We start from the raw sequence: 57,671 nt of genomic DNA, 5'->3' as shown, positions 1-57,671 counted from the left end.
GGCCACTGGTTACCATAATGATTACGAATGGATTGAAGTCCCTAATATAATTGATGAAAACAATAATGTGATTCATGATCGAGGCATAACAAAAGAAAAGGGTCTTTACTTTCTAGGGTTATCATGGCAATACCGGCGAGGTTCCGCCTTATTATTAGGGGTTGGAGAAGACGCCAAGTTCTTAGCAAATCATATAACTTAATTGATATGAAAAGTTTTAATGGGGGTCCTAACTATGGAAAACGATAAGATTTTTATGATGATAAAAGACTCTATTTTAGTTTTTTCACCTTTAAAAGAAACGGATATTAAAATAGATAGCAATTTGTCCGGAGATTTAGCGCTAGATTCAACTGATCGTTTAGAGCTTGTTTTAGATTTAGAGCAGAAGTTAGATATTAGCATTCCAACTGAGGACTATAGCTGGTGTAATACGATTGAGGACGTTGTGTTGTTAGTAAAACAAATACAAGCTCAGAACACTAAGGAGGCTATTAAATGAACTTATCTACTCAATTAAAAGAACTAGGATTATCCCCATTAAATACATTAGTCGGCAGTGCTCATAACCTTTATAAAATGCCTTTTGATACAGTAAATGAATATAAAGGCAGCATTATCGCAGATAACTTTAACTATCATTATGAAAACAATGAATTTTATCGTGATTTATGTAAGAAGAAAGACGTTAGCCCTCAGGATATAAAGGGTTTTAATGATTTAGCAAAAATCCCTTTAATTCCAGTTCAAACATTTAAACAATGTGATTCTCACCTTCTTATGACATCGAAATTAAACGAAGTTGAATTCGAAATGAGAAGTACAGGAACAAGTGGTATCCCTAGTGTATCTCGTCGTGATCGTTTAACAATGGATAGTGCATTTGATAGTGTTGTAACCACATATAGAGAGTTCTTTAAGTTCTCCAGAGGGATGGGATTATTCCTTTTCCCACCAACTGAAGAAATGCCTGAAATGGGAATGGTAAAAGCACTGAACGTTTTTGCTGGTTTATTAGATGGTAGCGTTAATTTAGTGAAAAAGATAACATTCAACCCTGAAAAGGCTGTAGAAGTCTTACAGAGTTGGGATGGAAAGCACACTAGACACATAGTAGGTCCTCCATTTTTAGTATATAGATTAATTAAATATTGTATGGATCGCAATATTAAACTTAATTTAGAAAAAAACAGCTTTATTATTACGCTTGGAGGATGGAAAAGGTTCACTGGTGAAGAAATTCCACGAGCAGAATTTAATGAGCTATGTCATGAATATTTGGGTCTTCAAGCGTACAATGTGAGGGATATGTATGGATTAGTAGAAGCTAATATGCTTGCAGTAGAATGCCATAAACAAGAAAAACATATTCCACCATGGGTTCACGTTTCTATGCGTAATCCACACAATGTCTTAGAGGAAGTTGAATATGGGGAAAGAGGCGTTATTGCTATTTATGATCCAACCTCTATTTCTTATCCAGGATTCATTCTGACAGAAGATGTTGGCTATTTAAGAAAAGATACATCTTGCGAATGTGGTCGTAATGGACAGACGTTAGTATATATTTCAAGGATGCCAGGCGTAGAAGTAGGTTGTTGTGCAATTAACCTTGAAAAGTTTATCGAAGAAAAAGAAAAAGGCATGGCTATCAAAGGGGGAATTTAAAATGTTCAATGATATAATCTGTGATCATTTTATGAATCCTAGAAATATTGGTGAACTTACAGATGCGGACTATGTTATCGAAATCAGTAATCCTATTTGTGGTGATACAGTACACATGTATTTAAAGTTAAACCAAGAGGTTATTTCCGATGTAGCTTATAGAGCTTATGGATGCTCTACATCTATTGCTACAGCAAGTATTGTTTCAGAAAAAATAGTTGGTATGTCTAAAGCTGAAATTTCGTCTATTACACGAGATGATGTTGTTGAATGGTTAGGTGAGTTAGAACCTTCACAGCTTCACTGTGTTGATATCGCTTTAAATATTCTAAATCAGTGTGCAAATCCAACAAAAAAGAAGTTTGAACAGAAAGAGTTTCTGGTAGAAGGGGAAGGTGCATTTTAACAATGCATACACCTATTTATTTTGACTATAATGCCACTACTCCTATTGATCCAAGAGTATTAGAAGGTATGTTACCGTATCTTCAAAATCATTTTGGAAATCCGTCGAGTACTTATTCTATAGGGTATCGTGCTAAAGAGGCCATTGAAATAGCACGTAAAGATATAGCTAATCTTATTGGTGTTGAGGATGGTAATATATTTTTTACAAGTGGTGGATCTGAGGCAAATTCCACTATATTAAAAGGCATAGCAGCTAAAAGTTCAAAGAAGAAGCATATTATTACAAGTTCAATTGAACATCCAGCTATCTTAAAAACGTGTGATTACTTAAGAAAGCATCATGGATTTCAAATTACTACAATACCTGTCAATTCGGCTGGTATTGTGGATGTTAATGATATTGAAAGAGCTATAACTAGCCAAACCGTTCTTGTTACAGTCATGATGGTAAATAATGAAATTGGGTCTATACAGCCTATAAAAGAAATAGGTAACCTGTGTAAAAAGCACAATATTCATTTCCATTGCGATGCAGTGCAGGCAGTTGGGAAAATACCAGTTAATTTAAAGGAACTTCCAATTGATAGTTTATCCATGTCAGCACATAAAATTTATGGACCTAAGGGAGTAGGGTGTTTATATTTACATGAAGGTGTGAATATTCCTCCTCTTATCCTTGGGGGATCTCAAGAATTTGGTATGCGTTCTGGAACAGAAAATGTAGCAGGTATTGTCGGTTTTGGGATTGCTGCAAAAATAGTTCAAGAAGATCTATACTTCAATCTTACAAAGACAGAGTACCTACGTAACTTATTCTTAACTAATCTCCATGCAGAAATTGAGGATTGTTTAATAAACGGAGACATACATGCTAATGTTCCCTCCACGATAAACATTCAATTTTCTGGGATTAGAGGAGAATCCTTAGCCAGTATGTTAAATGAATTAGGAATTTGTGTATCTATTGCTTCTGCATGCAGCTCTACTTCATCTAAACTTTCACATGTATTAAAAGCAATTGGTAAAACAGATGAAGAGATTAGAAGCTCAATCCGTATAAGTATAGGTGCGTTAACTACAGAGGATGAAATAAATCAGTTAGTTAGACATTTAAAACAATCCGTGATGAGATTGCGTTCTTTCTCCCCTAAGTATCAAATGTCTATATAGCTATATAAGAATAAAAAGATCTAAGAATAGTAGTTGAAAGGTAGTGGGACTATATGGATGAATTAGTATTTAAGCAATTTAAAGTTGCAAAAGATTTTTTTATTAGAAACGTAGAAGCTATTTCCACAGAAGTAGCGAGTGTTCAGCCAGATGGCTTTAACAATACAATTCATTGGCATATTGGCCACGTATTAACATTCACTGAGCAATTAATGTTTGGCTTTCCAGAAAAAACAACTTACCTTCCAGTAAACTATATCGAATTGTTTGGAAATGGCACGAAACCGGCTGACTGGAAAGGTGAGGTGCCGAGCTTAGAAGAATTGATTATTCAGCTTAAGGATCAGTCCATTCGTCTTCAACAAATTCCAAGTGAACAATTAAAGGAAACTCTTCAAAAACCATTTATGGGATTTGAAACTTTTGGGGAACTAGCAGGATTGGCCGTTCTACATGAATCCAATCATTTAGGCCATATCCAAGCAATGAAACGCGTTGTTAAATATGAAAGTGTAAAAAAATAATCAGTTTAGGTACAGATGAAAGGTACCCTCTAGCCGTTCATATTACTAAGCTCTAAACAAAAAACAAGCATTTGTTTTCAAAGGCTTGTTTTTTTGTTTAGAGAGTTTTTATATAGAAATGTTTATCACTATGTTACAGGTCATCCATGATACAAATTTGATAAAAGTCAGAGGGGAAATTTAGTAATTACTTTTGGAGTTGGCTGTGACCATACACTAAATAGTTTAATTATAAAGGAGATGAAGTAGATGATAATTTACAATAAGCTAGTCAGAGATCGTATCCCTGAAATTATCCAAGAATCTGGAGAGGAAGAGTTAAAGGAGTATTTAGCAGCTTCTAAGTCCAAAGAAGTTATAGAAGAACTTGCGGATTTATTAGAAGTAATTTATGGACTAGCACAGTGTCATGGGTTTTCCATTAAAGAGTTAGAGACAGTTAGACAATGTAAAAAGTATAAAAAAGGAGCCTTTGATAAAAGATTATTCTTAGTGGAAGTCCATAAGAAAGATTAAAAATTAATTTCTAGTTACATAAGAAAAAAACCTACTGATTGTGGTTCTGATGAGGGCCTTGTTTCTCTTTTATTCAATTTTTTATACATCATAGATATAACGGGGGTTCCTTGGATAAGTGGATAAGGATTTAATGTATAAAAAGTGCACGTTATATACTCGCACAGAAAAATATAGTCTATATGGAAAAAACATGTTATTATGTTTCTGCACATGCATTTTATAGTAAAAAGCCACCTGTCCTGCAAATACTAGGTGGCTTTTTATTTTGTTAACGATAATAATTACTTTAACATCTTGTAATAGATTTAAATATCTCGTTCGTAAAAGTATACTTTTACGGAAGTCGTATTTATTTCTGTTTCAAAACGTACATTTGAACAACAATTTAAAATACAACTCTTTTTTTATGTATGTACATATTTTTTACTCTTTTGAGCAAATTAACTGAGATGGATGAATCATCACTTTACGACTAACGTTCAATAAACAGAAAATCCACTGATTAAGCCCAGTGGATTTTTTTGTTTTTAAGCAATATAGGAAGCCGTATCGATAATGAATTCTCAGCTATCTAATTATGGGCCTTTTCTAGAGCTAGTTTTATACCAAATACTATCAGTATAGTACCTGTTATTCCTTCGATAACCTTTTGTGTCTTAGGCTTCTTCATAAAAGCACTAATCTGGTTAAGTAAATAAATATAAAATAAATACCACACGACGGTTAATACAATATAAGTTATCCCAAGTATAAGAAACGGCATAAACGTATGGCTTTCAGGATTCACGAACTGTGGCAGAAAGGTTAGGAAGAAAACAGCTATTTTTGGGTTTAGTAAATTGGTAAGAAAACCTTGTTTGAAAGAAGACTTATTCTTATATTTATTTTCAGTAGTTGTTTCTGCTTTTTCTTTATTTCTCAATGTCCATAATGACTTGATGCCTAAATAAATTAAGTAAACTGCACCGATATATTTGAAGATAGAAAATAACAAAACCGATTTCGCAATAATCGCTGAAAGTCCTAAAATAGCAGTTAATGTGTGAATAGATAGTGCGCAACAAATTCCAAGCATCGTTTTAAACCCTCCCTGTCTCCCAACAGTTAGAGTGTTTTTTGTCATGATTGCAGTATCCGGACCAGGTAAAATAACTAGGAATATGCATGTAATCACAAACAAATAAAAGTTTTCCATTTTGTTATCGCCTCTCGATCAAAATAGTTCTGTGTATATAATTCTCACATGTTATTATATGTTAATCGCTTTATTAATTGAAGATAAAACACTGTAATATTTTTCATTGGTTTTTCTGAACTAATGAGTTCCTTTTATTGTGCGTTTCAGAAAAGTGATTATGTTAACTAAACATATATATGAAATACAGATTAAAAACAGAAAATGCTACTGAAGTTTACTCTTTTATACAAAAAATAAGCTTATAAATGAAGGAGCTTTATCTTCAGCATAGAATATTTCTATACATTCAAAAGAAAAAGGAGTTGTTTTTGTGCATCAACAAATGGAAACCAGCAAAGAAATAAAACTTTTGAAAGCTGAAATTGATTTATGTAATCAGATTAAAAAGTTATTGATGGAAAAAGGGCAGAGGTATTTATCTTCTAAACAAGAGTATACAGATTATGATATTTTAAAAATTGCTTTAAATAGATTAATGAATGAAGTAAATTTCAGGTATTAAAAGACTAAAAAAACTACCTGAAAATATAAAGGATATAGCTATTATTTAAAATGTTACATAATAAATTTATCTAAATGGAAAAAGAGAAGATCACAAATGTGTTCTTCTCTTTTATTTTATAGGTTCCTGTAAAGATAATATACAGCGTTTGACTATATGGTCGATATTAGATACTTTTTAAAAAATAGAGCACGTTAACCATCACTCTTACAAATAAAGTGAAATAAATTATTATTTAATGTAAAAGGTTAAAAATACATGTACTCCTGCTTTAATAGTAATTCCTGATTTATCGCGTAAGGGATCTAAACATACAATATCCATTGCTTGGACTAATGGATGTGAGCCCGCAATGTATATGGCTTCAAATAATTCATCCGTTCTCATTCCTCCTGTTGTTCCTGCTGGTACACCAGGGGCATAAGCCACATCAAGAACATCCATATCTACTGTTAGATAGATGACATCCACTTCCTTGGCTAAATCATCTAAGGCTCTTTCAACTATGCAAGAAATCCCTGTTTTTCTAGCTTGAAGTAAGGTTACGTAATTAACACTTTTAGTATCTGCATACTCTTTGAGAGATTTCGAGTTATAAAATCCATGCAGGCCAATATTCCAAACGTTTTTGCCTTCAATTGTACCACTCTCAATCAGGTTTCGAATGGGTGTTCCATTTGATGGTCCGTTATCTTCTAAACTACGTAAATCAAAATGTGTATCGAATTGAAGAATCCCTATACGTTGTTCTGGATGCGAATCTTTCCAGCCTTTTACTAACATAGCCGTAATCGAATGATCTCCCCCTAACATGATAGGCAGTGTATGAGGGTGATATTTCCGCATTGAAATCATGGCTTCTTTAATATACTGATGAGAAAGTGAAATATCTGTTACATGCTGTTTGACATCGCCTAAATCTAAAACCGATAAGGGGGTCAAATCCGTATCATATTCAATATGATACGGATTAAACGATTTCCATAGTTGTCTCATGGCCAAGGGAGTTTCACTTGCTCCTGATGCACTAATAGAAGATCTGGAAAGAGGGACTCCCAAAACGGTTACATCTACAGCTTGAAAATCTATTTCATCTTGGACCTCAAAAGTCTCGATCCAATCACTTACCTTAGGTTCAGTTGAACGCTGTCTTTCCCAATGAAAAGAGGGACGATTAAGTTGTGGATACGGGTACGTCACGTAAAGCCCCACCTTCCACAATCACTTGTCCTTTTTTAATGACAGTATCTACAAGGTTCACTGCATAGTTATACTGCAACGTTTGATAATTCGGTGCATCAAATAAAACAAGGTCCCCTTTCTTTCCTACTTCGATACTTCCAACTTCATCAGCTCTTCCAATGGCATGAGCTGCATTAATTGTACATGCTGTTAGAACTTCGGCTGGCGTCATCTTCATCGTAAGACATGCTAGATTCATAATAAAAGGTAACGATTCAGTAGGTGATGACCCTGGATTACGATCAGTTGAAAGGGCAACCGGAACTCCAGCTTCAATCATCTTTCTTGCATTCGCAGGCTTCTCCATTAAAAAGAACGCTGTACCTGGCAACAAGACTGCAATAACACCACTTTTATCCATTTGTTTAATACCTTCATCGGATGCCTGTAATAAATGGTCGGCTGAAACAGCCCCTACCTTTGCTGCAAGTTCTGCACCGCCAAATTGAACAATTTCATCTGCATGTATTTTTGGCTTTAATCCGTAGACTTTTCCTGCCTCAAGAATTTGCTCCGACTGTTCAATTGTAAAGACTCCTTCTTCACAAAAAACATCGCAAAACTCAGCCAAATTTTCTTCTGCAACTCTTGGAATCATTTCCTCTATCACTAAACGAACAAATTCGTCTGGATTTTCTTTATATTCAACTGGAACAGCATGAGCTCCCATGAAGGTAGAAACTATATCAATAGGATGCCTTTCGTCGAGCTTTTTGGCTGCTCGTAGCTGTTTCAATTCATCTTCTAGTGTCAAACCATATCCACTTTTCGCTTCAACCGTCGTAACTCCATATTGTAGAAAACGATTTAGGCGTTTGGAGGTTTCTTGAATCAATTGTTCTTCTGTAGCTTCTCTTGTACTTGTTGTTGTTTGGAGAATTCCTCCGCCTGCCTTTAGGATATCAATATATTTAGCTCCGTTTAATCGCATCTCTAGCTCTTTTTCACGACTTCCCCCAAACACAATGTGAGTATGAGGATCGATTAGACCTGGAGTAACAATCTTTCCTGAAGCCTCAATCGTATTGATATGTCCATTCAAAGTACGAACATAACGTTCTGCTTCAACATCCGATCCAACAAACGTAATCAACCCATTTTCTACTACAACACTGCCATGCTCGATAATACCGATATCGGACATATCTTGAGCGCGTTTTGGTTCTTTAGTTCCGCCTCTAACTGTAATCAGTTGTGAGGCGCGTTTAATATACGTAATAGATGACATGATGCTCACTCCTTTTCTTTTAGTCTAATGTTGGAATGTTCATGCCTTTTTCTTTGGCAGTTTGAATGGCTAATTCATAGCCTGCATCTAAATGACGAACTACCCCCATACCAGGGTCTGTTGTTAATACGCGTTCAAGACGTTTAGCCGCATCTTCCGTGCCATCTGCTACTACGACCATACCTGCGTGAAGAGAATACCCCATGCCTACGCCACCACCATGGTGAACAGATACCCAACTTGCCCCTGCGGCTGTATTAACTAGTGCATTTAAAATAGGCCAATCTGCTACAGCATCACTGCCATCTCTCATCGCTTCTGTTTCGCGGTTTGGCGAAGCAACAGATCCCGCGTCTAAATGATCTCTACCAATAACAATAGGTGCTGAAAGTTCTCCAGATGCAACCATTTCATTAATAATTTTTCCAAATCGTGCACGTTCTCCATATCCTAACCAACAGATACGTGCCGGTAATCCTTGAAATTCAATTTTTTCTCTCGCCATTTTAATCCAGTTACAAAGGTGAGTATTATATGAGAATTCACGTAAAATGACTTCGTCTGTTTTATAAATATCTTCTGGATCACCTGATAAAGCTACCCAACGGAAAGGTCCTTTTCCTTCACAGAATTGAGGACGGATATAAGCAGGTACAAAACCTGGGAAGTTGAACGCGTCTTTTACGCCTTCATCTAACGCTACTTGACGAATATTATTTCCGTAGTCGAAAGCAATGGCTCCTTCTTTCTGCATATCTAACATAGCCTGAACATGAACAGCCATACTCGCCTTAGATTTCCTTACATATTCTTCAGGATTTTCAGTACGTAATACTTCCCCTTGCTCTAAGGTAAAGCCTACTGGAAGGTATCCATTTAATGGATCATGCGCGGATGTTTGATCCGTTACAATGTCTGGAATAAATCCACGTTTAATCATTTGAGGAAGCACTTCAGCTGCATTTCCAACCACACCAATCGAGAGCGCTTTTCCTGAGTCTTTTGCTTCTTGTGCTAAAGCAATGGCGTCATCTAAGCTTTCTAACACAACGTCACAATAGCGTGTTTCAATTCGTTTTTCAATACGTGTTCGGTCAACATCAATTCCAATGACTACGCCCCCTGCCATTGTAACGGCTAATGGCTGAGCGCCTCCCATGCCTCCTAATCCAGCTGTTACGGTAATGGTACCTTCGAGACTACCATTAAAATGTTGTTTCGCACATTCAGCAAATGTTTCATACGTACCTTGTACAATTCCTTGACTTCCAATATAAATCCAGCTACCGGCTGTCATTTGCCCATACATCATCAATCCTTTTTTATCGAGTTCATGGAATTTTTCCCAATTTGCAAAGGCCGGAACAATATTGGAGTTAGCTAAGAGTACACGTGGTGCATCTTTATGAGTTTTAAAAACAGCTACTGGTTTTCCAGACTGTACTAATAGTGTTTCATCCTCTTCTAGATCTTTCAAAGTGGTTACGATACGATCGAATGCATCCCAATTTCGAGCTGCCTTCCCTATTCCCCCATATACAACTAATTTCTCCGGATGTTCTGCCACTTCCGGATCTAAATTGTTCATTAACATACGAAGAACTGCCTCTTGTATCCAACCTTTTGTATTTAATTCTTTTCCATGAGGCGCCTTAATTACTTTTTGTTCAGTAGTCATATTTCTTCCCCCTGTAAATAAATTCAAATAATTTTAAACTGTTTTTTAAAATTTATTCTTATAGATAATTACTTATACTCTGGCCATATTTCATACGGGTTTACTTTACGAAGGAAATCTCATAAATCTTCATAATTGAGAAAAAGAAAGATTGATATCCTAATATTTTAATGAGTTTATGCTAGAGTTTTATAATAAAAACGACTTCACACGTTCATTAACGTACCATTTCGTAATTAACTTCTTTTACAACCCCTTTTAAATCAGCAGCCAATTTTTCAATATCACGTGAGAAGATTCGATCTTTTGTAATTGTTGGAACAGATTTTCTAATTCTCGAATAAAGTTTCGTTGTTTCTGGAGCTAACTTACTTACACCTCTAATATCAGCAGCCTGAGCAGCACAGATAGCTTCGATGGCAAGAACCCTTCTACTATTTTGAATAATTTGATAAGCATGGCGAGCAGCAGTTGTTCCCATACTCACATGATCTTCTTGATTAGCAGAAGATGGAATAGAGTCTACACTAGAAGGATGAGCTAATGTCTTATTTTCCGAAACTAATGAAGCAGCAGCATATTGAGTAATCATTAAGCCTGATTGAAGACCAGGGTCAGGACTTAAAAATGCCGGTAAATCACTTAGTTGGGGATTCACCAATCGTTCGATACGTCTTTCAGAAATATTTCCTACTTCAGACATTGCAATTCCAAGAAAGTCCATCGCAAAAGCGATAGGTTGTCCATGAAAGTTTCCACCGGAAATAACATTTCCACTGTCCGAGAAGATTAGTGGATTATCTGTTGCTGAGTTTATCTCAATCGATAGTTTCTCTTTTACATAATTTAAAACTTGTTGAATAGCACCATGGACTTGTGGGATACATCGTAATGAATACGCATCTTGAACTCGAATTTGTCCTTGAGTAGTGGTTAGTTGACTACCGTCAAGGTAAGAAAGAATTCGTTCAGCCACTTGTTTCTGTTCAGGGTAAGGTCTTACAGAATGAGATTCTGGTGTGAAAGCGTCAACAATTCCTTGTAAACCTTCTAATGTTAGGGAAGCAATTCCATCTGAAAGGTCAGCTAACTTTTGAGCCTCCATATAAGCAACCACACCTACAGCAGTCATAGCTTGGGTTCCATTGATTAAAGCAAGCCCTTCCTTAGCTTGCAATTTGATTGGTTGAAGGCCTGCTAATTTCAATGCTTCTGCACCTGACATTTTTTCACCATTAAAGACGGCTTCTCCTTCTCCAACTAATAATAGGGCTAAGTGCGATAGAGGAGCTAGATCACCACTTGCTCCTAGGGATCCTTGACTAGGAATAACTGGAACGATATTTTGATTTAAACAATCTATTAATAACTGCAGTGTTTCTAGACGAATTCCTGAATAGCCTTTCGCTAATGCATTAGCTCTTAGAAGTAACATAACCTGGCTTACTTCTATAGGAAATGGCTCCCCAAGCCCACAAGCATGGCTTCGAATTAAATTGATTTGTAAGTCAGCTAAATCATCCTTTGAAATAACTGTGTCACTGAATTTCCCAAATCCTGTGTTCACACCGTAAATTACCTTGTTATTGGTAATGCTATCCTCCACTAAAGCTCTACTTCTTTTGATATTTTCTAGCGCGTGATCACTAATTTTAACAGAATAACCTTCATAAATAACTTGATGAATTTGTTCATACGTTAATGAGTTACCATCTATTTGAACAAACATTCTAATCACTCCTTTTTAAATTAAAAAATCTTATTGTTTTTTGAACATAAAAAGGGGCTATATCAAAAAAGAAACAAATCTTTTTTGATATAGCCCCCTATAAACTAAACTGAATAAACTATGGGCTTTAAATACAATTTTAAATATCTAAAACAAACATAACTAACAATGCTATATGAATCTATACTTTAAGATCTAAAGCTTAAAGCAACTAATGTATCTGAAACTAGTATCTCTTTATCTGAATACTTTGTCAATTGTTTTTTGAAAAATTTAAAAATATTTATTTAAATTACTTTGAATAGATTTTTTTAGATATGGTTAAATCCAAAACCTAATGCATCATGTTCAAACCCTTTTTTTGGGGCCCCTATAGTTCCATAGACACATACACTAATCCATTCTCCACCATAACCAGAGGAGTCAATATTTCCTCTGACAATTGAAAAAGTTAAACCAACTGTACGTAAAATATCTCCTAACTGTAAAGTCCCCCTACTTACTCCCTGAATTGCTTCCAATATGGCATGATAAAGAGCATGGACTTCCCTATACGAATTAGCATTTATAATATGGTTATTTTTAGCACTTGTTTCAACAGCAGCAACTACTTTTGATAGCTCCATAGCCCCAACTTTTCCAACTGTATAGTTATAACCCCTTGAGTCCAGTTCTTGTTCAACTTCTTTCATCAGTTCAGTATTATGCAAGAGAACCAATAAAGAAGTTAACTTACCCATTGAAAAATTATTCTTTTGTTTAACCTGATTGCTCATAAGATGTTCCCCCTTTGTGCTTCCCTTACTACTAGATTAGTATATACTGAAGGGTATATTAGTTGTCAATCTAGCTTTTGATAGCGCATACATTTCTGCGTTGACAACTATTTATTCGGTAGATATACTGAATATAATTCTGAAAATTCTAGATAATCTAGCCTTTAGTGGATGAATTAAATTTTAGTTAATGGAGGATCTTAACAAAAAGATGGAAATATAAAAATCAGGTATGATGTTATTTTTTAGAATAGGGTTTTCTCCAAGAGAGTAGATCAGATACCTATCAAACTTAAAAATATTACTTATATAAGTTTATTTAGGTGTAGTTAAGTAAATAAAACAAGACTCCAATTTAGTTATTAGTTTATAGAATGGAACTTGGCAAAAAGGAAATTAGTATTTTTGCGAAGTTTTTTTGTATTGGAAAGACTTATAGTAACTTGTAAAGGAAAGCTAGATTATATTTTTTTGAGATTTTAATAGATATTTTAAAAATCATAAAAAAACTATATTCATTCAAAACATATTTTAAATTATCTCCAACCGATCTGCTCATTTAAATTTTTAGTTTAAAGGAGAACCCTGTTTATAACATAAAAATAATTAAATCATACTATTAGGAAGAGGGTTATACATGCATAGTAAAAAAATAGAAGTACCCAATGAGCTTCAAAGAAATATGAAAAGCAGACATTTATTTATGATTTCAATCGGTGGAGTAATTGGAACAGGACTTTTTCTAAATTCGGGTCATATTATCAATGAAGCTGGTCCTGGTGGGGCTATATTAGCTTACCTCGTTGTGGGTTTCTTAATGTACTTAGTTATGCTTTGCCTTGGTGAATTGACCGTATCTATGCCGGTGACAGGGTCATTTCAAGCCTATGCAACAAAATATATAGGACCTGGAACAGGTTTTACTGTGGGATGGATGTACTGGTTGAATTGGGCAGTTACAGTAAGTGTTGAATTCACAGCATCTGGATTATTAATGCAGCGCTGGTTTCCTGATATTCCTGTTTGGGTTTGGTGTGCTATTTTTGGAACTTCTTTGTTTATCATTAACTCTCTGTCTACTCGGAGTTTTGCAGAAACAGAATTTTGGTTTTCAAGTATTAAAATCGTAACCATTTTATTATTTATTATAATTGGGGCAGGTATAATTTTTGGATTTCTTGATACTCACGGGGCAAAAAATACAGTTCAAAGTGTTTCTACCATAATGAATAATGGAGGACTTTTTCCAAATGGATTTAGTAGTGTTTTCTTTGCCATGATTGGAGTTGTTTTTTCTTTTCAGGGAACCGAATTGATTGGTATTGCAGCTGGAGAATCTGAAAATCCACATAGGGAAATCCCTAGAGCTATTAAAAATACAGTTTGGCGAACAGTATTTTTTTATGTAATTTCCATGCTTATCCTCGTTAGTTTAGTCTCCTGGCAAAAAGCAGGATCAGTGGATAGCCCATTTGTCTATGTTTTCGACAATGTTGGGATACCGTATGCAGCAGATGTGATGAATTTTGTTATTCTCACTGCGGTTTTATCGGTTGCAAATTCAGGGTTATATGCATCCACACGAATGTTATGGGCTATGAGCCGCGAAGGATTTGCTGGGAAATCTTTTTCAAAATTAAGCCAAAAGGGGGTACCATTACGCGCATTAAGTGTAACTTTTTTAGTAGCATGTCTATCCCTCTTAACAAGCTTCATTGCTGCTAATACTGTTTTTCTAATTTTAGTATCGATTGCTGGCCTAGCTGGTATCACTGTTTGGATGTTAACTGCCTTATCTCAATTAAATTTCCGTAAAGCTTATATTGCGGAAGGAAATGATATTAATCAATTAAACTTCCGTACACCTCTGTATCCTATTGTTCCAATTACCTGCTTTATACTCTGTTTAGTAGTCATTGTTAGTATGGCTTTTGTTGATTCTCTCAGGGCTGCTTTATACTGCGGTATCCCATTTGCAATTGGATGCTATGCCTACTATTACTTACGTATTCATAAGAAAATAGATAAGGAAAAAGATACAATAATATTAAAGAGAAGTTCTGGAGAATAGACCTAGTGAGAATTACATTCTTCCTTTAATTAATGAATCATTGAGTAAATCACGATGTTTTCATTACTTCTTTTTGATTTTTTAGCAGATTTTATCCTTGGATAAGATCTGCTTTTTAATTACAATAACAAATATTATACAAGAATTAATCCATCAAGACTTTTTATAAAACATGTGGTTAAACTCTGTCATCTGAATATGAGTTACCTCTATATTTTTCAAAAAGCCTTTAATCCGTTTATTCTGAAATAAAAAGAGCCTCTGAGATTTCTTGTGGTACAAAAGCTATTCTTTACTATGTGCTTCGGAAGGAGACATTATGATAACTGGAAATTATTCTCAATATAGAAAAAATCTCCGAACATAGCAGAACAGAGATTACTACAGAATGATTGTTCTTATATAATGCAAAGAAAGACTGATCCTTTGTTAAGAAGGTCAAATACATTATAATGTTCTTCAGATTTTAAAGTTGTGAATTTCCTCACAGCTATCGAAACAATTATTTGTTATCTTACCAACTTAACATATAATCTTTTAATAAAGAAGGTGAGCCTATGTGGAAGGATTTAATACAAAATATTTCAACAGAATGTGTATATGGAGAACCGGCTAGTATAGAGGACATAGAAGTGCTGGAAAAGCTATTTAGTATTCAGATTCCAAAAGAATTAAGAAGTTTATTGTACGAAACAAATGGTGTAAATGATGGTTATGGTTGCTCATTAATTTGGTCTATAGAGAAAATTATAAGAGAAAATTTAAATTTAGGAGACAGAATGGAGGACGTATACATCCCTTTTAACAATTTGTTATTTTTCGCAGATGCTGGAAATGGTGATATGTTTGGATATTCAACATCAGATAGATCTATAAACCAACATGATATTTATGTTTGGAATCATGAGAACAATCAACGAGCCCAGATTGCACCTTCATTGAAACATTTTATAGAAGATTGGATAAGTGGAAAGTTAAGTATTTAAATAGTTCCTTGTTTTATTTTCTTTATTTTTTATTGTGCTGACTCGATCATAATAAAGTGTGCCTAATTAAAAAAGAATCTTTAATCATATGAATATGATATATTTGTAGAGAAACTGATTATATTTTTACAAATTTCATCTAATACTTAAAAATAAAAGGCTACATCATTTCATAATGATATGGCCTTTTATTTTATTAATGTCCAGGTTTGTCTTCTATAGATAGCCCATAAACGTATACTTTTGCAGACATCTAATTCTATGTCGTTTTAAAACATTAAAGGAATAAAGTTAAGAATTTTATTTAAATTAATAAAATTACTTTAACGAAATTCAAATAAAAGGTTAATTAATACTTTTTATTAATTAATTTACTTTTAATTGATTTTTAACCATATTTTAATGATTCACTATAGTCATTGGATTATAATGGAATCACCAAAGTGATTATCCTTCTTTCAACTTGCTTTCTATCTAAAGCAAGTCTTTTTATTTATCAGAATGAAAATGACTAAAATGATATAGGTTGCACGGTATCAACATATTTCATTAGTAATCAGACTAAAATATGTTTCAAATATACAGAGAAGCGCTCTCTGAGGGAATTAACTTTGGTTTTACATATAATAAATGGTTCGACGTAAATTTGAGCAATTTAGAAGCGCTTATTTTCTTCTTAGTTATTGATTTTGAAACGCTCGCTTTTTGAAATTAGTTAACCTAATGTCACTCTTAAGAACTAAAAACGCCTTTCATCAAGAAGTGTTTATAACGTGCTATATTTAATAAACTTCATTTCTATATACAATCCAAAAGTTAATAACATATATACTGATAAAGAATGGAAATAGGAGAGGATATTCTTGACTAAAAATCATCCATATTTAGATGAGAAAGTTATGACTATAAAAATCGTTACTGAAATGACAGGTTTATCAGAAAGACAAGTTCGTTATTATGAAGCTCGGGAGCTTATTTTCCCAAAACGGAATTCTTCAGGTACCCGAATGTATTCCTTTTCCGACATTGAAAGGTTAATGGATATTGCAGAAAAAATTGAAGATGGCGTTCGAACCCGAGAAATGCGTAAGGATTTATTTTAAAGTAGGTAAATTTGATTTGTTCTTTTAGTCTTTGTTCATGCTTACTCAATCTGTATCTTCAATATTTACTGGATTATTTTTATTCGAATTTTTTATAAATGTATATAAGAGAGGACTTTTATGCATTCCATTATCATTTAGTCTAGAGAGAAACATTGATACATAAAGGGTGTATAAAGATTTGCATATTCTATAAAAATGACTCTGTTAGAACCCTTACTCCCATAAGGGTTCTCTTTTTTCGTATGTGCCGAAAAGAGTGATTATGTTAACTGGCTTTGTATATGGTATACAAAGAAATCATTGAGAGAAATACTAAGTTCTTTTAACACTCTTCAGAAGAAGTACAATTGGTTGTTAACAGATTTAGATGGATCTTTACCAGATACTTATCTTGATTACTTTATGGATTATAGAATTTATCCTAATGAGGCTAGAGGAAGCACTTATTGGATTACAGGTGAAAAGCTCACAGAGCTAGCTAATAAAGAAGATATATATTTTGCATGGGGAGTTTTTTCTGCTTTCAATAAGAACGAACATATAGATTTAGATATGCTTAAGGAGGAACCTTATGCTGATGGGAATCCAAATTTTTGGGTTGAAACACCAATTATTCAGCATCCAAAAGCAATGACAGAATTGGTGTTGTGGGACTCATCTTTAGTATTACTTTTGAGTAAGGATAAAAAAATATCTACTAATTTTAGAAATAAGTTTAAAGAGTTTAAAGATCTTGAGTCCTATAATAAAGAACCTTTTTAAATGATTTTTACTACCTATAACGCACATTATGGTAATTAACAATCTTTTGGATAAATGTGTTAAATTTAATGATATAGGAGGGATATGCTTGGTTTATTTAGTTTTTACAATTGTTGTTTCAATAATTTTTATTTTTAATATTGTTAAAGACCGGAATTTTATATGGTTGTGTATGTTCATTCCTCTTTTGATACACTTTCTTATTACTCAAACTCAACTTTTTAACTTTATAATTGACCCTTTTAAGATTTGGGTTATTTTAATTATATATATTGCAACATATTTCACTGTATTTTTATATGATTTTAATAAAATGAATCCTGAAAAAAACCCTTATAATTAAAATATATTTTAATTATAAGGGTTTTTTACCGATAATGCTGACTATGGTAAGTAGAAATTGTATGTAACGTATTTTTCTTTTTTCCTAGTTTTGTTATTCTTTAGCAAAGATTAGTTAGAAATGAGATGAAGTTATGGATCAAATTACGATGCGAGGTAAGCAAGGATCTATTCAAATTAAGTCAGGAGAGAAATACGGTTTTTCCAATAGAAAAAGCCATTTTGGAGGTTATGATATTGAAGGCACGGTTGAAATAAAAAGTGGAAATTATTATGTACTTGGAGAATTGTGGTTCACTACAAACGATATGTATGAATTTTATCAAGCATTAAACAAATGCTATAACACCCTTCAAGATGTAGCCACTTTTATAAACTACGAAACGTCCCTTCAAATAGAATTTGAATTTAATAATTTGGGTCAATTCTTCATACAAGGTTACTATAGAGAAAAGCCTTATCTGGAAAACGTACTACAATTTGAGATAGAAAGTGATCAAAGCTTTATTTTAGCTACGTTAAATGAATTAAAAGCATTTTTGAGCCAATATGGTGATGTCGAGTGAGATAATTCATAGGTGTGCAATTGAAAAATCAAAGGTAGCATAAAGCACCTTTGATTTTTATTTCCGATAAGCTGTTTTATGTAAATTAGCTAATTAACTAATTTAAGTTTGATTTTTAAGTAATAGTAATAAGGATATTCATTCTTGTTCATGATAATGGAATCTCAAAATTAGTATATAACTGCTGCATCTACCGCAAATATAAACATTTTTCGATAATCCCATATTGGATCAGACCAATTTCCTTGAAGCACATGAGAGGTATAAAGGAATAGGATTGCTACGACACAATAGATAAATAAGTAGAGCATATTAAATTTCTTAGGCCATTTATTTAAAAATATTTGCAGTGGTACGGCTACAACAGAATAAGGAATGAGTGTAATAAGTGATTCGTATCTATGTTTTTAAATATATGCATGTAAAGTCAAAGTAACAAACATGAATTCACTCAAACCTGATTGATAGGCGCTTGTTTAACATATGAAGGGATTATTTGGACTTAAAACCCTAAAACCCTTCTAAAAAGCCACTCCTTTAGGATGACTTTAATTACACAAATGTTAATGTTTTACGCTACCAAAATAGATACCCATTAGGTAATGAAGTCGGAATTCTTTAGATACTATGTAGCTACTGCAGTAAGCTTTACTGTCTACTTGAAGAATAAAAAAGAAACCCTACTACAGTAGGGAGGGATAGATAGTAATGGAATGTATGTTCTTTTTCATGACGGCTAAAAAATAACGTAAAAAGGAGCAAGAGCAGTCTGGTGAATTAGATGTCTTAAGTTTTAAGAAAAGTGAATGAAAAAAGAAAAGGAAAACCCCTTCTTTTCCACTACAATAGAGTACAAAATATACACTATGACGACCGACAGGGCGTTATTATTTTGCATAACGCGAGTATGACTCTTTAACAAAATGAATATTTACAACGTTAAAATTCTTCCAAGATTAAACTTTATTTTTAATATATATCAGGAACTTATTTTATAAGAATTGAGACTGCACTATACATTAATAATAAAGCCATAACTACATTAAACTGACTTCTATACTTTGAGAGGAATTTTTGAAAAAATGAACCAAATAAACTCCAACAGAATGTACTCATAAAGCCAATAAGAGCTAGAAATAGCGAATACATTAGTAAGCTAAAGTTTGAATTGTGATATGGAAGGATGAAGGTTGCTATAGCTGTTATACCATATAAAATGCCTTTTGGATTTATAAATTGTAAAAGCATCCCCATGAAAAAACTGTTATTCCGGTCTTCATTGTTATTTTCATTATCCCCTTTACTACGGATAATTTTTATAGCTAGATACATCATATAACCTGCACCTAGGATAGTCATAAAAAATTCAATTTTTGGGATGAAATTTTTGAGTAAAAGATTAAGGTAACTACACAACAACATGACTATAAGGAAACCTGCACCTACTCCTACACAAAACTTTAAGGTCTTTTTTAAACCATATTTGTTAGCGAATAACATGGCCATAATATTATTAGGACCAGGGGTAAAGCTGGTTACAAAGACATATAGCAAGAATGATAATACTGGCATATTTGAACCTCCTCTAATATGTATATTATAATGTTCAAAAAGGACAATATAACGTCGTGCTTTTTATTTTACAATATAGTCGTTATATTGTACATAACTATAGGAGTGTAATTATGGAGGAAATAAATCTTATTGTCGCTAAAAATTTGAAGGGATTTAGAGAAAGGAAGAAATTAAGTCTCGAAAGAGTCTCAGAATTAACTGGTGTAAGTAAGACTATGATAGGACAAATTGAAAGAGGGGAATCAAGTCCTACAATTACAACCATTTGGAAAATAGCCAATGGATTAAAAATTTCTTTTACTTCATTAATAAATAATCCGCAACCAGATACAAAAGTCATTTCAAAAAATGACATTCAAATATTATCTGAAGACAACGGGAAATATCGGGTTTATCCTTATTTTCCTTTTGAGGACAATAGACGCTTTGAAGTTTATTCTGTAGAGATAGAAGAAGGAGGATCCCTAGAGGCTGATTCGCATAGAGAAGGAACGGAAGAGTTCATAACTGTCTTTGAAGGAGAACTCGCTATAAAGGTAAATAACAATGAATATATAGTGAAGAGAGGGAACGCTATTAGACTTAAAGCTGATAGGCCTCACTCTTATTATAATCGTGGAAAAACACTAACTCGATTAAGTATGATTATCTATTATCCAGTTTAAATCTCTTTTCTCAAGAACGGAATTTTATTTCTGTATTTACTATTTAGTCGATGAGTCCTATATCTGGATGAAGTCTGTCCAAAATGGAGTCAAGTTCATACTTAAGCCACTTGGAATTGCATCATAATCTGTAAGTGAACAGTTCATGTAGGTTCTATACATCTCCATCAAATAGTTTTGTACCAGAACGGAAAACTATTTGATAGTAACTGAATTTTTGAAATCAGGAATAGTAAAAAAATAAAGATTACCTTATTATCTAATAGGTAATCTTTTTATTATTAATTTCACTGTTGTCGAAGATTATTGATTTCCTCTTGTGACAAGCCTGTAAGGTCACTTATCGTTTCATTGTCTATTCCTTTATGAATCATACCCAGAGCCATAGTTCTAATGGTTTTTTCTACTCCTCTCTTCTCCCCAATTTTCTCTCCTTCTATTTTCCCAAGGCTTTCAGCTCTTTTTAAAGCTGACTTTTCATCTAATAGTGCCTTTCTTCTCGCCTCATACGCTAATAATACTTCGGGATCTTGACTCACACGTTCCCATTCGTCCATCGCCTTCTTTAATACTTGATCTTCTTGCATCGCAATCTCCTCCAATACCTGAGTGATTTCTTCATCCTCGGATGCTTCAAGTAATAATAACCATCGTACAAGTTGATCTTCACGTGGATCTACCTCTTTGTTTCGCCATTTAATTAATAACTTAGGTAGCTCCATAAAGTGAATTTCCAGCATATCCGTTAAGAGTAATTTCTGTTCTCGCTCATATAACTGAAAGGTAGAATGATAATCCATGATATGCGATAAATAACGGAAGTTAACAATATTAATGGTAATCGTTTTACAAAGCTCTCCATAGTCCATGCCTTCTTTCATTTGGCTACTATACATTTTGGACCAGTAATAGAGCGTTCGTTTTTCCATGTCATGTTTATTATTAAGCTGAATTTCAATATTGACACGACTTCCATCCTCCAACTGCGCGTGTACATCTAAAATTGAGCGTTTATCTTCTTGGTTTTCTTTATTAAAATGAGGATCTAATAATTGAACCGTTTGAATTTTCTTCTCATCTGGAAAACGGAGTGCTGCGTTTAAAAAGGCAGCTAAAATAGATTCATTTCCATGTGTGCCAAATAGTGATTTAAAAGCAAAGTCGACACGTAAATCTAATCGTTTCGTCATAATATCCTCCATCGCCTCCATGTTTGTTATTAGTATACCATGACTGTATGGGTTCTTTCTATTTCTCGCTTTATAGCGTAATAAAGTGACCATCAGGTATCTCTCGTTCTTCATTATTGATAATAAAAAAAATTAAAAGCTCTTTAGTGATTTTATTGAAAAAAACACCTCAAAAATAACGTAATCTCTTTTTAGACGGAACTATATAATTAATAAGAATAACAACAGTTTTAAGTGAATTGTCGCTTTAATGTTTTACTCACATTATAAAAGGCACTTGCTATACGCAAGTGCCTTTTGCTAATCACGATGTATATTACAGATTTTAAAAATGGATATAGTATAGGAGTAACTGGTGTTATAGGAATAGTTGTAGTTTTAACTAGCATATTTCAATTTGCTACTTGGGGATTCGATAGAAAAGTTCAAAAAGATGAAATGGGTAAGAAGGTTGCTACTATAAGTGCCAAAACAAGTTATCACACCTTGACAATATCTCTTTTTGTTTTGTGGGTAGCTGATCGCATTATTTTTGTCAGAAGAAATGATTTCGGCAATATATCTTTATTTGCAGCTATATGTCTGTCATTAGTTATTTTTCCGATTGTTCAATTCTTTTCAGCAAGACGATATAAATAAAGGTTGAAAAGGCTAGAAACATTACATTTCTAGCTTTTTTAGTTCCTAGAACTGTGATTATGGTAACTAAAGATCTATGTGATATGAAGCTTAAAAAGAGAAAAAGCGACTGGTAATATACCAGTCGCTTTTTTATGTTCCATTCTTATAAAGAACAGATTACGTTGACTTTAGTAGTTTGCCCAAATTATTAATAACTTATGTATCAAGAAAAAAACACTGAACAGGGATCAGTAGTTTTTCTTGATACATGCTGTCAACTCAAAAAGATGAGGATTTCCAAAGTGATGCTTCACAGCATCTTGTGTAGTTTGCTCAATATGTAAAAAAATTAATCATTTATATAAAAAGAGAAAAAACAATCCGTGGGAGTTGGATTGTTTTTTCTTAAGGAAAGATCAGGCTGATAGTTCCTAATTGTATTTTATGTTTATCACTTTGCGTTATGACTACCTATAACATATCTTATGTAAACTCGAAAAAAAGAAGCCTGTATCTCCTTAGATACAGGCTTCTTCCCATACTTTTTAGGAATTTGTTCATTTCCGCATTCCTAATATCACAACCTCAGATGGTAAAGATTTATTAAGCAGGGAATTAGATTTTAATTTGCCAACTAAATAAATAACAAAATAACGAACTTAAAGCTTTTTTTAGACGAGTTAGCCTAAAGAGTCTTCTCACAAGTTAGTAAGCCGGCAGGAAAACTACGGGAGCTCACACCATCTGAATTACAAGCCAATTTACATTCTTCTACATGTCCAGGATATTTCTTATGTAAAATAAAACATCAAATATCGCCCTTTAGTTAGCTTCCCAGACATCTTGGGCAATTTGAATTACATGTTTAATTTTATTCCATTGCTCCTCTTCTGTTAATTCATTTCCTTCTTCTGTACTTGCAAAGCCACATTGAGGACTCAATGACAAGTTTTCCAGAGGAATATATTCGCTTGCTTCTTTTATTTTTTGCTTAATAATCTCAGCTTCTTCTAATGTAGGGAACTTAGATGTTACTAATCCTAATACAACGGTTTGGTTGTTACGTGTAAAGCTTTTTAACGGTCCAAAATCTCCTGAACGGTTATCATCATATTCAAGGAAAAGTCCATCTACATGTAAGTTAGCAAAGATTGCATCAGATATAGTTTCGTAGCCGCCACTTGTGATATACGTAGACCTGAAGTTTCCACGACAAATATGCATCGTAATGAGCATATCTTCAGGCTTTTTAGAAATAGCATCATTTAAGCAACTTACTCGCGTATCAATAATGTCCTTTACGTCCATACCAAGCTTCTCAACAACTGCATCTATACGTTCTTCAGAAATAAAATCAATCCAAGAAGTATCATCTAATTGTAGGTAACGGCAGCCTGCATCATAAAAAGATTGAATGGCTTTTTGATAAGCAGCTACAGTATCATGATAAAACTGCGTTCTGTTTCCGTTGTAATATGTATCTTCTTGAATTCGAGTAAATAACATGTTGGGGCTTGGAATTGAGAATTTAGCGACTTGGCTTCCATCACCATACTGTTCGACAACTTCTTTTAAAAACGTGAAGTGTTCCAGCATATAATGATGATTGAAGTCTATTTTACCTACTACCTTAATCGCTTTATTTTTTGTTTTTGCGCCTTTGAATTGGCTGATATATTCTGTTTCAAACTCCTCTACGCCTTCTAATCCTGATAAGAAGTCCAAATGCCACCAAGAACGTCTAAATTCACCATCAGTGATGGATTTAAGCCCCACCTCAATTTGTTTCTGGACAAGTTTTTCAATTTCTTTGTCCTCTACAGATTTTAAATCGTCCTTATTGATTTTCCCATTCGCATACGCTTCTCTTGCTTCTTTAAGGGGAGTTGTTCGTAAAAAGCTGCCTACGTGATCAGCTTTAAATGGAGCTTTCACTAATGTCTTCATCATGGTATTGTTTCCTTCTTTCTGTTCAAAATAAAAAACCTCTTCTTAAAAATAAGAAGAGGTTAATAATCGTTATGAGCTCTCTTCTTATCTTCAAGCAAATTGCTACTGGAATTGGCACAGTACCTTAACAGTCTGTTGCCGAGGCTTCCTTGGGCCAGTCCCTCCACCTCTCGAGATAAGAATATTTAATTTAATTAACTAGGAAAAAGGTTACACTTGTTTTCTTAACTTGCCAATAAAAAGATTGAAAAATCAGAAATAAAACACCTTTTATCTCACAACTTACTCATTACCTAATGCAGTAAGAGTTCTTCTTTATTTTTTGTTGGACAGGTAAGTTTACTGCAGTAGCTACATTGTAGTATCTAAAGAATTACCACTTGATTACTAATCAGTATCTATTTCAGTACCGTTGCCACGTTAATACACGTTGTGGACGTACAGTTTTAATTAGCCACTTTTCCTTTGTTAATCCGGATTACACGTTATCTTTCCATATCTCAATGCATCATAGATAGCTCGCCCATCACTGAAACTCGTTTCTGAATATTCAAAGGGTAAGAGCGAGAAAACAATATAATAAATAGAGAAATAAACAAATTGGTAAGAAAAGAGATTCTTTGAGAGAACACCCAACATAATTAAACCATACACAAGAAGGATAGACGCTAAATTAGCTATGGTACCTCCAGCATAAACACAAGCATGAGTAAACCGGTTATCATATTTTAATTTTTCGTAAATACAAAAGGAGTGCAAAAAATAAATAGATTTTATTTTAATTTTTTTCCACCTAAAAATCGTTCTCCCTTGTCCAATGGTAAAATCGACCCTTCCTCCTAAAATAATAGCCATAAGTGAGTGCCCCAGTTGGTGAATAACAGACACAAGTGGAATGACAATTAAAAAAGAAAATAATAATTTCGGCATATCACTCCATCCAAACATACCTGTCTCCCCTTCATCCTAAAATAATCTTACATTTGATATTCCACATTTTCGTCTATCAAAACCGGTAATTTTATGAGGGTTGTATAAGAGAATGGTGCTTTCCTATGCTTTGTGTTTATGATTTCCATTAGGTTAAGTAAATAATTAAACCGGACTTTCTTTACAATAAAAAGAGCTACCTCCAAATAGAAAAAGGTAGCTTACTCTACTCAAGAAAAAAATTACATACGTTAATCGGGTTAAAACAATTTAAGTATTTTAACATGATAAAAATATAAATAAAACGCTTTCATCTTTTTGTTCTATTCACTTACTTCCTTTGTTACAATGAAATTATAGGGATTAGAGTAGAAGGGTAGATGGGAGATATGAGTACAAATCTATTGATAACTTTAGGGGTTATATTTCTGACAACAGTAGCTATCGCTATTTTAATTAAGATTCCGGAAGAAGATTAAACGACACTATAAAATAAAAAGCACCTCATTCTATTGGCATTGGAGAGTGAGGTGACTTTTTTTGATTTTGAGTTATACTTTGCGAAAGTATAAGAAAGGTTAGGTCTACTAGTAATTATAACATATTAATTGAAAGGTTGTCATACAGATCTTGTTATAGAGGAACAACTCTGTCATTCACATACAAGGATGCTCCTTAGCAGGGTTCATACGTAAACAATGTATGAGAGAACACAAGTTCAACATATCCCCCCTATGAATATGATTTTTTTCAGAAAAAGCCTATATATAAGGAAAGATTTTATACATCTTTCAATCATCTGAGAGGAAAAATTCGTTATATCAACGATGTATAAAGAGCTGCATAAAACAGAAATCTGTAGCCTTATCGAAACCCTTGCCCACCAAGGGTTCTTTTTGTTGGTCTGTTCCGGAAAAATGTTTTATGGTAACTAGGAATATGGGGGATATACAATTTGAGAATAGAAAAAAACTATTGGCAGTAACCAATAGTTTTTTTTGTAACGTATTTAGAAATTAGTCATGATGCTTTCATACATCTTGAATAGTTTTCTCAAGCTATCAGCAACTTATTTGTTAAAAAGAAAAACCTACTGATAGGGAATACATCAGTAGGTTTTCGCTATGGATTCTTACGCTTTACGTACGTTTGTCGCTTGTGGGCCACGTTGCCCTTGTTCAATATCAAAAGTCACTTCTTCACCCTCATCCAAGGACTTAAAACCTTCCCCTTGAATAGCTGAGAAGTGAACAAACACATCTTCTCCACTTTCACGCTCGATGAATCCAAAGCCTTTTTCAGCATTAAACCATTTCACTTTACCATGTTCCATTTTTACTTCCTCCCACAATATAGAAAATAAACCAGATGATGATTAAATCTAGCTTACTTATTATATTATCTGAATGAAGGTATTTTAAACTTAAATTATTATATTGATTAATTCTACAAAATTATTCTTTCCGTTATACAGCTGAATGATAGTGATACTGATATCGTCCCTTACTCCTATTAATTGACGACAGAACATACGTTTGGTAAAATATAGACAATCACTTGTATCAGACTATCTTTCGCTTTCAACATTTATATGCTGAAAGCTATTTTTTTGCTTCGGCTAATTAAAATAAAAAAACTAAAGATTTGATCCTTGCGGCTAGGATTTTTTAAATTTTTTCATTTCAATTTCAGCTGTAGAATTTCACACGATTCTCAACAGGCTGAAATTCTTTCTCGCCTGGTTGTGCAGTTGGGTTACCAAACGGCATTTGAGCAATTAACTTCCAGTTAGAAGGGATATTCCACTCTTTTTTTACTTCTTCATCAATAAGTGGGTTATAGTGCTGCAGTGAGGCTCCTAAACCTTCTGATTCTAACGCAGCCCATATTACTAATTGATGCATACCAGATGCTTGGTTTGACCAGATTGGGAAGTTGTCGGCATAAGAAGGAAACTGTTTTTGAAGACTTTTTACTCCTGCCTTATCTTCAAAGAATAATACAGTCCCGTAACCACTCTTAAATGCATCCATTTTTTGTTGAGTTCCAGTAAAATCTCTATCCCCCACTACTTTTCTCAAAGTATCCGTAGTAATATTCCATAATTCATCATGTGATTTGCCTGTCAATACGACAAGACGTGCCGTTTGTGAGTTAAATGCAGATGGAGTGTGTTTTACAGCAAACTCTACAATTTCTTTAATTCTTTCATCAGATACTTGTACATCTTTATTGATTCCATAATAAGAGCGTCTTTCTTTTAAAACAGAATAAAAATCTTTTGACATTATGATAATTCCCCCTGTAATGTAGTGTGCCGGAATTAAACTTTTTGAGGAAACCTATACGTCACTTCCTTGTATAGTTCCTTTCTTTTCCTGCTTTTTATACTCTTTTATTATTTTCAAGTGATTCGCCCATATAATATGTAAAAATAACAATTTTTCAATCTGAATATAACCTAAATTGAAGTTCTTAGAAAGATCCGTTAATTGTACTTTTTTCTCATTATTTATAAAAGACGAATTCTTGGCTATTAATTCTACGTATTGATGAAAGATTCCTTTAAAAATATAGTCTTTATTAGTTAGAATTACGTTTGAAAGCCGACTATCTGCTAGACTGTCTTATCTCTTTCTATAAAGTGTTTTATGATAAATAAACGTTTATAACGAATACGGTTTTATAGTGGTATATGCTCCACGGCGTCTTTATGCAGATTTCTTATAACCTACATTATGTAAACTATCTCTGTATTTCATATACAGCTTAAAAACAGAAAAACCACTGGACCTAATCAGTGGCTTTTCTGTCCTCGTAAGGAATGGAGAAGTATCTTATGAAGCCCTCACGGCTGTCTCAAAGTGTCAGTTTGCTCAAAATTTTTCTTTATTATTGCCCCGAGTTTTGATTTTTTTTAGCTTCTGCTTGAGCGTTTTGTTGCTTTACTGCTTGTACATCCGTTTCACTAGCAAATTCTGTTCCAAATTTGTTAGATGCAGATGCAGCATTTTGGTGTTTTACTTTTGCAGCGTTTGTTCCTGCAGAAGTTTTGTTTGATTGTTGGTTATTAGTCATTACAATCACCTCCATAAAAATTAATGTTCCCGAAGGGGTCATAACTATTCTAAAAAGCTTTTAAGGAGTAGTTGATCACTGATAATTTTCATTATGTTAACTAAACATGCATACTATATACAGGCTGAAAACAGAAAAAACTACCTTATACGAGTAAGATAGTTCTTCTGGTGAATGCTCTAAATAGATGTATTTGACACATTATAGTGTCTTGTGTAATTTGCTCAAGTTATCAATAACTTATCCCCAACAAAGAAAGACCTCCTAGATTTAAGGAAGTATCAAGGTACTCTTTCTTAAGAATTTCTTTTACTATCTCATTTTATCGGTGCTCCCGGAGCATAATAGTATGGAGGGACTTTAAGCCATCCTCGTCTTTTCACAAGTTCTTTTAGGGTTGCTCCAAACGTCATATATTCCTGCAAATATTCCATCCATATCAAAGTAACATCATTGCGTGCGGATTGAATGATTGCATTTGCACAATAGGTAATTAAAATAACCATTTTAATATTAAGACTGTTTGCAAGTTCATCATCCGTTAACTTGACCCCCAATGGAACATCGCTTGGGTTAGACTGCGGCTTGGATTCACTTAAGGGTGGAATAGGAACTCCCTCTGATAACATAAAGGCAATAATTCGTTCTTTCTGTGATTTGAACATCTTAACTGCTTCATGGAAAGCTTTTCTTAATTCGGGATCCGTTGTACTGTTAATTCCTGCTTCAGTCTGTACTTGTGTCTCACCCACTAACGCTAAAAATATCCAACATCCCATCGCCTCGCCAATGTGAAGAGGCGTTTTGTTCTCATCTTTAACAAAAGACTGAACTACACTTTTCAAGGCTTGCAAAAGATCAGGCACATACTTCACCTTCCTTTCTTTTTTTACTTTCCCCTAACGAGGATTTCTAATGCACAGAAGACTTTTTAGTGCAACACTTATTAGAAAACGGGCTGATTGTTGAGCATGTTAGGGTGAAAAAACGCGCAATATATAACAGAAAAATAGTATAAAAACAAATTATATGAAATATTAAATTTCATTGGTATCTCTCTTTACAAATATAGCATTCAGGCGTATAGTACCTAACATACATATATGACCTTGCTATTTTTATACCTTTTATCGCTTAATCCACTAGGGAGTGGGGGACCCAGTTTTATGTGCACTTGCACTTGGGGTGAATCCTTCTAAAAGAAGATAGGGCTACTCTAAAGGCCCGAACCCGACAGCTAACCTCATCAGCGTTTGAAGAGAAGGTTTGCTTTTATTTGTCCTGGAAAGAACACTAAGCAGAACCTTAGTGTTCTTTTTTGTGTTTTTTTTCTGAGATAGGGAATGATGAGAGTAAACTAATATAGGTAAATGGCATAGGTTGCAGGAGGAGTTTAGATGAGCTATTCATCCATAAAACGTTTATTAATTGGGAGGCCACTTAAATCAAAAGAGCTAGGTGAACAAAAGTTAAATAAGATCAAGGCCTTAGCTATTCTTTCATCCGATGCACTTTCGTCCGTGGCATATGGCCCAGAGCAGGTTTTAATCGTACTTGCTACCATTGGAATGATCGCATTTTGGTATTCAATACCTATCGGTATTGGTGTACTTATTCTTTTAACAGCCCTTATCCTTTCTTACCGACAAATTATTTATGCCTATCCAGAAGGGGGTGGCGCTTATGTTGTATCTAAACATAACCTTGGAGAGAATGCAGGGCTTATTGCTGGAGGATCTCTATTAGTAGACTATATCTTAACCGTATCTGTAAGTATTTCGTCTGGAACAGATGCACTAACGTCGGCTTTTCCTCTTTTACATGATTATAAGGTCATTATTGCTTGTTTATTAGTTATCCTTATTATGATTTTAAACTTGAGAGGGGTAACAGAATCAGCTTCTGCTTTAGCATATCCTGTTTATTTATTTGTTCTTGCATTGGTTCTTTTAATAGGAGTAGGCATATGGAAAGTAGCCACTGGTCAGGTCTCTCCTGACGTTCATCCGGCTATTGGAACTGCAGTTCCGGGAATCAGCTTATTTTTACTGCTACGAGCTTTTTCTTCAGGGTGTTCAGCCCTTACAGGTGTAGAAGCTATTTCAAATGCTGTAACAAACTTTAGACAACCGGCTGCAAGAAATGCTGTACGTACGCTTGTTGCAATGGGCATTATTTTGGCTATTTTGTTTTCAGGTGTCATGTTCTTGGCTTATTGGTTTGGAATTGCACCTAAAGCAGAGGAGACGGTTGTTTCGCAACTCGCTTCCCAAGTGTTGGGACGTAATGGTTTCTATTATTTTGTTCAAGGTACCACAGCTTTAATTTTAGTGTTGGCTGCTAATACAGGCTTTTCAGCCTTTCCTTTACTAGCTGTTAATTTAGCTGTAGATAAGTATATCCCTCGTATGTTTACGATACGTGGTGATCGTTTAGGCTATTCAAATGGAATTGTGACCCTTGGAATTGCCTCTATTGCACTCATCATAGCGTTTCAAGGCAATACAGAACGGTTAATTCCTTTATATGCCGTTGGAGTATTCATTCCATTTACGCTATCTCAAACAGGTATGATTGTAAAATGGGTAAAAGAAAAGCCAGCTGGCTGGCAGGGAAAGTTAGTGACCAATTTTATAGGAGCTTTTATTAGTTTCACAGTACTGATTATTTTCTTTACAACAAAATTCTCACAAGTATGGGCTGTTTTAATCTTCTTACCTCTTATCGTCTATCTGTTCCACCGTATTAAGAACCATTATGTAGAGGTGGGAAAGCAACTTCGTATCAAGCCAGGAGATAAAGAAGCATTAGCATTAGAAGGAAATGTAGTCATTATACCAGTTGCAGGCTTAACAAGGGCTGTCGAGAATTCAATCAACTATGCAAAAATTATTGGAGACACAGTTATTGCGGTCCATGTGGCATTTGACCGTGAAAGTGAAAAGAGAATGGAAGAGATATGGAACGAACGATATCCTAATATACGCTTAGTTACATTCTACTCACAATATCGAAGCTTAGTCGGACCTCTTTTACGCTTTATTGATCGTGTAGAAGAGCGAGCTGATGATAGCCATATGGCTGTCACTGTTTTAATTCCACAATTTATCACAAGAAAAAGCTGGCATAACGCGTTGCATAACCAATCAAGCTTATTACTAAGGGCTCACCTTCTTTATCGGAAAAATGTCATTGTAACCACATTGCCTTATAAATTTAAAAAATAGAGTGAATAAAAAGCCCATTTACTTAATAAGTCAATGGGCTTTATCTTTCCTATATGAATTGTTAGTCTACCTAACGCGTTTTTTAATTTTTGATTCAGGTTTGATTAGTAGAGAAGATAAAAATTCATAAATAATTGCAAATACCAAGGGCTGTTTACTCTCCTTCAGTTTGTATTTTATTTAGCTCGGATGTAACCATAAAAACAAAGGTTTAAAAATGATTTTTATTACATCGATCAATTGAGAAGATTGCATAGTAACATCATACAGATAGATTATAATAAAAAAAGGATATTTCACATAGTCCTATTTTTAAAAAGTTAGTAAAAATTTTTTCCTCTATTCAAAATGTCTTTGATCTTAATTGTAAATAGTTATAGCTTAGTATGGTTTCGTTCAAAATGACGTAATTCCTTTCCTGTTCATAACGTTATAAGTTTACAAATAAAAAGCCCTTATCATAGTAGAAATAGGGCTTTTTAGCATGGGATTTCCGATAATTGGTTTTATGGCAACTAGGGATATATGGCTATATACATTTATAAAACAAAACAACCTACTGCTCCTGTACAGTAGGTTGTTTTGTTGGGAATACGAATATGGTTTTAGTGGTAGATACCTCACGGCGTCTTGGGTAGTTTGCTCAATTTAATACACTTTATTCCTATACAACATATCCATTGCTTTTTCTAAAAGTAAAATATCTTCTTTAATTATTACTTTCATATCGTCAAGATCAAGTTGAATATATTCTTCTTTTAAACGTTCTAATTCCCTTACGAACAGGGATCCAGTATAGTACCCGTAATTTATCACCAATGCATATCTCCTTTGTGTGCTATTAATATACTTAATTCCCTTTTATCTAGATTAACAACCAATAAAAGGAAGATTTCAAAAAAATAATCCTTTGCTGATATATGCAAAGGATTTTCAAATTTATTGGAATAGGGGGAATACATTAATAGTCTGGCCAGATTTATAGATTCATATACATACAACTTCAAAAATTTTAGGTTTGTATACTATTTAAATCTACATTTAGTACAAGAAACAATGTGTGTAATAAAAATGCTTTAATGTCCTTTTCTGCAGAGCTTCTCTAGATATATATTTACTTATCAAATCTACGTCTATTATATGTGATAACCGTAACAACAAGTGATATGATTACCCAAACAATTAGGATTAATAAGCTTTTACCTATATTACCAGAATTATTACTCTTGCTTATATTCATAGCAATTTGATTAAATTGTTCACTAGGTAGAAAATCAATAACTTTGGCGAAGATTTTATTATCAATAGTTTCTTTTAAAACAGATCCCATTCCTAATAAAGTTAGAACTGGCATACCTAACTATATTTACGTTTAGGATACAGTTCTACAGAATGCACTTTAAGCAGTGTATTAATTACACTGCTTAAGCATCATAATGGATTATTAAACTGATTACTGCTGAAGTAGCTTCTTAATTATCTCTTCTGGAATTCCTGTTAATCCTGCTATTTCAGTAGGATTCATTCCTTTTTCAGTCATACTCAATACCACTGTTCTCAGAGCTTTTGTCTCTCCTTGGTTTTCTGCTCTTCTTAACGCGGATTTTTCATCTAACAAAGCTTTCCGTCGAGCTTCATATGCTAGTATGACTTCAGGATCCTGACTTACACGTTCCCATTCATCCATTGCTTTTTTTAATACTTGATCTTCTTGCATCACAATCTCCTCCAATACATGAGTGATTTTTTCATCTTCGGATGCTTCAAGTAATAATAACCATAGTACGAGTTGATCCTCTCGAGGGTCAACCTCTTTGTTACGCCACTTAATCAATAACTTAGGTAGCTCCATGAAATGGATTTCGAGCATATCTGTTAAGAGTACTTTTTGTTCTCTTTCATATAACTGAAAGGTCGAATGATAATCATGGATATGAGATAAGTAACGGAAGTTGACAATGTTAATGGTAACGCTAGGCGATTTTAGGCGTGATCAACAAGGAGACTTATCAGTATGTAAACAAAAAAGCGACCTTATTGGCCGCCGTGATACTACTCGCTATCCCTGAATAAATTAAGAGAAAGTTGCTCGGACCTTTTTCTATGGTAATAAGCGTTTTTAACTCGTTTTACTCGCTCTCTATTTTTAACGTAATAATCTCGGTCGCGATCAGAAACGCAAACTCTGCAGTATGGCCCAAGTTGACCGAATCCATCGCTTTTATAATGATAGTTCTTTGCGTGTTTTAATTCGCGGCATTTACGGCAAGTCTTAGCGACAACTTGGCCGTCAGCGTCTGTGAAGTATACGAATCCTCGCGGCTTTGTTCTTTCGTCATATTCCTGCGCCAGTAGTTCTTCTCGTAGACTCATATTCGCTCACCTCCTCGGTCGCTATAATATTGCTACTGATTCTCTTTTATTATACAAATTAATTCCTCTCGATACCAGTCAGCAAATACATTGCCTTCTTCACGTATAACAGTTTCATCTCCTGCAGAAGCTTGGATTGACTCAACTTTATCTAAGCCAATCAACCCTTCTAACTCTTCCGTTGTTAAATTTGCTAAACTGTCTCTCTAATTGTCACATTTAGAGTCTTACAACAAGTGTAAAACGAAAAGATTTTTACGCTGGGAAGTGCGCGACCTATAACGTCTGCAGGAAAAACGAAAACAGTAGAAAAAATGACCGTGCGGAAATTAGGCGAGGTAACAAAGGGGGCCAGTCCCGAAGGCCTGACCGTCTAGTTGAATTTTTATAGTGCAAAAGCAAAAGGCTGAGGTCTAACTGCTTACTATAACTTAGAAGAATACCTGAAGAAATTTGTAGCCCATTACTTTTATAAATAAGTTCTCTAGAAGTCACTATCCATATTTTTAATCAAACCTTAAGGTTATTTTCTATATAAAGGCAGAAATTCTTTTAGTTAGAAGGAATATTTCCTTCATGAAGAATAACACTCGATAAGTGGAGGAAACTACTTAAGATGCTATGAAGCGTCCATTTGAAAATCCTCATTGTTGCGAGTTGACAACATATATCACGGAAAGCTACTGATAAAGAATCAGTAGCTTTTCTTGTCTTTTTAATATGTATTTTATAGAGATTTAGCCCTTTTTGTATATAAATTCCATTATTATACATAATAATAAAAAATATAATTTCTTAAAAGGGGCTTTCGATAGTGAATAGAGAACAAGTCATTGAAGTTTATCAAGATGTTCTAGACAAGAGACGAAAACGATTTCCTAATTATTTCTTTGTAGGTAAGGAAGGAAAAAAATATATGCGCTATATGACATGTTATTTACTTGAGCAACACTTATCGATCCCCATCGATGAAATCCCTTTTCAAGTAGGCGCCAATACATTATGGTCTCATCGTCTCAGACCCCCTGCTATGCTATATGGATGGAATTATTATGAAGTTATTGATAATGCCTATCCAGGAAAATTTAAACCTTGGCAATTCCAACAAACTCCTGATAAATATTGGAACGGAGAAGAAGGGAAAAGGCGAGCTATTGAAGCAGTAAAATATGTAATAGAGGAAAAATTGAGACTCCCTATGGAAGAAATCCCTTTTAAGGTTAATTTCCATTTTTTTAAACAACATGGTCTAGGCGGACCCTTTACCCTTTTAGGCTACTCTCCTTTTCAAATAGTTGAAGCAATTTATCCTGGTGTCTTTAGGCCTTGGCAATTTGCTCATGTTCCTATGAATTGTTGGAAAAATGAAGAATATATTCGAGAGGCTATGAACAATTTTTTATTCAAACAGCTTCATTTCTCTTCTTATGAGGAGGCTTTCCTCAAATTAAAAGGAAGTGATTTCACCGATTTTCAGTTAACTGGTCTCTTTCAAATGGCGTTTGATTCCAGAATGAACAACGTGAAGGAATGGATAAAAAACCAACTAACAAATATAGACAATGAATTATACTATGTGGAACTTGATTAATAAAAGTACCGATTGAAACGAATAACCTGATCTAAATTACCATTATGTCCATTTCCTATTTTTAAAAATAATGATTGCTGAGTATATGGTTACTTGCTTTGATTTTTCTTTTTTATAAAAAGATATAAAGATTCAGCAAAAAAAAGAAAAAGAAGAAAAAAGAGTACAAATAATTCGGCAACCTCCATCACCCGAAAAGGACTCACGGCGTTGTACAATGCCTGAGAAACATCAAACCCTTGAAAAATGTCAATGCCTAAAGAAAAGCCCATTAAGCATCCCATCATTAAAAGACTAATACCTATGATTTTCATATCTATCACGCTCCATTTAATAGGTTCTTCTCTTTCTTCTATGATGATACATAAATATTTTTTGTTAATTTTTACATAAAAAACTCATATATGGTTAAAGTAATAAAAACTTAAAGAAGGGTGCTTAAATCTATGCCTTCGTTTTTTAAAGATCGCAAACCAAAAAAGAAACGACAACAGAATGACGAAAATAAAACTACTGATCATCCAATAGAACTGATACAAGTTTCATTATCGGGCAACCTTAACATGATTAAACAGAAAACTGGAAATAGTTCAGATGTCGTTATTCGTGAGATAAAAATGGGGGGGAATTCCGACATTAAAACGGCGATTGTCTATGTAGAAGGAATTGTAGACAATCAGTCGATTCAAGAGTATCTACTGCAATCTATGATGAAGGATGATCATAAAGAAGAAATAAATCAACACAATGCGATAGACCTGCTTTCTAAAGATATAATGACAATTGGAAACATATCTTCCATCACTAATTTGGATGATTTATTTGCATCTTTAATGGCAGGCGATACTCTTATTTTAGTGGATGGAGTAGATCAGGCGCTGAGTGCTAGCACCAAAGGTGGAGAAAAGCGCTCCATTGCGGAATCTACTACCCAAATGGTGGTGCGAGGGCCAAAAGGAGCATTTACCGAGTCTCTTGGGACCAATACAGCTATGGTACGCCGCATCATTAAGACCCCCGATTTATGGATGGAGTCTTTAAAAGTTGGACGTGCGACAAAGACAGATGTGACGCTTATGTACATAAATGGCATTGCCAATGATAAAGTCGTTAAAGAAATTCGTCAACGATTACATCGCATTGATATAGATAGCATTTTGGAATCAGGTTATATTGAACAACTAATAGAGGATCAAACATTCACCCCTTTTCCAACTATCTACAATACGGAAAGACCTGATGTTGTAGCTGGAAACTTGTTAGAAGGGCGGATTGCTATATTTGTGGATGGGACCCCTTTTGTACTCATTGCGCCAGCTGTATTTATGCAATTTTTCCAATCGGCTGAAGATTATTATGCCCGGTTCGACATTGCAACCTCGATTCGTCTTTTACGTATTTTTATGTTTATGATTTCGCTTATTGCGCCTGCTACCTATGTCGCCGTTACAACCTTCCACCAGGAAATGGTGCCCACAACGCTGATTGTAGCCATTGCGGCACAAAGGGAAGCTGTTCCTTTCCCAGCATTTGTGGAAGCTCTTCTCATGGAACTAACCTTTGAAATCTTACGAGAAGCAGGGATACGCTTACCCAAAGCCATTGGTTCAGCCGTATCCATTGTCGGGGCCCTCGTAATTGGCCAAGCAGCTGTTCAAGCAAGTATTGTGTCACCAGCAATGGTTATCATTGTATCGATCACAGCCATTGCTAGTTTTGCCACACCTTCTTTTGATATGGCGATTTCAGCTCGCTTAATTCGTTTTTTGTTTATGATTGGTGCAGCAACATTTGGTTTCTACGGCATCATTTTGTGTCTTTTAATGATGGTTGTCCATCTATGCAGCTTACGTTCATTTGGAGTACCCTATATGGCCCCATTTGCTCCCTTCATCCCCGTAAATAATGGAGATACTATCGTAAGATTACCGTGGTGGACGCTGAGACAAAGACCTCGATTAATTACTGCTAATACGGTTCGAGAAGGAGCAAATCAATACCCACATCCTCCTGCATCTCGTGGTATGGTAAATCGGGACCTTGAAGAAGGTGACAACAATGAAGCGTAAGGGATTTTTTCTTTTGTTGATGATGACGATAACCATCTTGCTCACAAGTTGTTGGAGTAAAAAGGAGTTAACTGACCTTGCCATCGTGGCAGCTCTGGGCGTCGATAAAACAAAAGATGGAAGATATCACATAACGCTCCAAATTATTAATCCAGGGAATGTGGCAGGAGGTATGCAAGGAGGTGGTGGTGGTACCCAGAGCCCTCCTATTACCATTTATTCAGCTTCAGGAGACAATGTAGTCGAAGCAAGTAGACGGGCTTCGGGCAGAATTTCTCGACGATTGTATTATGCTCATACAAACTTGGTCGTGGTTGGTGAAAAACTGGCCAAAGAAGAAGGAATTAATACATTAGTGGATGCGTTTGATCGAGATCCAGAATTTCGAAATACTTCCACCCTCGTGATTGCCAACCATTCGTCCGCAGCTGACCTTGTGAAAACGTTAACACCAGTTGATAAGATTCCAGCGAATAAAGTGCTAAAAACCTTAGAATTTACGGAAAGAAAATGGGGAGAGAATGTAAAAACATCGCTTCAAGAGGTGATGAAGAGCCTTGAATCTCCCGGAAGAGGAACTGTCGTATCAGGATTTCGTCTAGATGGGAATCCCCAGCAAGCACAAAAGCTGGATAACCTTCAAGAAAGTGCACCTGGAGCGACACTTCGAGCTTCGGGAATTGCTGTCTTAAAACAGGGAAAACTAGTAGATTGGCTGTATGGAAAACCAGCAAGAGGAACGGTATGGATTCTCGACAAAATCCAAGGAACGGATATTAATATTGATTGGAAAGGAAGAAAAGAAGCAATTGCTTATCAAACTGTACGACAAAAAACAAGTGTGTCTGCTCAAGTGAAGAATGGGCAACCTCATATTTCTGTTCATACACGTGTTGAAGGAGATATCGGTGACATGGAGGTACCTGTTGATATCACCAATCCAAAGGTCATTACAAAAATCGAACAATCGGTGAGGAAAGAAATTAAAAAAGAGCTAAAGACAGCTATTGAACGTGCGCAAAAAAACAAAACGGATATCTTGGGGTTTGGCGAAGTGGTTCACCGTACTAGACCAAATCAATTTAAGAAATTAAAAATGGAATGGAATGATGTGTACTTTCCGAAGTTAGATGTAGATATTACAGTGGAAGCCTATGTACGTCGCGCTGGCTTACGAAACAAGTCATTTCTTTCAGGAATAAAAGAGAATCAAAAGTAAGAAAAAGGAGGTGCCAGTTAAATGGAGAAAGCAAAAATTAGTGCCAGTCAGCTCTTTATTTTAATGGTTCTGTTTGAGCTGGGGAGTGCTTTACTGGTACCTCTTGCCATAAGAGCTAAACAGGATGCATGGCTTGCGATTCTGCTGGGCATGTTAGGAAGCTTTGTTTTATTTTTAGTTTATCATAAACTTTATTCGTATTATCCCAACCTCTTACCCACAGAATATATGCAAAAAATCTTAGGTAAAGTGATGGGCACCGTACTGGCTTTTGTTTACATTCTTTATTTTATGTATGATGCCTCAAGGGTTCTACGTGATTTTGGTGAAATGCTGTTAACTTTTGCCTATCCTGACACGCCTTTATTCATCGCGAATGCATTATTAATGCTTGTCATTATTTACACAATTAGAAAAGGAATTGAGGTCATAGCTCGATCAGGAGAATTGCTGTTTATTTTTATGTATGTTCTTGCGGTTGCTGGCTTTATCTTAATTGTTTCTTCTGGTTTAATTGATTTCAAGAATTTACAACCTGTTTTGGAAGAAGGAATATTACCAACGGTAAAGGTTGCAGCGTCTGAAACCTTATATTTTCCATTTACCGAAGCTATCGTATTCACAATGATTTTGCCGTATTTAAATAACTCGAAGAAAGCAAAGGTGACCATGCTATGTGCAACGGGATTAAGTGGAATCAATTTAGTTATTACGATGCTCATTAATATCAGTGTAATTGGTGTTAATCTAACTGCTCGTTCCCAATTTCCACTTCTTAGTACAGTCGCGAGCATCCAAGTAGCAGATTTTTTAGAAAGGCTTGATGTATTTTTTATGCTTGCTATGGTGATTGGCATTTTTTTTAAGGTTACCATATTATTTTATGCAGCCACTATAGGAACAGCTAACTTATTCAAAATTAAATCACCTTCAAAGTTAGCGTATCCTTTAGGTATTGTTATTCTATTTCTATCTATCACAATCGCGAGTAATTTCCAAGAACACCTCCATGAAGGATTATATATAGCCAAGTTTATTCTACATATTCCTCTATTCATAATAATTCCTCCTATCCTTCTTTTTATAGCTTTCTTACAAAAAAGGAAGGACCATGGGGGCAAACATGTTTGACTAGCTAGTTTTCATATAGAATATTGTCTTTATAGCAACATTTCCTAATAAGGTAATTACCTGCAGAAAAATTCTCTCTACATTAGAGTTACCTTTAAAACAAATCTCATATCTACTACATAACGTTCAGAAGATCGTACGTGATGAAAAGGTTAAAGAACGATTCAAAAAAGCAGAAGGTTATTTTAATAAAACCAAAAAGGAGGTCTCAATTGAATGGAAAAAGCTAAGATTAGTTCTAGTCAGCTCTTTATCTTAATGGTCCTATTCGAACTGGGTAGTGCTTTACTGGTACCTCTTGCGATAGATGCAAAACAAGACGCTTGGCTTGCGATTCTGCTTGGAATGGTATTCAGTTTCGTTCTATTATTAGTCTATCATAGGCTTTATACATATTACCCTGACCTTTTGCCTACCGAATATATGCAAAAAATCTTAGGTAAGGTCATGGGCACCGTACTAGCATTTGTTTACATTCTTTACTTTATGTACGATGCCTCAAGGGTTCTACGTGATTTTGGTGAGATGCTGTTAACTTTTGCCTATCCTGACACACCTTTATTCATCGCGAATGCATTATTAATGCTTGTCATTATTTACACAATTAGAAAAGGAATTGAGGTCATAGCTCGATCAGGAGAATTGCTGTTTATTTTTATGTATGTCCTTGCGGTTGCTGGCTTTATCTTAATTGTTTCTTCTGGTTTAATTGAGATTAAAAATTTACAACCTATTTTGGAAGAAGGCTTATTCCCTGTCCTAAAAGTGGTATTTACTCAAACTTTGTATTTCCCATTTACAGAAGTCATTGTATTTACCATGATTTTGCCGTATTTAAATAATCCTAAGAAGGCAAAGGTGACCATGCTATGTGCAACGGGATTAAGTGGAATCAATTTAATTATTACCATGCTTATTAATGTCTGTGTACTGGGTGTTGATTTAACTGCACGTTCACAATACCCACTTCTTAGCACAATTGAGAGCATCCAAGTAGCTAACTTTTTAGAACGGCTTGATGTATTTTTTATGCTTGCTTTAATTATCACCATCTTCTTTAAAATCTGCTTATTATTTTACGCAGCTGTCGTAGGTACGGCTACTCTATTCAAAGTTAAATCACCTTCACGGTTATCATATCCTTTGGGGCTAATCATTCTCTTTTTATCTATTACCATTGCGAGTAATCTTCAAGAGCATAACCATGAAGGACTGAAAGTGGCAATGTTTGTTATACATATCCCTCTTCTTGCAATTGTTCCTCCTTTTCTTCTTCTTGTAGCTTTCTTTAAAAATAGGAAGAAGCATGGAAAGAACACATTGAACTAGTTAATTTTTATATGAAATATTGTCATTCTCGTTGAAATTCCTAGTAAAATCCTTACCCGTGCAAAGAATACTTTTAGTCCAGAATAAACCTTAAAGCAAACCTAACTTCTACTACATAATGTTCAAAAGATTTCAAGTCACAAAAAGGTCAAAGAACAATTCAAAAGAAACAGAAGATCGCTTTAATAAAATCGAGAAGGAGGCCGGTTGAATGGAAAAAGCCAAAATTAGTGCTAGTCAGCTCTTTATCCTAATGGTTCTGTTTGAACTAGGTACTTCTTTATTGTTACCTATTGCCATGGACGCAAAACAGGACGCTTGGCTTGCGATTCTATTTGGAATGGTACTCAGTTTCGTTCTATTACTAGTCTACCATAGGCTTTATCTGTATTACCCAGATCTCCTTCCTACAGAATACATGCAAAAGATTCTAGGGAAAGCGCTGGGTTCATTACTTGCCTTTATATATATCTTTTATTTTATCTATGATGTAGCAAGGGTTCTACGTGATATAGGTGAGATGTTGTTGACCTTTGCTTACCCGGATACCCCTTTATTTATTGCCAATGCTTTGCTGATCCTTGTTATTATTTATACGGTCCGCAAAGGAATTGAAGTAATAGCCCGATCGGGAGAAATCTTTTTCATATTCATGTATATACTAGCCGTTACTGGTTTTATTCTGATTGTGTGTTCGGGGCTAATCGATTTTAAGAACTTACGACCTGTACTTGAAGAAGGAATTTTTCCTATCCTAAAGGTCACATTTAATCAGATTTTATATTTCCCTTTCGGAGAAGCCATTGTTTTCACAATGATTTTACCCTATTTGAAAAATCCAAAAAAGGCAAAAGTGACCATGATATGGGCAACGGGATTAACAGGCATCAATCTAACCATTACCATGATTGTAAACCTTAGTGTACTTGGTGTGGATTTGACTGCACGTTCGCAGTTCCCTCTTCTTAGCACTGTACAAAGTATTCAAGTAGCTGACTTTTTGGAACGCCTTGATGTATTTTTTATGCTTGCTTTAGTTATTGGTGGTTTTTTTAAGATTAGTGTGCTATTTTACGCGGCTGTCATAGGAACTGCCAACTTGTTTAAGATTAAATCACCTTCACGACTGTCATATCCTTTCGGAATCATCATTTTATTTATGTCTCTGACGATTTCTAGTAATTTTCAAGAACATGTCCATGAAGGAATAGGAGTAGAAATGTTTGTTCTGCATATTCCTCTTCTCGCGATTATTCCTCCTCTGCTTCTTCTTATTGCATTCTTAAAAAATAGAAAGAAGCAGAAAGTATAACAGATTTGTTTGCTAACTTTTTAAATGATATAAATCTTCAATTCCAATAATTCATTATGAGCTAGTACTTATTAAAATGGATTTAAATTATGTGAGGTGATTTTTCTGTATACTTGGTTATATGATCATTTTATTAATACAATTCTATTTCCTCTTACTTGTATAGTGTTGGTAGCCATCATACTAAGTGGATATGCGTACTTTAAATTTAAAAAAACGAATAATTAAGATTCTTTAGTGCTTGTTAATTTCTAATATGGACTTTTCTCTTTTAAAACTTGATTATTTATACAAAACATAGTTATTACTTATATTAATTGTTTTAAAAAATTCGCTATCTAAAGCAGCAGTTACCACAATTTCATTTCTAAGAACTTTTATAATAAAAAGGGTAAGGAAAAGAAATACTATGTAAAAAATGTTAAAGGTGGCTTCAACCTGATATGTACCGAAAAGCAAATAATAAGTTGAGCTTTATTCTAATTATGGGTTTGGTATCTCTATTAGCTGCATTTGCTCAAACACTGTGGTTAAGAAATACCTTAGATGATTTAGGAAAACGAATATTTGAAAAAATAAACAACAATTGAAAATACATACTTTATTTTTCTATTGAGCAAACTACTTAGGAAGCTCATTAACTTTCTACCCGAAATTTTCGCAACAAAAAAATCAACCTTTAGGACTCATAGGTTGGTTGTGTGATTTTTAAACTGTATTAGTTATCATAAAACAATTTATAGGCACAAAAACAGGCTTTAAGTTTTCTTAAAGCCTGTTTACTTACCTTTCTTCCTTATGGAGGTTTTCAGGGAGGACAATTATCATTTACTAGCCATTATTTTTCTTACCAATTTCAAGTTACCTACAAGAATAAGAAAAATGATTGGGTATACTAGAGCCGAATATAGTAATTTCCAGCCATTATAATAAAAAAAGTCCGTATTAACTACGAACCATTCAAATACAACAGAAAAAAGTGTCCAACTTAAAATGTAAAGTACTTTTCCTCCTAAACCTTTGTTAAACGAGTAAAAATTTAAAAACAAAAAACTGATAGAGGGAAAATACATAATAACTGCTAAAAGCGATAACCACTGAAACCCTTTTTGAAGATAACCATACAAATTGTAATGCAGATCTAACACTAAATCTGTTGTTACCCCATAAGCATAGGCAAAAACGCATGTAGCATATATTTCAATAGGAACTAATCTTTTAGGTGCGAAAAATGCTAGTAAATTAAAAACTAAAAAGCACAGAAAGACATACATCAATATTAGACTTCCACCTTTGATTACTAAATAAATTGGATACAATTAGTATGTCTATTTATAAAATAAAAATGTAAGTTAGCCAACAACGAATAATTTTTCACATTCGGAACAAACTACACAAGACGCCGTGAGGCATCTACGGATTTTCTTATTCGAATTTTACACAGAAAACTTCCTTAACGCATTGGGAGAGTTTTTCTGTTTTTAAGCTGTATATGCTATACATCTTTAGTTAACATAATGCGAGTTATTGGCACTATTATCAAATGCTTTTCTTATCTTCATTCTAATAACATTTAAATTAGTTTCACATAATGGATTGAAGCAATATCTCTTATCCAATAAAAAGGCAGCTTGCTTTATCAGCAAACTGCCTTTTTTGTAATGACCCGTCCGGGATTCGAACCCGTGTTACCTTTTTAAAAGGACAATATCTTGACCACTTGGCCAACGGACCAGATAAAATTATAAAATGGCAGAGAAGAAGGGATTCGAACCCTCGCATCGCGTTAACGATCTACTCCCTTAGCAGGGGAGCCCCTTGAGCCACTTGGGTACTTCTCTGTATGGATCTCCGACTGAGATACTGTGGAATAATGGTAGGTCTAAGTGGACTTGAACCACCGACCTCACGCTTATCAGACTTGGGCTCTACCAAACTGAGCTACTTCCCGTTTATGGCGCGCCCGAGAGGAGTCGAACCCCTAGCCTTTTGATCCGTAGTCAAACGCTCTATCCAATTGAGCTACGAGCGCTTCCTAAAATGGTGCGGATGAAGGGACTTGAACCCCCACGTCATAAGACACTAGATCCTAAGTCTAGCGCGTCTGCCAATTCCGCCACATCCGCATGTGAAAAATGGTTGCGGGGACAGGATTTGAACCTGCGACCTTCGGGTTATGAGCCCGACGAGCTACCAGACTGCTCCACCCCGCGATAATAATAAAGATATAATGGAAGAGGAAGAGGGATTCGAACCCCCGCGGGCTTTGACACCCCTGTCGGTTTTCAAGACCGATCCCTTCAGCCAGACTTGGGTATTCCTCCATATTTCAGGTTCAATGGTGGACCTTGTAGGACTCGAACCTACGACCGGACGGTTATGAGCCATCTGCTCTAACCAGCTGAGCTAAAGGTCCTTTCTAAGTTCTCTATTAAAATGTGGAGACGGCAACCGGATTTGAACCGGTGATGAAGGTTTTGCAGACCTTGACCTTACCACTTGGCCATGCCACCAATAAGTATGAGGAGGATTTACAATCAGTCGCGTTTATCCGTATGCTACCCCTTCATATGAAACATGGACTAGTAATTAAATAATTGATATCTGTTTCGCTACCAACAAAAATTATTTTACCTTATAATTTCGCAGAAGTCAACATCTATGTAATTTTTTATTTTAATACTTAATTTTGCAATTATTAATTAGGAACATGCATCTAAATAAAGAAAAAAACTCTGTAACAAGAATCATGATTCTTGTTACAGAGCTTTTTTTATAAAAAGGTTTGAGTAATCGCATTTTCTAAATCTCTTGTAGAAGATTTTAGGTATCGTTTTGTAACATTCACATCAGAATGGCCTGCTAATTCGGCAACTGTTGCAATATCTATCCCTTTCTTAACTAACTCATGACAGAAAGTATGGCGTAATTTATGAGGATTTACATTATATTTTTTTAACATGTACTGAACCGTACGTGTAGACATTCTTTTATCAAAATTAGAGACAAATAAAGCTTCATGATTAGAATCAAGTGAATCAATATATTTCTTTAAACTATTCCTTGCTTCTGTAGAAAGAGGAACAAATCGCTTTTTAGACCCTTTAGCATTACGGATAATTAAAAAAACGTCAGATTTGTTAATCTCTACGTCTTTATGATTCAAAGCACAAATCTCTGATACTCGAACCCCTGTATGTAATAAAGTATATACAATAGCAATATCACGAAGGTTTCCCTGTTGCTTTACTTCAGATAAAAGACGGTCAAGCTCACTTGCTTCTAATGACTCTGGTACAACCTCGTTATTTTTCTCTTTTCGTTTACGTTCAATATTTTGAACAATTTCTGGTTTTTCAAGAAAGCGTGCAAAAACGCTAATTGTTACAAAAACTTTTTCTATAGTCGATGCACTTTTATTATTAGATTCAAGGTTAACCATATAAGTTTGGACATTATTTCTTGTTAATCGATCTAAACTTCTACCTTCACTTAGAAGCCATTCATGAAATTGGTTTAGCACTGCTCGATAAGTTTTAATCGTATTATCAGATTTGCCTGATTCTACTAACCATTGGCTAAAGTCATCAATCAACGGAACAACTTCTAGGCTATTTTTTTTCACTCTAAATCCTCCTACACGGACTAATGAATTACGTAAAACATAACATTTAATTTCGTAGAAATCAATTTAAACGAAATTAATATATAAAAAAAAAGCATATCATTGAATGATGTGCTGTTTTTCCGCCTGACAACGTCCTACTCTCACAAGGACAAAGTCCCCACTACCATTGGCGCTAGAGAACTTAACTTCCGTGTTCGGTATGAGAACGGGTGTGACCTCTCTGCTATCGCCACCAGACATATTAAAGATAGTTTTCTCAACACTAAATAACAATTGCTAAGTAAAAACACCGTGCACCCGTCATTGACATGATCGAATAAGCTTTACTTGTACAGTTAGCTCGACCGGGTTGTTCTGCAACACACAGAAGAATCTACTTATGGCTGCTTCCTTCCGGACCTGACCATGTTCATAGGTTTCTATTGTGCAGGACCTAGTTGTCAACACCACTTATCCAAGTCAGACCTTACCCGACTCATACCTCTGTTAGGAATTAAACCCTGCTAAGGCGGATTGCAGGTTACAGGGCACCGCCATCTCCCCGTCTAGCACGGTATGTATAGTTAAGGGATTCCCACCTATGTCGTCCTCCCAATCTGTTTTGTGAACCCGCGATCTCGCAGGTGGGTTTCTGCATATTAACGTTCCAGCGATCCTGTGTCAAAGACAGGCATGGCATCAGTCAACAAATGTAGGAATCCCAAATAAACAGTACGGTTCAAAACAAATAGGGCATAACGTACATCGTAGGATAAGTATTCAATGTGTTTATTGATGATATAGATTATCCTACAATAAAATTTCGCAGAAGTCAACATAAGCGAAAAAATATTCTTTACTTGAAATAAGTAACGACAAAAGAAAGAGAAGGATAAAGGTTTTTTCTATCACACACTCTGATAGGCTATATGATAGTAACGGTCTCTTTAACAGATTTTATCAGTATTCATAAAAAGGGAACAGTAAGCAAAATATATACGATAAAAGGACTCAACAATAAAAAAACATTGGCTACTAACCCTCATACAATTTTTTTATTTGCGTGATTTACTGTTGTTAAGAGGGATTTCTTTGAAAGATGGAAGTTATAAGGAGTCGTGTTCCATTATATTGAGTCATCCACTTAGAAGTGAAGTTCGTTACGGTTAGATTTTTACAACTTAAGAAAACTACTCAAGATTCAACGGGACATCATCTTATACAGCTTAATTGCTTAACAGAAAAACCTACTGTTGAGGGAACTTCACCCCGTTTTTGAGACAGGGATTAATAATGAGGTGAAGTCCCAATGCCAGTAGCTCTTTCTTTTTTCAAATTAAAGATGATATTCTGTTTTATTTACCGTAATCACTCTTTTAGGAACACCACCCCAAAAAGAACCCTTACGAGAGTAAAGGTTTAAGGTAGGGTCAAATTCTACTGTATGCAGCTTTATATATATCCTTGATACACCAGGGTTTTCATTAGGACGACCAAAAAATCGATGAATAAAAAGCGTACCTTTTATTCATATGTTAGATCACACCAAAAGTAGTATTTATATTGAAAAATATGTTATGATATAGTTGTATTTCATACTCGGATACGTATGAATAAACCCTTACAAAAAGAAACCTCGATCGCTAATATCGAGGTTTCTTTTACTTTTCCCATAAAAAATAAGAACTAATCAGTCGCAGAGACCTCTTCTAATTGGTTTAGCAATTGATCAATGAATTGCCTGATTACAATGGTATTCTTACTGGTGAATCCTTCCTCTAAACCAACTTGAATCATAAGTTCTCTTCCTGCCTCTATATCTACAAGTAAAGCTTTTATTAAAGTATTGTTGTATCTATATATTTGCAATTACCTAATCATCTATTTCTCTAAATTGTTACGTTTTTATTTAACAATAACTATATTTTTTACTTTATAACAATATTTTTCCTATAAAACCCAATTAAAAGCTCAGAATACCTTTTTTAGGGTTTGAATAGTTCATTTTTTATACCTAATACGTGTTACAATACGTCTTGTAGATGCGAATAAAAATTCCATTTCTTATTTCATAGTCAAGAAAAGTCCTCGAGTTATGAGGACTTTTCTTGTATTTAACATAGAGATATTCAATTTTAAAGTTAAAAATTGAATAAATATCTGCAAAACACCAAAAAGGACAAACGTTATGACTTGTTTGTCCTTTTTAAATAAAATAATCCTCTTAATTAATAATCAAGAATCTGCTTGGTATACGTAGTAAAATCATTCAGATGCTTATCTAAGATTTGCTGCAGAATATCTTGATTGATCGCTTGATAATCGTGAACAGCAATGTTTCGAAACCCTACCATGGCTTTCATTCTATACGCAATCTCACTTGTAATGATAGATTGTGACTCCAACATATCAAAAGCTTCTCTACTCGTTTGAGGAAGACCTAATCGTTCTTCAGCTACAATGTGCATCGCTAAATCGATACACGCTTCACACGCACGTTGTATGTTTAAGATGATGGAATCCTGTTTGGTATAATCCAGCAAGTTTTGTGGATTTTGTTGGTATACATCCAAAATACGTTTATTACACCTTTCAATCACACTTATTTTATTTAAAATGACATCATTTCTCATAAATACTCCCACTCTCTTCTACTTTTCGTAGCACATCTTTTCGTTCCTCATTTAATTTCGCATACATCTTTAATGCCTTCATTTGTTCATTCATACGCAGTGTGTCATCATCTGAATAAATAACAGTGCCAGTCGTATAAATTTGAGCCTGAAAAACGGTCGAAGCTTCCGCAATGTTAACTAAATCGACTTCTCTCTTTAACAAGCCAGCTAACTCTTGCGCAAGCATGAAGATCTCATATTTATCTAATTTTTTATCCTTCACATAAAAAGCAATATCAATATCACTTTCTTGATGGATAGTTCCTTTTGCAAAAGATCCAAACACAATGATAAAGGAAGGTTGTATATGAGTATGTAAAAATTCAGTAATGGACTGAGCTATCTGACGATCCATAAAATCACTCCCTCGGTTAGCTCTATTGTAGCAAATTTTATTTTTCTAGATAAGAATAGGTTCTGTGCGTTCTTTCATTTTCCTTTTTAACCTATAGAAACTATCTATTTGTTTTATATTAAGGGTCTTATTTTTCTTATGCATTCTCTCTCATTATAATCTAATTATGACCTTCTTATTCTCAAAAAACCACTTTCTTGACACTGTTTTCCGAACCTAAAATAAGTTCAACTAGATGAAATTCATTGTTGATTTATGTAAGTTTTTGATGATAAATAAGTTGAACTAAAGGATTGAAAAGTTGTCTTTTTTCTTGTATAATAAGTTCAACAAAAGTTCAACTTAAAAAATGAGGTGTATAGAGATGAAAATTTCACGTTTTAATAAAGACTGTGGAAACTCCGTCGATATGAATATTATGGATGGGTACCTATTTGACTTTCCAACCAACGTTGTAGAACTCCAAAAAGAAGCTGCTGATTCATTCTTTACAGATGCTGTGACAGCACCAGAAGAATTTAAGAAGCGTATCTTACTATCTACGACAATCGGTGACGAAGAGAAAGAACGTTATTTCTTAGTAGGAGATATCGCAGCAAGCCAACAACTTGCAAACAATCACATCAATCGTTTACATAACAAAATTACAAGCCACATTCCTTATGTGACATTTTTAGCTGCCATTGCATACTATCATGCATTACATGCAAAAGATCAAAAAGATAATAATATTGCAATTGACTATTTCTCTACGATGTTACCAATCTGGTTACTAAAGAAAGAAAGTACCTTTGGGGAAGCGCAAAAAGCCATGGCCAATCGCTTCCTAGGTGACCATACTTTCCGTATTCATACTCCAGGGTTTGAAAAAGAATTAAAGGTAGTTGTGGAAGAAAGTGCTTGCCTAAAAGAAGGTGAAATTGCTCGCTTTGCGTTGAAGAAAGACCTAACACTTCAAGACCGTGAAGATGCCAATGAATATGTGGAATGTGAAACCGTAATGGTAGATATCGGTGGAGGATCAATCGATGTCGTGATTTTACCAGAAGGATTAAAAGCTGCGAACAGCCGTGAATCATTCCAAAGTATTGAAGGCATCCCCTATTTAGCTCATATTGATAAGTTACGCAAAGAGAAATTCCCAGAGTTGTTTACGGATTTGCGTGCTTTTGATCAGTTTATTTTAGATAACTACAGTAAACAAAAATTCGAGTTGAAAAATGAAAACACAGGCGCAGCTATTGATTTAACAGCTCAAATTACATCTTCTTTGAAAGACTATGTGGAAATTTTACTAGCGAAGTTAAATGATGTGGCCCCACCACCGGCAAATAAAATTCGTAAATACGTATATAGTGGTGGTGTTGCTCCGACACTAGAAGTAGCTATTATGACTAGCATGAGTGAAAAGATTGGCGAAGAACGTACGGAGCGATATCATAAAGTACCAGAAGATAGCCGTCACTTGAACTTATTTGGCTTAGAAATCCGAAGCATCGGTTACCTTCAAAAGAAACAAGCTGAGAAGAAAGCCGTTAAATCCTAACAGCGTAGGTGATAACCATGTCAGAGCGTCAAAACGCCTTTACGATTAAAACCAACCAGTTGAGTGATGAAGTCTATGATATACTTGCAAAATATGCGAAGTCTCGAAAATTAGGGGACTATATTTCATCTTTAATTGTTCGTGACCTTCATCGTTCATCTACCGACCAGGTAGAATTAGGACACAGAACAGAAGAAATTCTCGAGCATATCAATTCCCAACTACGGGAGATAAAGCAATTAGCCCAGTCCAACGGATTTGTGGGCAAACAAGAGGATGTAGAAGAAAAGCTTTCAGAAAGTCCAGCCTTCAAAGAAGGTAAGATTGCAGATTTAGAACAGGTATCTGGCTCGCTAGATGATGATGATTTAGAGGAATATAGCGATTTTTAATTAAAAAGCTACTAGGCATACTAGTAGCTTTTTTGCTTTCCGTCGTTTATTGATTTCTAATGTATTCCCATATGTACAAAGGGCGTGCTCGAGCTAAAAAAGAACAATGGTAACGAGAATTTTATTTATTGACAATAGCAATTAGGCCAAGTACTTTTATTAATTCTAAATATCTCTCCATACTTCTGTGTCTCAAGAACATTAATCATTAGGTGTGACAAATACCATATTAATAATCAATTCCTCCTAAAGTGTTAAATAGAAGGAGTCGGTACAGTCATGGTATACTAATAACAAAAATGGAAATCATAGCTAAAAAAAGGGGACTTCCTGATAAATTAATTTTATCAGGAAGTCCCTTTTTTAGCTTCTTCCTATCACCACATCTAATTTGAAGTTATGGCGTTTGTAATATCAAAGAGGTCATTTATTGTCATTTCTTTTTATAAGATTTACCCTACATTTATTGTATCTCCATTACGCTGTGTAATAAACGTTATTGCGTACTATAGTAGAAAAATATAAGTCTTCTATTTTTTATTAAATTGAAGAATTTTTCTTATATATCCTGTTTTAAGTTGCGCTATCATTTTTCTTTTTTTTCACTGGCAATCCGTACTTATTGGAGTTTTCTTTTATTTTTTTTGCGATTTCTTGTGCTTCTTCTTTCGTCACTTTCATACAAAAGACTCCTCTCATGATCTAGTATTATAAGTTTTTTCCAATATCTCAAAAAAATATACATGCTCCTCCCTCCCCTGCCATATACATGTTTTAGGTATGTACAAAAAGTCATTGTCCTAGAGATAATTTTAGATTTTAGGAGTGATTATGTGAGAGTAGAAGAGAAGAAAAGAAAAATTCGAAGTGACAAAAAACGAGATGTAAAACCGTCACTTCCAATTGATCTTAAAGAATGTATTTATCGATTGTCTTACATTACGAATACACCTGTAAAAAGTGTAGTTGAGTCAATTTGTATATCAGGCCTTGCTTCTTCAAAAGTGATGGACTATTTATCAAATTATTTTAGAAGAGGATTTAGTTTTGGCAGCACTGTGTATATGGGCGATATGTCCAAAGAGCCAATTAGACACTTATATAAAAACATAGAAAAAGAACGTGTTTCTACTCGTTTAAAAGATGGACATGGGGAAACGTACGATGTTCTGAAACGTTTAGCTTATGCTTTAGATTGTTCCCCCGCATTAGCAGCATCTTTCTTAATTGAAGCGAGCATCAGGAATTCTGATTTTGTTGATGAATACATGACTCGCCATTTAGAAGAAGAATTGGACCAGGGAAGAATAAAAGAATTAAAAGAGGTGTTAAAATTCATCAATAAAAATAATCCTTATAAAGAAGAGTACAGTCTACACAATTTAATTTCTTATATTATGGATGAATTAAAAGTAGGAGCAACTAGCTTAGGGTCTTCTGTACAAAATTGGCTAGAGAGTATACACCATAAGAGATAGCTCGACCTAAAAAACCTTTGAATTTATAATTCAAAGGTTTTTTGCTTGCCTTTTATTTCGTTAAATAAAATTTCTGCGCCTAATGGACTTAGGACTATGTTATTTACATATCTTCGATTTTGAGGCATTATCTCACCTGTAATCACACATTTGTCATATTCTTTGTATTTTTTTATTTCTATATGATCATCTTCCAATAAAATTTCTACTGAATCATCTTTATCTATATTCAGTACCTTTCTTAGTTCAATGGGAATGACTATACGCCCACTGCATCTATCTTTCTCAACGTACTTAGTCCCTTCATGCTGACTCTCCTTTTATACGTTCATAAGCACAACTTTCATATTATACTACAAATGTATAAATTAACCTATAATAATTTAATAAATCAGGTTTCAATGTAAACGTTTAGAATTTTTTCTTAAATTGCTCTTGTACATAAATACATGTGCGCTCATGTTCATGGGAAAAGAAATGATTTTGTTTATGATACACTTTTACTCCACAAGAAGGACAGGCATAGAAACCCACTTTAACATCTTGAGTTACTTCATGCGCATAAAATTCACCATTCGATTTAAACATGACTACATGGTTCGCTTTCTCAATCTTTGCTCTCATAAAAGCATCTCCCACCTTATTTTGAATTCATTACCATAATAAGGGTTTAAGGGGTGAGTTGTAAAAGAAAATGTATAGGTGTATGCCTATATCTACAGAAAAAAGCATCAATTCCCATGATATTTATGCATGAGAATGCTGCTTTTTATTAATTCTCATTTAAATGATATCCTTTAAACTCATATCCATATACACTGGTCAACCCTACAAAATTTTCATAGGAATACGTAATAGCAACTAGTGTACACACTTGGACTTTATCATAAAGCCTTTCAATATCCGCATTATGCATTCTCACACAATCTTGGCTCACACATTTTCCAATACTGCTTTCATTGTCCTTCCTATAAATTCATATATTCGTCATTTTTTAGAATCTTAATCAATTAAAAATCTACAAATAGTCTATGGTTAAGAATTATCTAGGCGACGTAGGAAAACATTAATTCACTCAAATTCACACACGTATACATGGTGAAATTATACATTCACGAAACTTAATTTAATTAAAAAAGCATCCTGAAAGGGTGCTTAAAAGTTGTCCTATAAAACTTCCCTATTTCACCTGAGTTTTTGGCTTTCTCCCTTTAATTAAATAATTCTATTGTGAAGATCTTTATTATCAAAATCTCGTTCTAACTACTCAGATAATTCCATTAACTTTTATGAATTTCAATTCTTTGTTTGGCAATCGCTTCTACTTCTTTATTTAATTGTAGCCGTTCATAATACGACTTCATTGTTTAACCTACCTTGTAAATGAAGGATACATGTAGTGAAAAGAATCCCTGTTAGCTTTACTGAATTATAAATAAGTTATTGGGACATTCTATATAAGGAAGAAGGAAAACAAGTTATTGATTACAACTAATGATTACAAAGCTTCTTACATTTGGGATGAGGTGTCTACAGCAGACATATTTCAGAAAACCTTATTGTAAATCGATGTATGTTTGATTCATGAGGAGATGGTAGTCATGAACGTAGTAAGAATATATATAATGGGTAGACAATAATATTCGTTTATAACCATACAAATGAGGTGTTTGTCCCAGACCAAGAACGATTTCGTTCACATTGTATATTTTTTAGTTCAATGCTTAAATGAGGTGTTTGTTAAAGAGAATATACTTTTTCAAGTTACTGTTTCATTAGGCAATGGAATTACGTAAATGAGGTGTTCCTTAAAGATCATATGCTGCATTAAAAGCTACTTTTTCCTTCTTCATATGACGGGATGTATAATCGTTTGCATCCCGTTTGTGCTATATAAACTATCTTAATCACTCATTAAAAAGAGGAATCATAGAAACAGCTTCCAATTGATGGATTGCTATTTTTTCCTCCTACCTTCCAAATATAAAAAAAGTAGACTTTTCATCCTTCACTTCGCCTTCAAACTTTTGCTTTTTTTACGTTCAGTTTCTTGTGTTGTACTCAGTTTCCCAAAAAATGTGCTCCACTATTCCGTGCAAAAAATTTCGTGAATCTATTTTGTGATTTCCCTTTTCTCCCTTTGTCATAATCCTTTTTCTTTCTCAGCACCTCCCTCCTTTTAAGCTGACTTTTAAAAATTCTCAAAAAAAAATGTGCTTTCCTTTGGCGATTCCATCTATTTTTTCAACAGAAATCAGATTGATGTCTTGTAAAAACATATCCATGACATTTGTTCCTTTTCTGTAAATTGTGGTTCCCCACTACAAAAGAGAGAAGAGCATAAGGGGTTTTTGCCCCCACCATAGGTGTGGGGCTAGGCAGTGCCTAGCAAAACCGTGGGTACAAGAAAACCTGTTGAATGTGAACCTACTGTTGACCTAATCCCTGCCATGTGAACCTACTGTGAACATAAAAAACTAATGATGTGAACCTACTGTTAACATGTGTTTTTTCACTTCATGGCTAAATCTTGTTGCTTTTCGTTCAATTTTTGGAGTTTTTCTTGTAAGCTTTTTTGCTCATCTTCATAGAGCTGAATGCTTTCATCGCGATTTTTGATTCCCTATCAGCCTTTTCCTCCTCAACTTGGTACTTCATATCACGTTGTAACTCTTTTATTTCTTATTACGTTTGACGTTTACGTTTGGCTTCTACCGGAATTTCTTGTCCATAGTTTTTCATTTTCTTTTAACAAAATCTTTTTCTAACTCATTGACCAAAAGAGCATATTCTTGTTTGTTTTTGATTCTTTTTCCTCCTTCACTATTCGTTTTTTGTCGGTAAGAATAGAGCTTGGTAAATAATGCATGAGCGTCTATTCCCTCTGTTGAACTTGTATCAAAATCACTTGTCGATTCGTTTAAGTTTACTGTTTCATTTTTGTAGTTTTCTTAATAAAAATCAAAGACAAGTACCTCTCAATTTAAAAACAATTCGATCAACTTTCTTCTTATGCAAGAAACTAATCTTCACTTTACTTTTTTTAGTTTAAGTTGGTCGCAACTAATTCAGATTTAATTTAATTTAATTAAATTCAGTAAAAAAGAAATTAAACTCAATTGTAATATAGTGAGTTAATGTACTGGATAAAAATTATATTATTTTCAAGTTAATTGATAATCAATTAACTTGAACTAGTATACACCTAATTAGGTGTATACTAGACTTAATAAATCATTTGAAAACCTTTCTATTAAACCAATCTCTATTTAAATAAAAGAAACTTATTCAGACTCAATTGAGTCTGAATAAGTTATCACTATTGAGCAAATACACATCTAAGGTCTCGAACTTAGATTCTAATGGCTTAAGGTTATAACTCTATAGGCCTGTTCAAATTCCACTAGAGAATTTCTTTTTTCTAAAAATCTAATAAAAAACAAATTATAGAGTTTAAATCTCGATCTTTATATTGAATCTTTTTTTTAAATTAAATTATTTTCTACACATTAGGAGAAGACACCAAGTTAAACTTAAGATCACCTTAACAAATAACTTAAAATCTACTCTGTATACTGCAGTAAATAAGTTCAACTTGTTAATGAATAGGTTAAACTATATGGATTTAGACTACGAAATAACCAAATTAAGATGTATTTAGGTGAACTCAATTGCATTTTAATTAAACTTATTATAATATCTAAAAAAAAGACACTATAACTTCATTAGTTTATAGTTTTTAAACAGGATTCAGCTCAGACTTAATTGAATTAAGTAGGATATAATAAAATTAATTCAGTTAAATATAAAACCTGATAAAATAGGAGAGACAAGTCTTAAATAAGTGATGTTTAATTAACACAGGGTCAATTAAGTTAGACCTAATTGAGTCATAAAATTTACTATGTATAAGGAATTTCTAACTCAGTTAGATTAAATTGTCTTTAAAGGAGGTATAATTTTGAGCGAAGAAACAATGGTTATTTCAGAAGTTGCTAGAAAATTTAATATAGAAAATCATCAATTACGCGACTGGTGCGAAGTCGGATTAGTACGGCATAAGAGAATTGGAAGAATAAGATACATATTCACTGACGAAGATAAAAAAATCGAGAAGATCATTGAACTAAAGGACAAATTTGGAAAACACGCACCAAATGAAATGATTCGTGAAGAACTAATTAAAGCAAATTTAATGAGCGAGGAACAAACAAAAGTGATTGATAAGGATGTAGATGAAGAAGATGTAAACGAAAACTCCTTTAAAGAAGCATTTTTATTACTTGCAAAAAAAATAGAAGAAATGGATAAAAAAATGGAAAAGAAGGAACAATTAATGCTTCCATCTGAAAATTTGGCAGAAAAAAAAGATGTTATAGAGATAAAAGAGCAGATGAATAAACTTGAACAAGATAATCAGCGTTTAAAAGAAGTCAATGATCAATTACTTAAAAAGTTAGATTCTATTCATTCAGCTATGACCGAAATTCAAAAAGAACAAGGAAAAAGCATATGGAAAAGAATGTTCACTAAATAATAAAACAGCTTCTAATTACTAATTAGAAGCTGTTTTATTATTTGTAGCAATTGTCAGGGAGTGTTTTTCTTACTCCCTTAAACAATAAATTTATTTAAATACAGATAGAATTTTCATCTCGTAAAAGATGTAAAATTAAATCTTTTGAGATATATTACTAATTTTTATTGAATTATGCGATTAATTAACGCTATAATAAAACTAACAAAAATGACCGGAATAGAAAAAAGACTTCAACTGTTTAAGAAGTGTTGGTAGCACTCTTAAACCGTTCGCCCTAAACACGGTAGGGAAAACACTTGTCGAAGTCTCTTGTTAATAGATTCAGTTTTTCTATAGAATAAAA

General features: G+C 34.2%; 53 protein-coding genes, 7 tRNA genes, 1 rRNA gene, 2 other RNA genes, 1 pseudogene and 2 riboswitches (1 of these 66 only partly in view). Of the genes and pseudogenes, 26 read left to right on the top strand and 38 right to left on the bottom strand.

What is annotated here, in order from left to right; translation table 11 throughout:
* From LIS78_RS27430 to LIS78_RS27400, 7 genes are all read left to right on the top strand, one after another.
* Positions 1–202, top strand: partial view of a flavin-containing monooxygenase gene (locus tag LIS78_RS27430; RefSeq protein WP_252285381.1) — the 3' end only. Its footprint begins 836 nt before the window's first position; 202 of the gene's 1,038 nt are visible here — the last part of the coding sequence; the start codon falls outside the window, past its left edge; its stop codon occupies positions 200–202.
* 33 nt (positions 203–235) lie between these two features.
* Complete coding sequence (locus LIS78_RS27425; RefSeq protein WP_209151964.1) at positions 236–502, top strand: phosphopantetheine-binding protein; 267 nt, start codon at positions 236–238, stop codon at positions 500–502.
* Positions 499–1,668 carry a LuxE/PaaK family acyltransferase gene (locus tag LIS78_RS27420; protein WP_252285380.1) on the top strand — a complete coding sequence of 390 codons (1,170 nt, stop codon included), beginning with the start codon at positions 499–501 and terminating at the stop codon, positions 1,666–1,668. The genes LIS78_RS27425 and LIS78_RS27420 overlap by 4 nt, the downstream gene beginning before the upstream one ends.
* Position 1,669: 1 nt before the next feature.
* Positions 1,670–2,074 carry an iron-sulfur cluster assembly scaffold protein gene (locus tag LIS78_RS27415; protein ID WP_209151966.1) on the top strand — a complete coding sequence of 135 codons (405 nt, stop codon included), beginning with the start codon at positions 1,670–1,672 and terminating at the stop codon, positions 2,072–2,074.
* A gap of 2 nt (positions 2,075–2,076) precedes the next feature.
* Entirely contained in the window at positions 2,077–3,246 is a 1,170-nt protein-coding gene (locus LIS78_RS27410) for a cysteine desulfurase family protein (RefSeq protein WP_252285379.1), read from the top strand.
* Positions 3,247–3,299: 53 nt separating this feature from the next.
* The gene (locus LIS78_RS27405) at positions 3,300–3,770 is read left to right on the top strand and encodes a DinB family protein (protein WP_209151968.1); all 471 of its coding nucleotides are present in this window, start codon (positions 3,300–3,302) and stop codon (positions 3,768–3,770) included.
* Between the two features lie 249 nt (positions 3,771–4,019).
* Positions 4,020–4,286: a nucleoside triphosphate pyrophosphohydrolase gene (locus LIS78_RS27400; protein ID WP_252285378.1), complete on the top strand. Its 267-nt coding sequence runs from the start codon at positions 4,020–4,022 to the stop codon at positions 4,284–4,286.
* 574 nt (positions 4,287–4,860) lie between these two features.
* On the opposite strand, the gene LIS78_RS27395 is transcribed toward LIS78_RS27400, so the two are convergent.
* Positions 4,861–5,484, bottom strand: a complete 624-nt coding sequence (locus LIS78_RS27395; protein WP_209151970.1) for a LysE family translocator — start codon at positions 5,482–5,484, stop codon at positions 4,861–4,863.
* A 313-nt stretch (positions 5,485–5,797) separates the two neighbouring features.
* Between LIS78_RS27395 and LIS78_RS27390 the strand changes: the two genes are divergently transcribed.
* Positions 5,798–5,989, top strand: a complete 192-nt coding sequence (locus tag LIS78_RS27390; protein ID WP_116079336.1) for a hypothetical protein — start codon at positions 5,798–5,800, stop codon at positions 5,987–5,989.
* A gap of 231 nt (positions 5,990–6,220) precedes the next feature.
* Here LIS78_RS27390 and LIS78_RS27385 read toward each other — a convergent pair whose 3' ends face one another.
* From LIS78_RS27385 to hutP, 5 genes are all read right to left on the bottom strand, one after another.
* Complete coding sequence (locus tag LIS78_RS27385) at positions 6,221–7,189, bottom strand: agmatinase family protein (protein WP_252285377.1); 969 nt, start codon at positions 7,187–7,189, stop codon at positions 6,221–6,223.
* Complete coding sequence (hutI, locus tag LIS78_RS27380) at positions 7,164–8,459, bottom strand: imidazolonepropionase (protein ID WP_252285376.1); 1,296 nt, start codon at positions 8,457–8,459, stop codon at positions 7,164–7,166. Before hutI ends, LIS78_RS27385 begins: the two co-directional genes overlap by 26 nt.
* A 19-nt stretch (positions 8,460–8,478) precedes the next feature.
* Positions 8,479–10,137 carry a urocanate hydratase gene (gene hutU, locus LIS78_RS27375; RefSeq protein ID WP_209151973.1) on the bottom strand — a complete coding sequence of 553 codons (1,659 nt, stop codon included), beginning with the start codon at positions 10,135–10,137 and terminating at the stop codon, positions 8,479–8,481.
* A 217-nt stretch (positions 10,138–10,354) separates the two neighbouring features.
* Positions 10,355–11,866 carry a histidine ammonia-lyase gene (gene hutH, locus LIS78_RS27370; protein ID WP_028408944.1) on the bottom strand — a complete coding sequence of 504 codons (1,512 nt, stop codon included), beginning with the start codon at positions 11,864–11,866 and terminating at the stop codon, positions 10,355–10,357.
* Positions 11,867–12,177: 311 nt separating this feature from the next.
* Positions 12,178–12,642, bottom strand: coding sequence for a histidine utilization transcription antiterminator HutP (hutP, locus tag LIS78_RS27365; protein WP_252285375.1), 465 nt, complete (start codon positions 12,640–12,642; stop codon positions 12,178–12,180).
* A gap of 637 nt (positions 12,643–13,279) precedes the next feature.
* Here hutP and LIS78_RS27360 point away from each other — a divergent pair.
* The 5 genes and pseudogenes from LIS78_RS27360 (at position 13,280) to LIS78_RS27340 (ending at position 18,475) form a co-directional block, all read left to right on the top strand.
* The gene (locus tag LIS78_RS27360; RefSeq protein ID WP_209151975.1) at positions 13,280–14,713 is read left to right on the top strand and encodes an amino acid permease; all 1,434 of its coding nucleotides are present in this window, start codon (positions 13,280–13,282) and stop codon (positions 14,711–14,713) included.
* Between the two features lie 557 nt (positions 14,714–15,270).
* Positions 15,271–15,699, top strand: a complete 429-nt coding sequence (locus LIS78_RS27355; protein WP_209151976.1) for an SMI1/KNR4 family protein — start codon at positions 15,271–15,273, stop codon at positions 15,697–15,699.
* Positions 15,700–16,598: 899 nt separating this feature from the next.
* A pseudogene (locus LIS78_RS27350) lies at positions 16,599–16,796 on the top strand (MerR family transcriptional regulator); the annotation flags it as partial.
* A 360-nt stretch (positions 16,797–17,156) separates the two neighbouring features.
* The gene (locus tag LIS78_RS27345) at positions 17,157–17,567 is read left to right on the top strand and encodes a hypothetical protein (RefSeq protein WP_252285374.1); all 411 of its coding nucleotides are present in this window, start codon (positions 17,157–17,159) and stop codon (positions 17,565–17,567) included.
* A 476-nt stretch (positions 17,568–18,043) separates the two neighbouring features.
* Entirely contained in the window at positions 18,044–18,475 is a 432-nt protein-coding gene (locus LIS78_RS27340) for a WapI family immunity protein (RefSeq protein WP_209151979.1), read from the top strand.
* A 170-nt stretch (positions 18,476–18,645) separates the two neighbouring features.
* Here LIS78_RS27340 and LIS78_RS27335 read toward each other — a convergent pair whose 3' ends face one another.
* Together LIS78_RS27335 and LIS78_RS27330 are read right to left on the bottom strand one after the other, a co-directional pair.
* Positions 18,646–18,852, bottom strand: coding sequence for a UPF0715 family protein (locus LIS78_RS27335; RefSeq protein ID WP_434092390.1), 207 nt, complete (start codon positions 18,850–18,852; stop codon positions 18,646–18,648).
* Positions 18,853–19,462: 610 nt separating this feature from the next.
* Entirely contained in the window at positions 19,463–20,047 is a 585-nt protein-coding gene (locus LIS78_RS27330) for a LysE family transporter (protein WP_209151835.1), read from the bottom strand.
* Between the two features lie 113 nt (positions 20,048–20,160).
* On the opposite strand from LIS78_RS27330, the gene LIS78_RS27325 reads away from it, so the two are divergent.
* Positions 20,161–20,715 carry a helix-turn-helix domain-containing protein gene (locus LIS78_RS27325; protein ID WP_209151836.1) on the top strand — a complete coding sequence of 185 codons (555 nt, stop codon included), beginning with the start codon at positions 20,161–20,163 and terminating at the stop codon, positions 20,713–20,715.
* Positions 20,716–21,002: 287 nt separating this feature from the next.
* On the opposite strand, the gene LIS78_RS27320 is transcribed toward LIS78_RS27325, so the two are convergent.
* Complete coding sequence (locus tag LIS78_RS27320; RefSeq protein WP_209151838.1) at positions 21,003–21,905, bottom strand: Rpn family recombination-promoting nuclease/putative transposase; 903 nt, start codon at positions 21,903–21,905, stop codon at positions 21,003–21,005.
* A gap of 309 nt (positions 21,906–22,214) precedes the next feature.
* Here LIS78_RS27320 and LIS78_RS27315 point away from each other — a divergent pair, with 309 nt between their 5' ends.
* On the top strand, positions 22,215–22,544 hold the full coding sequence (locus LIS78_RS27315) for a hypothetical protein (RefSeq protein WP_209151839.1): 330 nt from the start codon (positions 22,215–22,217) through the stop codon (positions 22,542–22,544).
* Positions 22,545–23,348: 804 nt separating this feature from the next.
* Here LIS78_RS27315 and LIS78_RS27310 read toward each other — a convergent pair.
* From LIS78_RS27310 to LIS78_RS27285, 6 genes are all read right to left on the bottom strand, one after another.
* The gene (locus LIS78_RS27310) at positions 23,349–24,476 is read right to left on the bottom strand and encodes a 5-methyltetrahydropteroyltriglutamate--homocysteine S-methyltransferase (RefSeq protein WP_252285373.1); all 1,128 of its coding nucleotides are present in this window, start codon (positions 24,474–24,476) and stop codon (positions 23,349–23,351) included.
* A gap of 81 nt (positions 24,477–24,557) precedes the next feature.
* A riboswitch (SAM riboswitch) is annotated at positions 24,558–24,658 on the bottom strand.
* A 286-nt stretch (positions 24,659–24,944) separates the two neighbouring features.
* A complete protein-coding gene (locus LIS78_RS27305) occupies positions 24,945–25,424 on the bottom strand; it encodes a site-2 protease family protein (protein ID WP_209151843.1) in 480 nt (159 codons plus the stop codon).
* A gap of 1,114 nt (positions 25,425–26,538) precedes the next feature.
* Positions 26,539–26,739 carry a cold-shock protein gene (locus LIS78_RS27300; protein ID WP_209151845.1) on the bottom strand — a complete coding sequence of 67 codons (201 nt, stop codon included), beginning with the start codon at positions 26,737–26,739 and terminating at the stop codon, positions 26,539–26,541.
* 355 nt (positions 26,740–27,094) lie between these two features.
* On the bottom strand, positions 27,095–27,694 hold the full coding sequence (locus LIS78_RS27295) for a nitroreductase family protein (RefSeq protein WP_209151847.1): 600 nt from the start codon (positions 27,692–27,694) through the stop codon (positions 27,095–27,097).
* A 604-nt stretch (positions 27,695–28,298) separates the two neighbouring features.
* Positions 28,299–28,499 carry a gamma-type small acid-soluble spore protein gene (locus tag LIS78_RS27290; RefSeq protein ID WP_209151849.1) on the bottom strand — a complete coding sequence of 67 codons (201 nt, stop codon included), beginning with the start codon at positions 28,497–28,499 and terminating at the stop codon, positions 28,299–28,301.
* 302 nt (positions 28,500–28,801) lie between these two features.
* Positions 28,802–29,350, bottom strand: a complete 549-nt coding sequence (locus LIS78_RS27285) for a DUF3231 family protein (RefSeq protein WP_252285438.1) — start codon at positions 29,348–29,350, stop codon at positions 28,802–28,804.
* 255 nt (positions 29,351–29,605) lie between these two features.
* Positions 29,606–29,752: riboswitch (cyclic di-AMP (ydaO/yuaA leader) on the top strand.
* Positions 29,753–29,881: 129 nt separating this feature from the next.
* Between LIS78_RS27285 and LIS78_RS27280 the strand changes: the two genes are divergently transcribed.
* The gene (locus tag LIS78_RS27280; RefSeq protein ID WP_209151853.1) at positions 29,882–31,711 is read left to right on the top strand and encodes an APC family permease; all 1,830 of its coding nucleotides are present in this window, start codon (positions 29,882–29,884) and stop codon (positions 31,709–31,711) included.
* A 648-nt stretch (positions 31,712–32,359) separates the two neighbouring features.
* On the opposite strand, the gene LIS78_RS27275 is transcribed toward LIS78_RS27280, so the two are convergent.
* From LIS78_RS27275 to LIS78_RS31535, 4 genes are all read right to left on the bottom strand, one after another.
* Positions 32,360–32,527: a hypothetical protein gene (locus tag LIS78_RS27275; RefSeq protein ID WP_209151855.1), complete on the bottom strand. Its 168-nt coding sequence runs from the start codon at positions 32,525–32,527 to the stop codon at positions 32,360–32,362.
* Between the two features lie 637 nt (positions 32,528–33,164).
* Positions 33,165–33,644 carry an Rpn family recombination-promoting nuclease/putative transposase gene (locus LIS78_RS27270; protein ID WP_245210741.1) on the bottom strand — a complete coding sequence of 160 codons (480 nt, stop codon included), beginning with the start codon at positions 33,642–33,644 and terminating at the stop codon, positions 33,165–33,167.
* Positions 33,645–33,763: 119 nt separating this feature from the next.
* Positions 33,764–34,084: a hypothetical protein gene (locus LIS78_RS27265; RefSeq protein WP_209151857.1), complete on the bottom strand. Its 321-nt coding sequence runs from the start codon at positions 34,082–34,084 to the stop codon at positions 33,764–33,766.
* A 32-nt stretch (positions 34,085–34,116) separates the two neighbouring features.
* A complete protein-coding gene (locus LIS78_RS31535) occupies positions 34,117–34,248 on the bottom strand; it encodes a hypothetical protein (protein WP_280640329.1) in 132 nt (43 codons plus the stop codon).
* 650 nt (positions 34,249–34,898) lie between these two features.
* Here LIS78_RS31535 and LIS78_RS27260 point away from each other — a divergent pair.
* Positions 34,899–35,675 carry a DUF4046 domain-containing protein gene (locus tag LIS78_RS27260; RefSeq protein WP_209151859.1) on the top strand — a complete coding sequence of 259 codons (777 nt, stop codon included), beginning with the start codon at positions 34,899–34,901 and terminating at the stop codon, positions 35,673–35,675.
* Between the two features lie 89 nt (positions 35,676–35,764).
* Here the strand turns inward: LIS78_RS27260 and LIS78_RS27255 are convergent, their stop codons facing one another.
* On the bottom strand, positions 35,765–35,989 hold the full coding sequence (locus LIS78_RS27255; RefSeq protein WP_209151861.1) for a YczF family membrane protein: 225 nt from the start codon (positions 35,987–35,989) through the stop codon (positions 35,765–35,767).
* Positions 35,990–36,121: 132 nt separating this feature from the next.
* Between LIS78_RS27255 and LIS78_RS27250 the strand changes: the two genes are divergently transcribed.
* The 5 genes from LIS78_RS27250 (at position 36,122) to LIS78_RS27230 (ending at position 42,735) form a co-directional block, all read left to right on the top strand.
* On the top strand, positions 36,122–37,744 hold the full coding sequence (locus tag LIS78_RS27250) for a spore germination protein (RefSeq protein ID WP_252285437.1): 1,623 nt from the start codon (positions 36,122–36,124) through the stop codon (positions 37,742–37,744).
* Positions 37,734–38,963, top strand: a complete 1,230-nt coding sequence (locus LIS78_RS27245) for a Ger(x)C family spore germination protein (protein ID WP_209151866.1) — start codon at positions 37,734–37,736, stop codon at positions 38,961–38,963. Before LIS78_RS27250 ends, LIS78_RS27245 begins: the two co-directional genes overlap by 11 nt.
* 21 nt (positions 38,964–38,984) lie before the next feature.
* The gene (locus tag LIS78_RS27240; RefSeq protein WP_209151868.1) at positions 38,985–40,094 is read left to right on the top strand and encodes a GerAB/ArcD/ProY family transporter; all 1,110 of its coding nucleotides are present in this window, start codon (positions 38,985–38,987) and stop codon (positions 40,092–40,094) included.
* Between the two features lie 216 nt (positions 40,095–40,310).
* Positions 40,311–41,423 carry a GerAB/ArcD/ProY family transporter gene (locus tag LIS78_RS27235; protein WP_252285436.1) on the top strand — a complete coding sequence of 371 codons (1,113 nt, stop codon included), beginning with the start codon at positions 40,311–40,313 and terminating at the stop codon, positions 41,421–41,423.
* 211 nt (positions 41,424–41,634) lie between these two features.
* Complete coding sequence (locus LIS78_RS27230; protein WP_209151872.1) at positions 41,635–42,735, top strand: GerAB/ArcD/ProY family transporter; 1,101 nt, start codon at positions 41,635–41,637, stop codon at positions 42,733–42,735.
* Between the two features lie 824 nt (positions 42,736–43,559).
* On the opposite strand, the gene LIS78_RS31625 is transcribed toward LIS78_RS27230, so the two are convergent.
* The 15 genes from LIS78_RS31625 to mntA form a co-directional block, all read right to left on the bottom strand.
* Positions 43,560–44,009 carry a CBO0543 family protein gene (locus LIS78_RS31625; RefSeq protein ID WP_350495079.1) on the bottom strand — a complete coding sequence of 150 codons (450 nt, stop codon included), beginning with the start codon at positions 44,007–44,009 and terminating at the stop codon, positions 43,560–43,562.
* 476 nt (positions 44,010–44,485) lie between these two features.
* A tRNA-Ser gene (locus tag LIS78_RS27225) sits at positions 44,486–44,576 on the bottom strand.
* Positions 44,577–44,690: 114 nt separating this feature from the next.
* Positions 44,691–44,767, bottom strand: a tRNA-Arg gene (locus tag LIS78_RS27220).
* Positions 44,768–44,776: 9 nt separating this feature from the next.
* A tRNA-Leu gene (locus LIS78_RS27215) sits at positions 44,777–44,861 on the bottom strand.
* Positions 44,862–44,871: 10 nt separating this feature from the next.
* Positions 44,872–44,948 (bottom strand) — tRNA-Met (locus LIS78_RS27210).
* A gap of 18 nt (positions 44,949–44,966) precedes the next feature.
* Positions 44,967–45,059 (bottom strand) — tRNA-Ser (locus LIS78_RS27205).
* A gap of 15 nt (positions 45,060–45,074) precedes the next feature.
* Positions 45,075–45,151 (bottom strand) — tRNA-Ile (locus LIS78_RS27200).
* A gap of 23 nt (positions 45,152–45,174) precedes the next feature.
* Positions 45,175–45,248 (bottom strand) — tRNA-Cys (locus LIS78_RS27195).
* Positions 45,249–45,508: 260 nt separating this feature from the next.
* Positions 45,509–46,360, bottom strand: a complete 852-nt coding sequence (locus tag LIS78_RS27190; protein ID WP_252285435.1) for a tyrosine-type recombinase/integrase — start codon at positions 46,358–46,360, stop codon at positions 45,509–45,511.
* 124 nt (positions 46,361–46,484) lie between these two features.
* Positions 46,485–46,600, bottom strand: a 5S ribosomal RNA gene (gene rrf, locus LIS78_RS27185).
* A gap of 52 nt (positions 46,601–46,652) precedes the next feature.
* Positions 46,653–46,917, bottom strand: an RNA gene (gene ffs, locus LIS78_RS27180) — signal recognition particle sRNA large type.
* Positions 46,918–46,930: 13 nt separating this feature from the next.
* Positions 46,931–47,119, bottom strand: a non-coding RNA gene (gene ssrS / locus LIS78_RS27175) — 6S RNA.
* A 909-nt stretch (positions 47,120–48,028) separates the two neighbouring features.
* Positions 48,029–48,211: an aspartyl-phosphate phosphatase Spo0E family protein gene (locus tag LIS78_RS31530; RefSeq protein ID WP_280640330.1), complete on the bottom strand. Its 183-nt coding sequence runs from the start codon at positions 48,209–48,211 to the stop codon at positions 48,029–48,031.
* Positions 48,212–48,570: 359 nt separating this feature from the next.
* On the bottom strand, positions 48,571–48,975 hold the full coding sequence (hepT, locus tag LIS78_RS27165; RefSeq protein ID WP_209151876.1) for a type VII toxin-antitoxin system HepT family RNase toxin: 405 nt from the start codon (positions 48,973–48,975) through the stop codon (positions 48,571–48,573).
* Positions 48,965–49,372, bottom strand: a complete 408-nt coding sequence (mntA, locus tag LIS78_RS27160) for a type VII toxin-antitoxin system MntA family adenylyltransferase antitoxin (protein ID WP_252285434.1) — start codon at positions 49,370–49,372, stop codon at positions 48,965–48,967. Before mntA ends, hepT begins: the two co-directional genes overlap by 11 nt.
* Positions 49,373–49,736: 364 nt before the next feature.
* Between mntA and LIS78_RS27155 the strand changes: the two genes are divergently transcribed.
* From LIS78_RS27155 to LIS78_RS27145, 3 genes are all read left to right on the top strand, one after another.
* Entirely contained in the window at positions 49,737–50,918 is a 1,182-nt protein-coding gene (locus tag LIS78_RS27155) for an Alp7A family actin-like protein (RefSeq protein WP_209151880.1), read from the top strand.
* Positions 50,919–50,935: 17 nt separating this feature from the next.
* On the top strand, positions 50,936–51,310 hold the full coding sequence (locus LIS78_RS27150; protein ID WP_209151882.1) for a hypothetical protein: 375 nt from the start codon (positions 50,936–50,938) through the stop codon (positions 51,308–51,310).
* 833 nt (positions 51,311–52,143) lie between these two features.
* The gene (locus LIS78_RS27145) at positions 52,144–52,788 is read left to right on the top strand and encodes a hypothetical protein (RefSeq protein WP_209151884.1); all 645 of its coding nucleotides are present in this window, start codon (positions 52,144–52,146) and stop codon (positions 52,786–52,788) included.
* Positions 52,789–52,811: 23 nt separating this feature from the next.
* Here LIS78_RS27145 and LIS78_RS27140 read toward each other — a convergent pair whose 3' ends face one another.
* The 3 genes from LIS78_RS27140 to LIS78_RS31620 all read right to left on the bottom strand — a co-directional run bounded on the left by LIS78_RS27140 (position 52,812) and on the right by LIS78_RS31620 (position 53,737).
* The gene (locus LIS78_RS27140; protein ID WP_252285433.1) at positions 52,812–52,985 is read right to left on the bottom strand and encodes a hypothetical protein; all 174 of its coding nucleotides are present in this window, start codon (positions 52,983–52,985) and stop codon (positions 52,812–52,814) included.
* Between the two features lie 214 nt (positions 52,986–53,199).
* Positions 53,200–53,412, bottom strand: a complete 213-nt coding sequence (locus tag LIS78_RS27135; RefSeq protein WP_209151886.1) for a hypothetical protein — start codon at positions 53,410–53,412, stop codon at positions 53,200–53,202.
* Positions 53,413–53,560: 148 nt separating this feature from the next.
* Complete coding sequence (locus LIS78_RS31620) at positions 53,561–53,737, bottom strand: L,D-transpeptidase family protein (RefSeq protein WP_350495081.1); 177 nt, start codon at positions 53,735–53,737, stop codon at positions 53,561–53,563.
* 3,012 nt (positions 53,738–56,749) lie between these two features.
* Between LIS78_RS31620 and LIS78_RS27130 the strand changes: the two genes are divergently transcribed.
* The gene (locus LIS78_RS27130) at positions 56,750–57,325 is read left to right on the top strand and encodes a MerR family transcriptional regulator (protein WP_209151888.1); all 576 of its coding nucleotides are present in this window, start codon (positions 56,750–56,752) and stop codon (positions 57,323–57,325) included.
* The last annotated feature ends 346 nt before the right edge of the window (positions 57,326–57,671 follow it).

Source organism: Priestia megaterium (assembly GCF_023824195.1).
GTDB lineage: Bacteria > Bacillota > Bacilli > Bacillales > Bacillaceae_H > Priestia > Priestia megaterium_D.
The sequence above is the reverse complement of the archived record's forward strand: the minus strand, read 5'-3'. Positions and strand labels throughout refer to the sequence as shown.

Bases quoted from the DNA above. Each gene is read 5' to 3' on its own strand.
- LIS78_RS27280 (WP_209151853.1), top strand. From the start codon at position 29,882: ATGAGCTATTCATCCATAAAACGTTTATTAATTGGGAGGCCACTTAAA.
- LIS78_RS27300 (WP_209151845.1), bottom strand. From the start codon at position 26,739: ATGGAACATGGTAAAGTGAAATGGTTTAATGCTGAAAAAGGCTTTGGA.
- mntA (WP_252285434.1), bottom strand. From the start codon at position 49,372: ATGGATCGTCAGATAGCTCAGTCCATTACTGAATTTTTACATACTCAT.
- hutH (WP_028408944.1), bottom strand. From the start codon at position 11,866: ATGTTTGTTCAAATAGATGGTAACTCATTAACGTATGAACAAATTCAT.
- LIS78_RS27330 (WP_209151835.1), bottom strand. From the start codon at position 20,047: ATGCCAGTATTATCATTCTTGCTATATGTCTTTGTAACCAGCTTTACC.
- LIS78_RS27395 (WP_209151970.1), bottom strand. From the start codon at position 5,484: ATGGAAAACTTTTATTTGTTTGTGATTACATGCATATTCCTAGTTATT.
- LIS78_RS27325 (WP_209151836.1), top strand. From the start codon at position 20,161: ATGGAGGAAATAAATCTTATTGTCGCTAAAAATTTGAAGGGATTTAGA.
- LIS78_RS27400 (WP_252285378.1), top strand. From the start codon at position 4,020: ATGATAATTTACAATAAGCTAGTCAGAGATCGTATCCCTGAAATTATC.
- LIS78_RS27355 (WP_209151976.1), top strand. From the start codon at position 15,271: ATGTGGAAGGATTTAATACAAAATATTTCAACAGAATGTGTATATGGA.
- LIS78_RS27360 (WP_209151975.1), top strand. From the start codon at position 13,280: ATGCATAGTAAAAAAATAGAAGTACCCAATGAGCTTCAAAGAAATATG.
- LIS78_RS27305 (WP_209151843.1), bottom strand. From the start codon at position 25,424: ATGTTTGGATGGAGTGATATGCCGAAATTATTATTTTCTTTTTTAATT.
- LIS78_RS27235 (WP_252285436.1), top strand. From the start codon at position 40,311: ATGGAAAAAGCTAAGATTAGTTCTAGTCAGCTCTTTATCTTAATGGTC.
- LIS78_RS27425 (WP_209151964.1), top strand. From the start codon at position 236: ATGGAAAACGATAAGATTTTTATGATGATAAAAGACTCTATTTTAGTT.
- hutP (WP_252285375.1), bottom strand. From the start codon at position 12,642: ATGAGCAATCAGGTTAAACAAAAGAATAATTTTTCAATGGGTAAGTTA.
- LIS78_RS27245 (WP_209151866.1), top strand. From the start codon at position 37,734: ATGAAGCGTAAGGGATTTTTTCTTTTGTTGATGATGACGATAACCATC.
- LIS78_RS27415 (WP_209151966.1), top strand. From the start codon at position 1,670: ATGTTCAATGATATAATCTGTGATCATTTTATGAATCCTAGAAATATT.
- LIS78_RS27410 (WP_252285379.1), top strand. From the start codon at position 2,077: ATGCATACACCTATTTATTTTGACTATAATGCCACTACTCCTATTGAT.
- LIS78_RS27265 (WP_209151857.1), bottom strand. From the start codon at position 34,084: ATGAGTCTACGAGAAGAACTACTGGCGCAGGAATATGACGAAAGAACA.
- LIS78_RS27320 (WP_209151838.1), bottom strand. From the start codon at position 21,905: ATGACGAAACGATTAGATTTACGTGTCGACTTTGCTTTTAAATCACTA.
- hutU (WP_209151973.1), bottom strand. From the start codon at position 10,137: ATGACTACTGAACAAAAAGTAATTAAGGCGCCTCATGGAAAAGAATTA.
- LIS78_RS27310 (WP_252285373.1), bottom strand. From the start codon at position 24,476: ATGATGAAGACATTAGTGAAAGCTCCATTTAAAGCTGATCACGTAGGC.
- LIS78_RS27255 (WP_209151861.1), bottom strand. From the start codon at position 35,989: ATGAAAATCATAGGTATTAGTCTTTTAATGATGGGATGCTTAATGGGC.
- LIS78_RS31625 (WP_350495079.1), bottom strand. From the start codon at position 44,009: ATGTATGTCTTTCTGTGCTTTTTAGTTTTTAATTTACTAGCATTTTTC.
- LIS78_RS27420 (WP_252285380.1), top strand. From the start codon at position 499: ATGAACTTATCTACTCAATTAAAAGAACTAGGATTATCCCCATTAAAT.
- LIS78_RS27240 (WP_209151868.1), top strand. From the start codon at position 38,985: ATGGAGAAAGCAAAAATTAGTGCCAGTCAGCTCTTTATTTTAATGGTT.
- LIS78_RS27405 (WP_209151968.1), top strand. From the start codon at position 3,300: ATGGATGAATTAGTATTTAAGCAATTTAAAGTTGCAAAAGATTTTTTT.
- LIS78_RS27315 (WP_209151839.1), top strand. From the start codon at position 22,215: ATGTATATTACAGATTTTAAAAATGGATATAGTATAGGAGTAACTGGT.
- hepT (WP_209151876.1), bottom strand. From the start codon at position 48,975: ATGAGAAATGATGTCATTTTAAATAAAATAAGTGTGATTGAAAGGTGT.
- hutI (WP_252285376.1), bottom strand. From the start codon at position 8,459: ATGTCATCTATTACGTATATTAAACGCGCCTCACAACTGATTACAGTT.
- LIS78_RS27295 (WP_209151847.1), bottom strand. From the start codon at position 27,694: ATGTCAAAAGATTTTTATTCTGTTTTAAAAGAAAGACGCTCTTATTAT.
- LIS78_RS27135 (WP_209151886.1), bottom strand. From the start codon at position 53,412: ATGAGAGCAAAGATTGAGAAAGCGAACCATGTAGTCATGTTTAAATCG.
- LIS78_RS27230 (WP_209151872.1), top strand. From the start codon at position 41,635: ATGGAAAAAGCCAAAATTAGTGCTAGTCAGCTCTTTATCCTAATGGTT.
- LIS78_RS27340 (WP_209151979.1), top strand. From the start codon at position 18,044: ATGGATCAAATTACGATGCGAGGTAAGCAAGGATCTATTCAAATTAAG.
- LIS78_RS27155 (WP_209151880.1), top strand. From the start codon at position 49,737: ATGAAAATTTCACGTTTTAATAAAGACTGTGGAAACTCCGTCGATATG.
- LIS78_RS27290 (WP_209151849.1), bottom strand. From the start codon at position 28,499: ATGGAGGTGATTGTAATGACTAATAACCAACAATCAAACAAAACTTCT.
- LIS78_RS27150 (WP_209151882.1), top strand. From the start codon at position 50,936: ATGTCAGAGCGTCAAAACGCCTTTACGATTAAAACCAACCAGTTGAGT.
- LIS78_RS27250 (WP_252285437.1), top strand. From the start codon at position 36,122: ATGCCTTCGTTTTTTAAAGATCGCAAACCAAAAAAGAAACGACAACAG.